General features: G+C 68.5%; 52 protein-coding genes and 2 tRNA genes. 36 read left to right on the top strand and 18 right to left on the bottom strand.

All coding sequences use genetic code 11. The annotated features are described in order from the left end of the window. The 10 genes from PMI14_RS17465 to PMI14_RS17420 all read left to right on the top strand — a co-directional run. Positions 1 to 546, top strand: a 546-nt coding sequence (locus tag PMI14_RS17465; protein WP_007856560.1) for an AMP-binding protein, incomplete at its 5' end; no start/stop codon positions are given. Positions 547 to 833: 287 nt separating this feature from the next. Next, entirely contained in the window at positions 834 to 1,787 is a 954-nt protein-coding gene (locus PMI14_RS17460; RefSeq protein WP_007856559.1) for a sugar ABC transporter substrate-binding protein, read from the top strand. Positions 1,788 to 1,807: 20 nt separating this feature from the next. Next, a complete protein-coding gene (locus PMI14_RS17455) occupies positions 1,808 to 3,403 on the top strand; it encodes a sugar ABC transporter ATP-binding protein (protein WP_007856558.1) in 1,596 nt (531 codons plus the stop codon). Beyond that, complete coding sequence (locus tag PMI14_RS17450) at positions 3,400 to 4,386, top strand: ABC transporter permease (protein WP_007856556.1); 987 nt, start codon at positions 3,400 to 3,402, stop codon at positions 4,384 to 4,386. Before PMI14_RS17455 ends, PMI14_RS17450 begins: the two co-directional genes overlap by 4 nt. Before the next feature lie 44 nt (positions 4,387 to 4,430). Continuing rightward, the gene (locus tag PMI14_RS17445) at positions 4,431 to 5,444 is read left to right on the top strand and encodes a LacI family DNA-binding transcriptional regulator (protein ID WP_007856555.1); all 1,014 of its coding nucleotides are present in this window, start codon (positions 4,431 to 4,433) and stop codon (positions 5,442 to 5,444) included. Beyond that, complete coding sequence (gene rbsK, locus PMI14_RS17440; RefSeq protein WP_007856554.1) at positions 5,441 to 6,394, top strand: ribokinase; 954 nt, start codon at positions 5,441 to 5,443, stop codon at positions 6,392 to 6,394. The genes PMI14_RS17445 and rbsK overlap by 4 nt, the downstream gene beginning before the upstream one ends. Beyond that, positions 6,391 to 6,780: a D-ribose pyranase gene (gene rbsD, locus PMI14_RS17435; protein WP_007856553.1), complete on the top strand. Its 390-nt coding sequence runs from the start codon at positions 6,391 to 6,393 to the stop codon at positions 6,778 to 6,780. The genes rbsK and rbsD overlap by 4 nt, the downstream gene beginning before the upstream one ends. Before the next feature lie 121 nt (positions 6,781 to 6,901). Continuing rightward, positions 6,902 to 7,837 carry an MBL fold metallo-hydrolase gene (locus PMI14_RS17430; RefSeq protein ID WP_007856552.1) on the top strand — a complete coding sequence of 312 codons (936 nt, stop codon included), beginning with the start codon at positions 6,902 to 6,904 and terminating at the stop codon, positions 7,835 to 7,837. 293 nt (positions 7,838 to 8,130) lie between these two features. Then, positions 8,131 to 10,494 carry a catecholate siderophore receptor Fiu gene (locus PMI14_RS17425; RefSeq protein WP_007856550.1) on the top strand — a complete coding sequence of 788 codons (2,364 nt, stop codon included), beginning with the start codon at positions 8,131 to 8,133 and terminating at the stop codon, positions 10,492 to 10,494. 88 nt (positions 10,495 to 10,582) lie between these two features. Next, entirely contained in the window at positions 10,583 to 11,260 is a 678-nt protein-coding gene (locus PMI14_RS17420) for a Fe2+-dependent dioxygenase (protein WP_007856549.1), read from the top strand. 34 nt (positions 11,261 to 11,294) lie between these two features. Here PMI14_RS17420 and PMI14_RS17415 read toward each other — a convergent pair whose 3' ends face one another. Next, entirely contained in the window at positions 11,295 to 13,277 is a 1,983-nt protein-coding gene (locus PMI14_RS17415; protein ID WP_007856548.1) for a lytic transglycosylase domain-containing protein, read from the bottom strand. 14 nt (positions 13,278 to 13,291) lie between these two features. On the opposite strand from PMI14_RS17415, the gene PMI14_RS17410 reads away from it, so the two are divergent. Continuing rightward, a complete protein-coding gene (locus PMI14_RS17410) occupies positions 13,292 to 13,864 on the top strand; it encodes a 5-formyltetrahydrofolate cyclo-ligase (RefSeq protein ID WP_007856547.1) in 573 nt (190 codons plus the stop codon). A gap of 139 nt (positions 13,865 to 14,003) precedes the next feature. Here PMI14_RS17410 and PMI14_RS17405 read toward each other — a convergent pair whose 3' ends face one another. Then, positions 14,004 to 15,782: a diguanylate cyclase gene (locus PMI14_RS17405; RefSeq protein WP_007856546.1), complete on the bottom strand. Its 1,779-nt coding sequence runs from the start codon at positions 15,780 to 15,782 to the stop codon at positions 14,004 to 14,006. 219 nt (positions 15,783 to 16,001) lie between these two features. On the opposite strand from PMI14_RS17405, the gene PMI14_RS17400 reads away from it, so the two are divergent. Then, positions 16,002 to 16,688, top strand: a complete 687-nt coding sequence (locus PMI14_RS17400) for a glutathione S-transferase family protein (protein ID WP_007856545.1) — start codon at positions 16,002 to 16,004, stop codon at positions 16,686 to 16,688. A 10-nt stretch (positions 16,689 to 16,698) separates the two neighbouring features. Beyond that, positions 16,699 to 17,007 carry an NIPSNAP family protein gene (locus PMI14_RS17395; protein WP_007856544.1) on the top strand — a complete coding sequence of 103 codons (309 nt, stop codon included), beginning with the start codon at positions 16,699 to 16,701 and terminating at the stop codon, positions 17,005 to 17,007. A gap of 7 nt (positions 17,008 to 17,014) precedes the next feature. Here PMI14_RS17395 and PMI14_RS17390 read toward each other — a convergent pair whose 3' ends face one another. Further along, on the bottom strand, positions 17,015 to 17,470 hold the full coding sequence (locus tag PMI14_RS17390) for a hypothetical protein (protein WP_007856543.1): 456 nt from the start codon (positions 17,468 to 17,470) through the stop codon (positions 17,015 to 17,017). An 87-nt stretch (positions 17,471 to 17,557) separates the two neighbouring features. Between PMI14_RS17390 and PMI14_RS17385 the strand changes: the two genes are divergently transcribed. Further along, positions 17,558 to 18,799: a multifunctional CCA addition/repair protein gene (locus tag PMI14_RS17385; protein ID WP_007856542.1), complete on the top strand. Its 1,242-nt coding sequence runs from the start codon at positions 17,558 to 17,560 to the stop codon at positions 18,797 to 18,799. A gap of 9 nt (positions 18,800 to 18,808) precedes the next feature. On the opposite strand, the gene PMI14_RS17380 is transcribed toward PMI14_RS17385, so the two are convergent. Further along, on the bottom strand, positions 18,809 to 19,450 hold the full coding sequence (locus tag PMI14_RS17380; RefSeq protein WP_007856541.1) for a DUF1109 domain-containing protein: 642 nt from the start codon (positions 19,448 to 19,450) through the stop codon (positions 18,809 to 18,811). Then, positions 19,447 to 19,989: a sigma-70 family RNA polymerase sigma factor gene (locus tag PMI14_RS17375; RefSeq protein WP_007856540.1), complete on the bottom strand. Its 543-nt coding sequence runs from the start codon at positions 19,987 to 19,989 to the stop codon at positions 19,447 to 19,449. The genes PMI14_RS17380 and PMI14_RS17375 overlap by 4 nt, the downstream gene beginning before the upstream one ends. A 214-nt stretch (positions 19,990 to 20,203) precedes the next feature. Between PMI14_RS17375 and PMI14_RS17370 the strand changes: the two genes are divergently transcribed. From PMI14_RS17370 to PMI14_RS17355, 4 genes are read left to right on the top strand one after another with little or no spacing between them, the layout of a single operon-like run. Beyond that, a complete protein-coding gene (locus PMI14_RS17370) occupies positions 20,204 to 20,497 on the top strand; it encodes a DUF2282 domain-containing protein (protein WP_007856539.1) in 294 nt (97 codons plus the stop codon). 24 nt (positions 20,498 to 20,521) lie between these two features. Further along, positions 20,522 to 21,361, top strand: a complete 840-nt coding sequence (locus PMI14_RS17365) for a DUF692 domain-containing protein (protein WP_007856538.1) — start codon at positions 20,522 to 20,524, stop codon at positions 21,359 to 21,361. Next, the gene (locus PMI14_RS17360) at positions 21,352 to 22,137 is read left to right on the top strand and encodes a DNA-binding domain-containing protein (protein ID WP_007856537.1); all 786 of its coding nucleotides are present in this window, start codon (positions 21,352 to 21,354) and stop codon (positions 22,135 to 22,137) included. Before PMI14_RS17365 ends, PMI14_RS17360 begins: the two co-directional genes overlap by 10 nt. After that, positions 22,134 to 22,616, top strand: a complete 483-nt coding sequence (locus PMI14_RS17355) for a DoxX family protein (RefSeq protein WP_007856536.1) — start codon at positions 22,134 to 22,136, stop codon at positions 22,614 to 22,616. The genes PMI14_RS17360 and PMI14_RS17355 overlap by 4 nt, the downstream gene beginning before the upstream one ends. Before the next feature lie 177 nt (positions 22,617 to 22,793). Here the strand turns inward: PMI14_RS17355 and trxC are convergent, their stop codons facing one another. Continuing rightward, the gene (gene trxC, locus PMI14_RS17350; protein ID WP_007856534.1) at positions 22,794 to 23,234 is read right to left on the bottom strand and encodes a thioredoxin TrxC; all 441 of its coding nucleotides are present in this window, start codon (positions 23,232 to 23,234) and stop codon (positions 22,794 to 22,796) included. 237 nt (positions 23,235 to 23,471) lie between these two features. Here trxC and otsB point away from each other — a divergent pair, with 237 nt between their 5' ends. The 3 genes from otsB to otsA are packed head-to-tail and all read left to right on the top strand — an operon-like array spanning position 23,472 to position 27,467. After that, complete coding sequence (gene otsB / locus PMI14_RS17345) at positions 23,472 to 24,209, top strand: trehalose-phosphatase (protein ID WP_007856533.1); 738 nt, start codon at positions 23,472 to 23,474, stop codon at positions 24,207 to 24,209. Next, positions 24,206 to 26,029: a glycoside hydrolase family 15 protein gene (locus PMI14_RS17340; protein ID WP_007856532.1), complete on the top strand. Its 1,824-nt coding sequence runs from the start codon at positions 24,206 to 24,208 to the stop codon at positions 26,027 to 26,029. Before otsB ends, PMI14_RS17340 begins: the two co-directional genes overlap by 4 nt. A gap of 58 nt (positions 26,030 to 26,087) precedes the next feature. Further along, positions 26,088 to 27,467, top strand: coding sequence for an alpha,alpha-trehalose-phosphate synthase (UDP-forming) (otsA, locus tag PMI14_RS17335; protein ID WP_007856531.1), 1,380 nt, complete (start codon positions 26,088 to 26,090; stop codon positions 27,465 to 27,467). Positions 27,468 to 27,478: 11 nt separating this feature from the next. On the opposite strand, the gene PMI14_RS17330 is transcribed toward otsA, so the two are convergent. The 5 genes from PMI14_RS17330 to PMI14_RS17310 all read right to left on the bottom strand — a co-directional run bounded on the left by PMI14_RS17330 (position 27,479) and on the right by PMI14_RS17310 (position 31,639). Next, positions 27,479 to 27,673, bottom strand: a complete 195-nt coding sequence (locus PMI14_RS17330; protein WP_007856530.1) for a DUF2905 domain-containing protein — start codon at positions 27,671 to 27,673, stop codon at positions 27,479 to 27,481. A 34-nt stretch (positions 27,674 to 27,707) separates the two neighbouring features. Then, on the bottom strand, positions 27,708 to 28,583 hold the full coding sequence (locus tag PMI14_RS17325) for an ABC transporter permease (RefSeq protein ID WP_007856529.1): 876 nt from the start codon (positions 28,581 to 28,583) through the stop codon (positions 27,708 to 27,710). Continuing rightward, complete coding sequence (locus tag PMI14_RS17320) at positions 28,580 to 29,599, bottom strand: ABC transporter ATP-binding protein (protein ID WP_007856528.1); 1,020 nt, start codon at positions 29,597 to 29,599, stop codon at positions 28,580 to 28,582. Before PMI14_RS17320 ends, PMI14_RS17325 begins: the two co-directional genes overlap by 4 nt. 14 nt (positions 29,600 to 29,613) lie before the next feature. After that, positions 29,614 to 30,648, bottom strand: coding sequence for an ABC transporter substrate-binding protein (locus PMI14_RS17315; protein WP_007856527.1), 1,035 nt, complete (start codon positions 30,646 to 30,648; stop codon positions 29,614 to 29,616). A 61-nt stretch (positions 30,649 to 30,709) separates the two neighbouring features. After that, positions 30,710 to 31,639, bottom strand: a complete 930-nt coding sequence (locus PMI14_RS17310) for a TauD/TfdA family dioxygenase (protein WP_007856525.1) — start codon at positions 31,637 to 31,639, stop codon at positions 30,710 to 30,712. A gap of 188 nt (positions 31,640 to 31,827) precedes the next feature. Here PMI14_RS17310 and PMI14_RS17305 point away from each other — a divergent pair, with 188 nt between their 5' ends. From PMI14_RS17305 to PMI14_RS17275, 7 genes are all read left to right on the top strand, one after another. Continuing rightward, positions 31,828 to 33,222 (top strand): ethanolamine ammonia-lyase subunit EutB, encoded by a 1,395-nt coding sequence (locus PMI14_RS17305; RefSeq protein WP_007856524.1) that lies wholly within the window; start codon positions 31,828 to 31,830, stop codon positions 33,220 to 33,222. Beyond that, positions 33,219 to 34,019: an ethanolamine ammonia-lyase subunit EutC gene (gene eutC, locus PMI14_RS17300; RefSeq protein ID WP_007856523.1), complete on the top strand. Its 801-nt coding sequence runs from the start codon at positions 33,219 to 33,221 to the stop codon at positions 34,017 to 34,019. Before PMI14_RS17305 ends, eutC begins: the two co-directional genes overlap by 4 nt. Before the next feature lie 109 nt (positions 34,020 to 34,128). Beyond that, on the top strand, positions 34,129 to 35,130 hold the full coding sequence (locus PMI14_RS17295; RefSeq protein ID WP_007856522.1) for a TauD/TfdA family dioxygenase: 1,002 nt from the start codon (positions 34,129 to 34,131) through the stop codon (positions 35,128 to 35,130). 18 nt (positions 35,131 to 35,148) lie between these two features. Beyond that, on the top strand, positions 35,149 to 36,480 hold the full coding sequence (locus PMI14_RS17290) for an ABC transporter substrate-binding protein (protein WP_007856521.1): 1,332 nt from the start codon (positions 35,149 to 35,151) through the stop codon (positions 36,478 to 36,480). Between the two features lie 10 nt (positions 36,481 to 36,490). Then, a complete protein-coding gene (locus PMI14_RS17285; protein ID WP_007856520.1) occupies positions 36,491 to 37,405 on the top strand; it encodes a carbohydrate ABC transporter permease in 915 nt (304 codons plus the stop codon). Then, on the top strand, positions 37,392 to 38,288 hold the full coding sequence (locus PMI14_RS17280; RefSeq protein WP_007856519.1) for a carbohydrate ABC transporter permease: 897 nt from the start codon (positions 37,392 to 37,394) through the stop codon (positions 38,286 to 38,288). Before PMI14_RS17285 ends, PMI14_RS17280 begins: the two co-directional genes overlap by 14 nt. A gap of 5 nt (positions 38,289 to 38,293) precedes the next feature. Next, the gene (locus PMI14_RS17275) at positions 38,294 to 39,367 is read left to right on the top strand and encodes an ABC transporter ATP-binding protein (protein WP_007856518.1); all 1,074 of its coding nucleotides are present in this window, start codon (positions 38,294 to 38,296) and stop codon (positions 39,365 to 39,367) included. Positions 39,368 to 39,543: 176 nt separating this feature from the next. On the opposite strand, the gene PMI14_RS17270 is transcribed toward PMI14_RS17275, so the two are convergent. Continuing rightward, a complete protein-coding gene (locus PMI14_RS17270; RefSeq protein ID WP_007856516.1) occupies positions 39,544 to 40,662 on the bottom strand; it encodes a class I SAM-dependent methyltransferase in 1,119 nt (372 codons plus the stop codon). 8 nt (positions 40,663 to 40,670) lie between these two features. Here PMI14_RS17270 and PMI14_RS17265 point away from each other — a divergent pair, with 8 nt between their 5' ends. Beyond that, on the top strand, positions 40,671 to 41,459 hold the full coding sequence (locus PMI14_RS17265) for an SDR family oxidoreductase (RefSeq protein ID WP_007856514.1): 789 nt from the start codon (positions 40,671 to 40,673) through the stop codon (positions 41,457 to 41,459). A gap of 28 nt (positions 41,460 to 41,487) precedes the next feature. After that, positions 41,488 to 41,865: a dihydroneopterin aldolase gene (locus tag PMI14_RS17260; RefSeq protein WP_007856513.1), complete on the top strand. Its 378-nt coding sequence runs from the start codon at positions 41,488 to 41,490 to the stop codon at positions 41,863 to 41,865. A gap of 67 nt (positions 41,866 to 41,932) precedes the next feature. On the opposite strand, the gene PMI14_RS17255 is transcribed toward PMI14_RS17260, so the two are convergent. The 6 genes from PMI14_RS17255 to PMI14_RS17225 form a co-directional block, all read right to left on the bottom strand. Continuing rightward, entirely contained in the window at positions 41,933 to 42,310 is a 378-nt protein-coding gene (locus PMI14_RS17255) for a DUF1090 family protein (RefSeq protein ID WP_007856512.1), read from the bottom strand. 51 nt (positions 42,311 to 42,361) lie between these two features. Then, entirely contained in the window at positions 42,362 to 42,970 is a 609-nt protein-coding gene (locus PMI14_RS17250; protein WP_007856511.1) for an HNH endonuclease, read from the bottom strand. Between the two features lie 167 nt (positions 42,971 to 43,137). Next, positions 43,138 to 43,323, bottom strand: a complete 186-nt coding sequence (locus tag PMI14_RS17245) for a hypothetical protein (protein ID WP_007856510.1) — start codon at positions 43,321 to 43,323, stop codon at positions 43,138 to 43,140. Positions 43,324 to 43,384: 61 nt separating this feature from the next. Further along, a tRNA-Gln gene (locus PMI14_RS17240) sits at positions 43,385 to 43,455 on the bottom strand. A 132-nt stretch (positions 43,456 to 43,587) separates the two neighbouring features. Next, positions 43,588 to 43,663 (bottom strand) — tRNA-Trp (locus tag PMI14_RS17230). Positions 43,664 to 44,095: 432 nt separating this feature from the next. Continuing rightward, positions 44,096 to 44,338 carry a hypothetical protein gene (locus tag PMI14_RS17225; protein ID WP_007856509.1) on the bottom strand — a complete coding sequence of 81 codons (243 nt, stop codon included), beginning with the start codon at positions 44,336 to 44,338 and terminating at the stop codon, positions 44,096 to 44,098. A gap of 141 nt (positions 44,339 to 44,479) precedes the next feature. Here PMI14_RS17225 and PMI14_RS17220 point away from each other — a divergent pair, with 141 nt between their 5' ends. From PMI14_RS17220 to PMI14_RS17195, 6 genes are all read left to right on the top strand, one after another. Further along, positions 44,480 to 44,896, top strand: a complete 417-nt coding sequence (locus PMI14_RS17220; RefSeq protein ID WP_007856507.1) for a hypothetical protein — start codon at positions 44,480 to 44,482, stop codon at positions 44,894 to 44,896. 165 nt (positions 44,897 to 45,061) lie between these two features. Then, complete coding sequence (ttcA, locus tag PMI14_RS17215; protein ID WP_007856506.1) at positions 45,062 to 46,048, top strand: tRNA 2-thiocytidine(32) synthetase TtcA; 987 nt, start codon at positions 45,062 to 45,064, stop codon at positions 46,046 to 46,048. Between the two features lie 55 nt (positions 46,049 to 46,103). Continuing rightward, entirely contained in the window at positions 46,104 to 46,730 is a 627-nt protein-coding gene (locus PMI14_RS17210) for a DUF4136 domain-containing protein (protein ID WP_007856505.1), read from the top strand. Between the two features lie 10 nt (positions 46,731 to 46,740). Then, positions 46,741 to 47,379: a histidine phosphatase family protein gene (locus tag PMI14_RS17205; RefSeq protein ID WP_007856504.1), complete on the top strand. Its 639-nt coding sequence runs from the start codon at positions 46,741 to 46,743 to the stop codon at positions 47,377 to 47,379. After that, on the top strand, positions 47,363 to 48,535 hold the full coding sequence (locus PMI14_RS17200) for a DSD1 family PLP-dependent enzyme (RefSeq protein ID WP_007856503.1): 1,173 nt from the start codon (positions 47,363 to 47,365) through the stop codon (positions 48,533 to 48,535). Before PMI14_RS17205 ends, PMI14_RS17200 begins: the two co-directional genes overlap by 17 nt. A gap of 36 nt (positions 48,536 to 48,571) precedes the next feature. After that, positions 48,572 to 49,026 (top strand): sterol desaturase family protein (locus PMI14_RS17195; RefSeq protein WP_007856502.1); only part of this gene is annotated, 455 nt, incomplete at its 3' end.

The raw sequence follows: 49,026 nt of genomic DNA, 5'->3' as shown, positions 1-49,026 counted from the left end.
GAGTTCAGCGGCAGCATCGGCCTGCCGCTGCCGGGCATCGACATCGCCATCAAGGACGATGCAGGCAACAGCCTGCCCCAGGGCGAATCGGGCGAGATCTGCATCCGCGGCCCCAATGTGATGACCGGCTACTACAACCAGCCCGAGGAAAACGCCAAGGCCTTCACGGCCGACGGCTTCATGCGCACGGGCGACATCGGCATCATGGACGAGCGCGGCTACACGCGCATCATCGACCGCAAGAAGGACATGATCCTGGTCAGCGGCTTCAACGTCTTCCCCAACGAGCTTGAACAGGTCGTCTCGCTGTGCCCAGGCGTGGTGGAGTGCGCGGCCATCGGCATCCCGGACGAAAAGCAGGGCGAGGCGATCAAGATCTTCGTGATCAAGAGCGACCCGGCCCTGAGCGAGGAGGACGTGGCCCGCTTCTGCCAGGAAAACCTCACCGGCTACAAGCGCCCCAAGTACATCGAGTTCCGCGACGAGCTGCCCAAGAGCAATGTGGGCAAGATCCTGCGGCGCGAGCTGCGCGCGCCCACGGCCTAGACGCCCCGGCCGGCGCCGGCCGCACCACTTTTTCCAGGGCGCCCAGGCGCCCTTTTTTTGGGGGGGTCGCCAGGGCCCGATCGGCTGCGCCACGGCAGGTTCCAAGCTGCCCCCAGACTCCGAGAATACAGGGTTAACACCGATTAGCAAACGTTTGCGCAAACGATTGCGGACGATATGATCGCCGGGCGACACCGCACTGGCCCGGCATGCCGCCGGCGCTTTCGCGCAATTTCGCGCGGCTTTTCGGTGGCCGTGCCTTGCCCACCATTCCAACAGGAGACACCATGCAGTTCACCCGCCGTTCCGTTCAGACCGCCGCCGCCATTGCCGTGCTCGGCGGCATGCTTGCCAGCCCCGTCTGGGCGCAGGACAAGCCCAAGATCGCCCTGGTCATGAAGTCGCTGGCCAACGAGTTCTTCCGCACCATGGAAGACGGCGCCAAGGCGCACCAGAAGGCCCACGCCAGCGAATACACGCTGGTGGCCAACGGCATCAAGAACGAGACCGACACGGCCGCCCAGATCAAGATGATCGAGCAGGCCGTGGCCCAGAAGGTCAGCGCCATCGTGCTGGCCCCGGCCGATTCCAAGGCCCTGGTGCCTGTGGTCAAGGCCGCTGTGGACAAGGGCATCATCGTGGTCAATATCGACAACCGCCTGGATGGCGATGCCCTGAAGGAAAAGAACCTCACCGTGCCCTTCGTCGGCCCGGACAACCGCGCCGGCGCCAAGTTGGTGGGCGAGCACCTGGCCAAGTCGCTCAAGTCGGGCGACAAGGTGGGCATCATCGAGGGCGTGTCCACCACCTTCAATGCGCAGCAGCGCACCCTGGGCTACAAGGACGCCATGCAGGCCGCCGGCATCACCGTGGTGGGCGTGCAGTCGGGCCAGTGGGAGATCGAGAAGGGCAACACCGTGGCCGCCGGCATGCTGCGCGAGCACCCCGACCTCACGGCCCTGCTGGCCGGCAACGACAGCATGGCGCTGGGCGTGGTGGCCGCAGTCAAGGCCGCGGGCAAGACCGGCAAGGTGCAGGTGGTGGGCTATGACAACATCGGCGCCATCAAGCCCATGCTGGCCGATGGCCGCGTGCTGGCCACCGCCGACCAGTACGCCGCCAAGCAGGCCGTGTTCGGCATCGAGCTGGCGCAAAAGGCCATCGCCGCCAAGACGCCCCAGGCCCAGTTGCCCGCCGAGGTGAAGACCGAGGTGGTGCTGGTCACCAAGGGCAGCAAGTAAAAACCCAACCGCCGGACGACATGGACCGACCGCTCCCACCGCCGCCCGCCGCACCGCTGCTGTCCATAGCCGCGGTGGGCAAGGATTACACCGCCACCGTGCTCGACGGCATCACGCTTGCGCTCAACGCGGGCGAGGTGCTGGCGCTCACGGGGGAGAACGGCGCGGGCAAGAGCACGCTGTCCAAGATCGTCTGCGGGCTGGAGCCGGCCACGCGCGGTGGCATGCGCCTGGCCGGCGAGACCTACGCGCCCGCCTCGCGCCGCGAGGCCGAGCGCCTGGGCGTGCGCATGGTGATGCAGGAGCTGGGCCTGGTGCCCACGCTCACCGTAGCCGAGAACCTGCTCATGGGCCGCCTGCCGCACCGCGCGGGCTGGCTGCAGCGCGATGCGCTGCACACCGCTGCACGCGCACAACTGGCCAAGATCGGCCTGGACAGCATCGACCCCGCCACCCCCGTCTCGCAGCTGGGCATAGGCCAGCAGCAGATGGTGGAGATCGCGCGCAATCTGCAGGACGACACGCGCATCCTGGTGCTCGACGAGCCCACGGCCATGCTCACCCCGCGCGAGACCGCCTACCTGTTCGACCAGATCGCGCGCCTGACCGCGCGCGGCGTGGCCATCGTCTATGTGTCGCACCGCCTGGAAGAGCTGCGCCGCATCGCCGACCGCGTGGCCGTGCTGCGCGACGGCCGCCTGGTGGATGCACGCCCCATGGCCGGCCTGAGCGAGGACGATCTGGTGCAGCGCATGGTGGGCCGGTCCGTGAGCGACCTCGAGCACCGCCCGCGCCGCAAGGCCGGCCCGGTGGTGATGAGCGCCCAGGGCATGGGCCGCGGCACGGCGGTGCAGGACGTGAGCCTGGAGCTGCGCGCGGGCGAGGTGTTCGGCGTGGCGGGACTGGTGGGTTCGGGCCGCACCGAACTCGTGCGCCTGCTGTTCGGCGCGGACCGCGCCGACCGGGGCAGCGTGACGCTGCACCCCGATGAATCCACTGCGGGTGGCGCCCCGCACGTGCTGCCGCGCGGCTTTGCCTCGCCGCTGCAGGCCATTGCCGCTGGCGTCGGCCTGGTCACGGAAGACCGCAAGTCCCAGGGCCTGCTGCTGGCCCAGCCCATCCGCGTCAACGCCACGCTGTCCGACCTGTCTGCGATCTCGCGCGCCGGCTGGCTGCAGCGCGCCAAGGAAAACCGCCTGGTGCAGGGCTTCGTCCAGACCTTGGGCATCCGCTGCCGCAGCCCCGAGCAGGCGGTGGGCACGCTGTCGGGCGGCAACCAGCAGAAGGTGGTGTTCGCGCGCTGGCTGCACCGCGAAGGCCGGGTGCTGCTGCTCGACGAACCCACACGTGGCGTGGACGTGGGCGCGCGTGCCGAACTCTATGGCGAACTCGATCGCATGGCCGCCAGCGGGCGCGCCCTGCTCATGGTCTCGTCGGACCTGCGCGAGCTGATGGCCATGGCCGACCGCATCGGCGTGATGAGCGCCGGGCGCCTGGTGGCCGTGTTCGAGCGCGGCCAGTGGTCCGAGCAGTCGCTGCTGGCCGCTGCATTCTCCGAGCCGGGTGGCCGCGAAGCCCCTGGCCATTCTTCCCCTTCCACTCCCGCCACCGCATGAACGCCCCCGCATCCCCCGCCGCCATGGCACCCCGCCCCACGCCCGCCTGGCGCAGCCAGCTCGGCACCTACCTCGGGCTGCTGGCCGTGCTGGCGGGCATGGTGGCGCTGTTCTCCACCCTCTCCGAATACTTCTGGAGCGTGCAAACCTTCGTCACCATCGCCAACGAGATCCCGGCGCTGGCCGTGATGGCGGTGGGCATGACCTTCGTGCTCATCATTGCCGGCATCGACCTGTCGGTGGGATCGGTGATGGCGCTGTCCGCCGCCACTTCGGCCGCGGCCATCGTGCAATGGAAATGGAGCGTGCCGGCTGCCGCGCTGCTGGCGCTGGCCACGGGGCTTATCTGCGGCACGGTGACCGGGGCTGTCTCGGTGGCCTGGCGCCTGCCCTCCTTCATCGTCTCACTGGGCATGCTCGAAGCCGTGCGCGGCGGGGCCTATGTGGTCACGGATTCGCGCACGCAGTACGTGGGCGACGCGATCTCGTGGCTGGCCGCACCCATGTTCGGCGGCATCTCGGTGGCCTTTCTGATCGCGCTGGTGCTGGTGGTGGTGGCGCAGCTGGTGCTCACGCGCACGGTGTTCGGCCGCTGCGTGGTGGGCATCGGCACCAACGAGGAGGCGATGCGCCTGGCTGGGGTCGACCCGCGGCCCCTGCGCGTCATCGTGTTTGCCGTGACCGGACTGCTCGCCGGACTGGCCGGGCTGATGCAGTCGGCACGGCTGGAGGCGGCAGATCCCAACGCCGGCACCGGCATGGAGCTGCAGGTGATCGCCGCGGTGGTGATCGGTGGCACCAGCCTCATGGGCGGGCGCGGCTCGGTGGTGAACACCGCCTTCGGCGTGCTGATCATCGCGGTGCTGGAGGCGGGCCTGGCCCAGGTGGGTGCCAGCGAGCCCAGCAAGCGCATCATCACGGGGGTGGTGATCGTTGCGGCGGTCATCGTGGACACCTTGCGCCAGCGGCGCGCGGCGGCCTGAACCCTCTATATCCCCCACGAATTCCCTGTTTCCAGATTTTCTCCATGGCTACTATCAAGGACGTTGCCCGGCATGCCGACGTATCCGTCACCACGGTGTCCCACGTGGTCAACGGCACACGCCACGTGAGCCCCGAAGGGCGCGCGCGTGTGGAAAAAGCCATCCGCGAACTGGGCTACGTGCCCAGCGCCATTGCCCGCAGCCTCAAGAGCAACAACACGCGCACGCTGGGCATGCTGATCCCCAACAGCTCCAACCCCTACTTCGCCGAGATCGTGCACGCGGTCGAAGACCGCTGCTTCGGCGCAGGCTACAACCTCATCCTGTGCAACACCAATGACGAGGCGCACCGCCAGGGCAGCTACCTGCAGGTGCTGGCCGAGCGCCGCATCGACGGGCTGATCGTCGTCTCCACCGGGCACGACGCCACACTGCCCACGCAGCTCGCGGGCCTGTCCATCCCCACCGTGCTGGTGGACCGCGAGATCGAACTGGCCGAACAGCAGCCCTGCGACCTGGTGGAGACCGCCCACATGCAGGGCGGCCTGCTGGCCACGCGCCACCTGCTGTCGCTGGGCCACCGGCGCATCGCCTGCATCGGCGGGCCCGAGGGCATTGCGCCCAGCGAGCAGCGCATCGCCGGCTGGCGTGCCGCGCTGGCCGACGCCGGATGCGGCACCGGTGACGGCCTGCTGTGGCACGGCAACTTCACCAGCCAGGGCGGCTACGAGGCCATGCACGCCGTGCTGCGCGCGCAGCAGCCGCCCACCGCCGTCTTCGTCTGCAACGACCTGATGGCCATGGGCGCACTGTGCGCAGCCCACGAGCGCGACCTGCGCGTACCCGAGGCCCTGTCCATCGTGGGTTTCGACGACATCGAACTCACCGCCTTCACCAGCCCGCCGCTGACCACCGTGGCCCAACCCAAGCAGCGCATCGGCGCACTGGCGGTGGACATGCTGCTCGAGCGCATCGACGGCAAGCGCCAGGACGCGCGCAAGGTCATGCTGCAACCCGAGCTGCGCGTGCGCGCCTCCACCGCACAGGCACAGCCATGACGGGAGCGACGGAGCACGCCACCCCCACCATCGCCGTGGTGGGCAGCCTCAACATGGACCTGGTGCTGCAGGTGGCCCAGGCCCCTGGTCCCGGCGAGACCGTGCTGGCCCAGGCGCTGCACCTGGTGCCCGGTGGCAAGGGCGGCAACCAGGCCGTGGCCTGCGCGCGCCAGGGTGCCCGGGTGCACCTGTTCGGCCGCGTAGGCGACGACGCTTACGGCCGCGCGCTGCGCTCCGGCCTGGCACAGGACGGAATCGACCACGGCGGGGTACAGACCGACCCGGCCGAGACCACGGGCGTGGCAGCCATCACCGTGGAGGCCACGGGGCAGAACCGCATCGTCGTGGTGCCGGGCGCCAATGGCCGCTTCGCACTCGACACGCAGGCGCTTGCCGCCGTGCTGGACCAGGCCCACAGCCTGGTGCTGCAGTTCGAGACGCCCCTGCCCCAGGTGCTGGCCGCCGCGCAGCAAGCCCATGCAGCGGGCTGCCAGGTGCTGCTCAACCCCTCGCCCATCCAGAGCCTGCCCGGGGGTCTGTGGCCGCTGGTGCACACGCTGGTGGTCAACGAGGTCGAGGCCGCCGCCCTGGCGGGCACGGCCGTGGAGACCGTGGCCGATGCCGCCGTGGCCGCGCAGACGCTGCGCGGCCTGGGGCCGGCCCAGGTGGTGGTGACGCTGGGCGCCGCGGGCGCCGTGGCCGCCGACACCCTGGGCAGCACACACCACCCCGGCATGGCCGTGCAAGCCGTGGACACCACCGCCGCGGGCGACACCTTCCTCGGTGCGCTGGCCGTGGCGCTGGCGCAGGGCGGGCCGCTCAACGCCGCCGTGCGCGAGGGCATCCGCGCCGCCGCCCTGTGCGTGACGCAGGCGGGGGCCCAGCCCTCCATCCCCACCCGGGCCGCCGTGGCGGCCAGCCCGCAACCACCCGACTGGATTCCGCTGTGAAACGCACCACCCTGCTGCATGCCGAGCTCTCCCACGCCATTGCCTGCCTGGGCCACGGCGACATGCTGGTGGTCGGCGACGTGGGCCTGCCCATCCCGCCGGGCCCGCGGCGCATCGACCTGGCGCTGACGCCGGGCATTCCAGCCGTGGCCGACGTGCTGGCCGCCGTGCTGGCGGAGATGCAGGTCGAGCGCGCGGTGATCGCCACCGAGGCCGTGGAGCGCGCAGGTGGTGCCCTGCCCGGCTGGTGCACCCTGCCGGTGGCACCCGAGGCGCTGCCGCACGAAGAATTCAAACGCCTGTGCCGCGAGGCCCGCGTGATGGTGCGCACCGGGGAATGCACGCCCTACGCCAACGTGATCCTGTGCGCCGGTGTGACGTTCTGAAGCAATCTGCGCGGCAACGCACGGGTTTTGGATAACGCGGCAGGCGCCTGCGCTGGGTTAGGCTGGCAGATCGCAGCAGCGGGTCATCCGCTGCGCCATGCCATCTGCCAGTCCCTTCCCGATGTCCACGCCAGCCTCTGCCACGCCCTTTCTGCCCCCTGAAATCGCCGTGCTGGAACGCGGCTGGCTGTCGGCCAACAACATTCTGTTCATCGGCCACCATGACACGGCCGTGGTGGACACCGGCTACTGCAGCCATGCCGAGCAGACGGTGGCGCTGGTGCAGGCAGCCCTGGGCGGCAGGCCGCTGGACCGGGTGCTCAACACCCACCTGCACAGCGACCACTGCGGCGGCAACGCCGCACTGCAAAAGGCCTGGCCGCGCGTGCTCACGTCCATACCGCCCGGCCAGGCCCGGCACGTGCGCCAGTGGGACGCCTATGCCCTGAGCTACACGCCCACCGGCCAGCAATGCCCGCCGTTCCGCGCCGACACCCTGCTGGACCCGGGCTCCTGCGTGCTGCTGGGCGACCGCACCTGGCAGGTGCATGCCGCGCCGGGGCACGACACGCATTCCATCGTGCTGTTCGAGCCGCGCGATGCGATCCTGATCTCGGCCGACGCACTGTGGGAGAACGGCTTCGGCGTGGTCTTCCCCGAACTCGAAGGCGAAGACGCCTTTGCCCAGGTGGGTGCCACGCTGGACCTGATCGAGCGCCTGGCGCCGCGCACCGTGATACCGGGCCACGGCCCGGTGTTCGCCGATGCGCCGCGCGCCATCGAGGGCGCACGCCGCCGGCTCGACGGCTTCGTGCGCAACCCGCCCAAGCATGCGCTCTACGCCGCCAAGGTACTGCTCAAGTACAAGCTGCTCGAATGGCAGCAGATCAGCCTGGCCGACCTCCGGTCCTGGACACAGGCCACGCCCTACTTCGGCATGCTGCGCAACCGGCATTTCGCCGACCAGGCGGAGGGCGAATGGCTCGCCGGCCTGATGGACGAACTGGTCCGCTCGGGAGCCGCCATGCGCCGGGGCGACATGCTGCACAACGCCTGAAGACCCGCAGGCCGCGCCTGCGCGCCCTGCCGCACCTCGGCATGTTGCCACGGTGCCACATCGGGCCACTTTTTGGCCAGCCCACGGGCTCCATTGCAGCCAGATGTAACCACCATCAAATGATAATTGTTATCATTTGACATTCCTGCAAGCCTTCTGCATGTTCGGCTGCGCGGGTTCTCAGCCAGCCAACACCGACCGACACCCGCGGCAGCAGCAGCTTTTGCCGCGCGCTCCTGTATGTAGTCCCTGTAGCCAGCCAAGTTCCGGTTTCTCACTCCTACGGACCTTTCATGGCGCACAACACTACATACATCAAGAGCCGCAAACACCCCGCCGCGGGCGCGCGCGTCACCCCCGTCGGCATGGCCGCAGCAGCGGCCCTCGTGGCACTGGGCATGCCGGTCCAGGCGCAGACCGCCTCCAGCGGCACCCTGCCGGAGGTCAAGGTCGAATCGGCGGGCGATGCGGGCTACAAGGCCGGCACCGTTTCCTCGCCCAAGTTCACCCAGCCGCTGCTGGACACGCCCCAGACCATCTCCGTCGTCAAGGAGCAGGTGCTGCGCGAGCAGGCCGCCTCGACCCTGACCGAAGCCCTGCGCAACACCCCCGGCGCCAGCACCTTCTTCCTGGGCGAGAACGGCAACACCAGCACCGGCGACGCGATCTACATGCGCGGCTTCGACAGCTCCAGCAGCATCTTCGTCGATGGTGTGCGCGACCTGGGCGCGGTCTCGCGCGACGTGTTCAACATCCAGCAGGTCGAAGTGGTCAAGGGCCCGGCCGGCACCGACAACGGCCGCACGGCCCCCACGGGCGCCATCAACCTGGTGAGCAAGCAGCCCACGCTGGAAAACAGCTTCGCAGCCTCGCTGGGCGCGGGCAGCGCCTCCTACAAGCGCGGCACGGTGGACTGGAACAAGGCCCTGGAAGCCTACCCCGGCGCCGCTTTCCGCCTGAACGTGATGACCGAGGACTCCGGCGTGGCCGGCCGCGACCTGGTCAAGAACAAGCGCTGGGGCGTGGCGCCCTCGCTGGCCCTGGGCCTGAACTCGCCCACCCGCGTGTTCCTGAACTACCTGCACGTCAAGCAGGACAACATGCCCGATGGCGGCGTGCCCACCATCGGCCTGCCCGGCTACACCTCGCCGGATGCACTGGCCCTTGCCAACCGCCGCCCCTTCCTGAACACCGCGGCGCGCGTGGATTCGAGCAGCTTCTATGGCACGACCTCGGACTATGCGGACGTGGACATGGACATGGTCACGGCGCGCATCGAGCACGACTTCGCCTCGGGCACGAAGCTGCGCAACACCACGCGCTTCGGCCGCACGCACAACGACTACCGGCTGACGGCCTTCATGGGCGGCGGCTTCCCGGCCACCGGTGCGCTCACGGCCGCCTCGGCCCTGCTGGCCACGCCGAACCCGAACGATCCGTCCACCTGGACCGTGACGCGCAACCTGCCGACCAACGTCAACCAGGTCAACAAGATCGCCGTCAACCAGACCAGCCTGACCACCACCGTGAACACCGGTTCGGTGCAGCATGACTTGGCGGCCGGGCTCGAGCTGTCGCGCGAGGAGCAGACCAACCTGGGCTACTACGGCCAGGGCTTTGCCAGCGTGAACACCACGTATGCGCCCGCCGGTTCGCTGCCTGCAGCCAACCTGTACAACCCCAACCCGAATGTGGCGGGCTTCAACCGCATCGCCAACGGCGCCTGGTCCAAGGGCGTGACCAACACCGTGGCGGCCTACCTGTTCGACACCGCCAAACTGTCGCCCGAGTGGCAGGTCACGGGCGGCCTGCGCGTGGACCGCTTCAAGACCGACTTCGACGCCGTGACGCAGGGCGCGCTGCCAGCCGGCGTGCTCACACCCTCGTCGGTCAGCCTGTCGGACACGCTCATCGGCGCCAAGCTCGGTGTGGTCTACAAGCCTGCCAGCAACGGCAGCGTGTACGCGCTGTACGCCACCTCGGCCCAGCCCCCGGGCGGTGCCAACAACCAGCTGAGCGCAGCCGCCAACAACGCGGCCAACCCCAAGTTCGAGCCGCAGAAGGCCAAGACCATCGAGGTCGGCACCAAGTGGGACGTACTGGGCGGCCGCCTGGCCCTGGCGGGCGCGGTGTACCGCACCGATGTCTCCAACGACATCGAGACCGACCCGACCAACGCCGCCAACTTCGTGCAGACCGGCAAGAAGCGCGTGCAAGGACTGGAGCTGACCGCCATCGGCGCCATCACCAACGACTGGTCGCTGAGCGCGGGCTACACCACCATGGACACCAAGGTGCTCAGCGGCGCGCCCAAGACGGCCGATGGCAGCACCGCACTGGCCTACACGCCCAAGAGCGCCTTCTCGCTGTGGACCACCTACCGCCTGCCCTTCGGCGTGACGATCGGCGGCGGCGCACGCTATGCCGGCAAGCTGCTGCGCGGCACCGACGGCGCCGTGGGCACGCCTGCCTACACCGAGGCCTACTGGGTCTTCGATGCCATGGCCTCCTACCGCATCAACAAGAACCTGGACATCCAGCTCAACGTGTACAACCTGGCCGACAAGGACTATGTGGCCGCCATCAACAAGAGCGGCTATCGCTATACGCCAGGCATCCCCCGTTCGGCACGCCTGACGGCCAACTTCACGTTCTGATCGAACGCAAGATGACCGCCTGAAAAGCTGCCTACCATCCAAGGGCCCCGGCAACCCCGGGGCCTTCCCGTTTCTGGAGACATTTGCCATGATGCTGCACATCCCCAACGTCCTCACGCCCGAGCAGGTGCGCGCCATGCGCGCGGCCATCGATGCGGCCGACTGGGTGGACGGCCGGGCCACCGTGGGCGCACAGGGCGCGCGGGTCAAGCACAACCGCCAACTGCCCGAGAACTCGCCCGTGGCGCTGGAGCAGGGGCGCCTCATTCAGCAGGCGCTGTCCGCGCATCCCCTGTACTTCGCCGCTGCGCTGCCGCTGCGCGCCGTGCCGCCGCTGTTCAACCGCTACGCGGGCGGCGAGACCTATGGCCTGCACGTCGACGGTGCCATGCGCCCCCTGCCCCATGGGGCGGCGCTGCGCACCGATCTGTCGTGCACGCTGTTCCTGTGCGAACCCGAGGACTACGAAGGGGGCGAGCTGGTGGTGGTGGACACCTATGGCGCGCACGAGGTCAAGCTGCCCGCTGGCGACCTGATCCTCTACCCCTCGACCAGCCTGCACCGCGTGGAGCCGGTCACGCGCGGCGAGCGCGTGTGCTCGTTCTTCTGGGTGCAGAGCATGGTGCGCGACGACGCGCGCCGCGCCATGCTGTTCGAGCTGGACCAGACCATCCAGAAGCTGCGGGGGCGTTTGGGCGAGACCGAGGAAACCGTGACCCTCACGGGCCAATACCACAACCTGCTGCGGATGTGGTCGGAAGTCTGAAACGGAACGGCCCCCGAGGGGGCCGTTCTGCTGCTTACGGGAGATCCTTGTTCACCTCGGGCGCGGCGGCGTCGCGCGGGCCGATGGTGCCCAGCCGACCCTTGAGCGACTGGGGCTGGCCGGTGAGCATGGCAGCATAGTTGGTGGTGTTGGCGAGCACCTTCTTCACGTAGTCGCGGGTTTCGCCGAAGGGCACGTTCTCGGCCCAGATGGCGGCATCGAGCACCGGGCCGTTGCGCCAACTGCGTGGCCGGCCAGGACCGGCGTTGTAGGCGGCTGCGGCCATGGGCATGGAGCCCGCGAAATCGTCGAGCGCGAGCTTGAGGTAGGCCGTGCCGATGGCGATGTTGGTGTCGCGGTCGTTGATCTGGTCGGCCGTGAAGTTGTTCATGCCGATCTTCTTGGCCGTCCAGCGCGCCGTGGCGGGCATCACCTGCATCAGGCCCGAGGCGCCCACGTGCGAGCGCGCATCCATGATGAAGCGGCTTTCCTGGCGGATCAGGCCATAGACATAGGCCGGGTCCAGCCCGATGCCGGTGGCGCGCTCGACCACGGCAGCGCGGAACGGCGTGGGAAAGCGCTGGCTGGTCTCGATCACGCTGCGCGTGCGCTCGCTGGTGTTGATGCAACGGTCCCAGACCTCGCGTGCGCAGGCGAAGTCGGCGGCGGCCAGCAATTCGCGGTCCGGCATGCCCCCTGGCACATGCAGGTTGGTGGCGTAGTTCCACTCGCGCACGCCTTCGGCGCGCAGGCCCAGGAAGATCGCGTACAGGCCGCGGTTCAGGCCCGGGTTGGCGCGCGCAGCCGCTTTTTCCTCGGGCGTGAGCGGGGTGGGTGCCGGCGGCATGGTGATGCGCTGGCCCAGTTCCTCCGTGGCCAGTTGCTCGTAGAAGCCGCGCGTGCTGGCAATGCCTTCGAGCAGCTGGCGGGCTTCGGCGCGCTCGGCCTCGCTCGGTTTGCCGGCCAGCAGGGAGCGGGCCTTCCAGTACACCCAGGTGCTGTCCTGGCGGCCTTCCTCGCTCATGGCATCGATGGCCTTGCGCACCACCTTCCACTGGCCGGCGCGCAGGGCGGCGCGCACCTTCCAGCCCAGCAGGTCGTCGTTGAGGTCGGCATCCCGGGTGATCTTGGCGAAATGGCCATTGGCTTCGGTCGACAGCTTCTGGGCCAGTTGCTTGCCGATCACGCCCCAGACCCAGTTGCGCTCCTCGGGCGAGAGGTGCACGCCCCACTTGCCGTCGAGCTGGGCTGCGGCGTTGTCCGGATCGCCGGCGGCGAGCTTGATCAGGGCCAGCGTCACCAGCTCCTGTCGCACCTGGCCCCGGGCCGTGGCACGGGCCGTGAGGTACTTGGTGGGTGCGTCCATGAGCTCCTTGACCTGGGCCACGGCATCGGGGGCGACGATCTCCACCGCATTGCGGGCCACGCGGGGCCGGTTGGCGTCCACCGCGAAGCGCGCCTTGCGCCAGACGTCCAGGGCGCTGATCTTCTTGGTCGCGTAGAACTGGCTGGCCGCATGGGTGCAGCCGTCGTCGCCATCACGCAAGGCATACCAGTTGCGCTTGATGTCCTCGGCGGCCCCGGGCTGGGGGCTGCCCTTGATGTCGTCGATCAACAGCGCATAGCAGCGCACCTCGCGGTCGTCGGACATGCGGTAGCTCGGGTGCTGCTCGGCGAACTGCGCCCAGTCGCGCCGCTGGCCCAGCAGCAGCAGCCAGTCATTGCGCATGCGGTCTTCCTGGTAGCTGCCGGCATAGCGCTGCATGAAGGACTGGATCTCCGAGGGCGGTGCCTCGCCCAGGCGCAGCTTGAGCTCCCAGTATCCGGCCCAGGGCTCGAGCACGTGGCCGCGCGCGGCGGGCAACAATTGCTCGAGTTTCTTGCGGTCGCCGCGCTTGAACGCCTGCTGCATCTCCAGCAGGGTATCGTCGGCCTTGGTTTGCGCCTGGACAAGGGGCGCGGCAGTGGCCAGCAAGGCGCTGACCAGCAGCGGTGTCAGAATCTGAGTCAATTGCATGGGGGAATTATCTGATGGACAAAGCAGCCCTGCGGCGCGCCTTGATAGAAGAACGCCTGAATTTGCCAGATCGGTTACATCGGGCCGATTTGTTACAGCAAGTGATGCGCATCTGGCTGGTGAACCGGCCCGACACGGTGATCGGCGCCTACTGGCCCATCAAGGGGGAGTTCGACCCGCTGCCCGCCCTGCACCGCTGGAAGGAAGATGGCGAACTGCTGGACGAGCCACAGCTGCGCCGCATCGGCCTGCCGGTGGTCAACAAGCAGCACAAGACCTTGACCTTCCACGCCTGGTACCCCGGCTGCCCGATGGAAGAGGATGCCTACGGCATCCCCAAACCCAAGGACACCGAGGTCATCGTGCCCACCCTGCTGTTCGTGCCCTGCGTGGGCTATGCGCCCGGCGGCTACCGGCTGGGCTATGGCGGCGGCTTCTACGACCGCACCCTGGCCACGCTGCAGCCCAAGCCCTTCACCGTGGGCCTGGGCTTCACCAATGGCTACCTGGACGAGTTCGAGCCGGAATCCTGGGATGCGCCGCTGGACGCGATCCTGAACGATAACGGCGTCGTCTGGCCTGTCTAGACGGCCCCCCTGAGGCGCTTCGCGCCTTCCCCCCAGGGGGACGCGCCACCCCTGGCCTGGCAAAGCCGGTTCCACGGTGGCCCTGGTATGGGTGTGCGCCCTTTTTCATGGCCGGTGACGAATTGGGCCCCAGAAAGGCTCAGCCTGCCTGCAGTTCCGAGGCGAATGCGTAGCAGTCTCCGCCTTCGGGGCGGCGCTTGCAGGTGTACATGGCGCTGTCGGCGGCGCGCAACAGTTCGGCCAGGGTACTGCCATCCGCGGGGTGGCAGGCGATGCCCAGGCTCATGCCCACCACCAGAGAGCGGCCTTCGAAGGCCAGGGGCTCGGCGGCGCTGGCGGCCATGCGCCGGGCCATGGCGGCGATCACCTCGCGCGGCGGGCTGCCGGCGATCAACACCGCGAATTCGTCACCGCCCAGACGCGCCACCAGGTCACCCGAGCGCAGTTGGGTGCGCAGGCGGCGCACCATGGCCACCAGCACGGCGTCGCCCGCGGCGTGGCCATAAGTGTCGTTGACGCCCTTGAAACCATCGAGGTCCAGCAACAGCAGGGCAAAGGGCTGGCCGGCGCGCACCGCGGCCTCGCCATGGCTGGTCAGGCCCGCGCGGTTGGCGGCGCCGGTGAGCGCATCGGTGCCCAGGGCCTCGACCAGTTCCTGGGTGCGCACGGTCAGCGCTTCCTCGGACCGGCGCAGCAGGCGCACCCGGGAGGCCATGGCCGCCGCGAAAACGATGGATTCGGCCACCAGCACGGTCTGCGTCATGTCCATCTGCTGGGGTGTCCAGGCCACCCAGCCCCAGCTGGCGACGATGATGGCGCAGATGCCCAGGAGCAGGATGGTGACCCCCAGGCTGTACAACACGGCCGGCCAGTAGCGCCGCCGCATGGCCATCACGGCGCCCACCGTGAGCACCACCGTGGAGGCCACCACCGAAGCCTGCACCAGGCGGAACAGCCACAGCGGATGGGCGCCCCAAAGGCCATAGGCCGCCGCCAGCGCCAGTGCGGCCACCATGGCCAGCACCACCTTGTCCACGCGCGGTGCATAGTCCGCCAGGCGCAACAGGCTGCGGCCGAACATCAGCTTGGAAATGGCCCACAGGGGCGGCGCCATGCTGTAGAAGAAGCCCGCGGCCGCGGGCCAGTGGGCGAATGGGTAGCGCAGCGTGTGCCCGTTGAAGCCCGCGAGCGCGAGCAGCGCGCCGATGCACGACACCAGGTACCAGGCATAGATGCTCTCGCGGAACACCAGCAGCATCACCGTGCTGAAGACCGCCAGGCCCATCAGCAGGCCATAGCAGACGCCATCGAACATGCGCTTGTCCTGGGTGTCCTGCAGGTAGTCCGCGAGGTCCCAGACACGGGCTGCGTAGAAGCGGGCAAAGGTCGATTCGACCCGGAAGTACACGGTGTACACCTGGTCGTCGGGCAGCCTGAAGCGCCAGGCCATCTGTTCCGAATCCGCCGGGCGCGTGGCCCAGGGGTGGCGCATGCCGGTCACCACGGGCTCGGCCAGCGCACGTCCCTGGGCGTTGTAAGGGCCGTAAAAGCGCAGTTCGTGCGTGGACACGGTGGGCACCAGCAGCAGAAACTCGCGCAGGGCATCGGCCGGGTCGGCCAGTTGCAGGCGCACACGGAACCAGAGCACGCGGTCCGATTCGGCGCCCTTCAGGGGATTGTCCGGGTAGGCGAAGCGGGCCTCGTGCTCCGGGGTGCGCACCTGTTCGATGTCCAGCGTGCGGCCCTTGTCCTCGAACATGCCCATGAACGGCACGATGGGCATGCCGCCAGCCTTCACGGAGAGGGAGGCCGGCACATCGCGCTCCGCCGCCGCCTGGGCACCAGCGGGCAGCACGGCCACCAGCGTCAGCAGGCACAGGGCCCTGAAGAAAAAATACAAAAAAGACGACGACCGCATCAACGACACCGACCCAGAGGGGTCGAAAGAGAGCACTGCCCGAAAAACCATCGATTGTGCCGCACCACCCCGTTTTCAAGCGTTGCAAAAAAGGGGACAAGTTCGGCTTTGATGCATGAATTGCATCAAAAGCCCTCTCATCGGTCATTGATGCAGGCTCCTGGGGAGCGTTAGCATGGAAGTCTTGCCTCCCTTTGCAATCACCATCCGAGTGCCACCATGCCCAAGCTCTACATCGGTAACAAGAATTACTCCTCGTGGTCCATGCGCCCCTGGGTGCTGCTGCGCCAGGCCGGCATCGACTTTGAAGAAATCCGCGTGCGCTTCGACAGTTTCGAAGCCGATTCGGAGTTCAAGCGGGCCATCGGCCCCGTGAGCCCCACAGGCAAGGTGCCAGTGCTGGTGGACGCGGACCTGGTCGTCTGGGACACCCTGGCCATCGCCGAGTACGTGGCCGAAACCCATCCCGACAAGAAGCTCTGGCCTGCGGACGCCAAGGCGCGCGCCCGCGCCCGCAGCGTGTGTGCCGAAATGCACAGCGGCTTCACCGCCCTGCGCGGCAACTGCCCCATGAACGTCGAGGCCGATCTGGCCGAGACCGGCGCGCTGATCTGGCGTGACAAGGCCGGCGTGCGCGCCGACGTGGAGCGCCTGGTAGCCATGTGGAGTGCCCTGCTCGAAGAGCATGGCGGGCCGCTGCTGTTCGGCGAGTTCACCATTGCCGACGCCTACTTTGCCCCCGTGTGCATGCGCCTGCACAGCTACGCCCTGCCCCTGCCACCGCAGATCGCCGCCTACGTGCAGCGCGTGCGCGCCCTGCCCGGCGTGAAGGCCTGGATCGACGGTGCCCTGGCCGAGAAGGATTTCCTCGACTTCGAGGAGCCCTACCGCCTGCGCCACGTTTGAGGAGCAGCGCATGGCCGTCACCATCTACCTGCGCTACGTGCTGAACACGTCCAAGCTCAAGGAATTCGAGCACTACGGCAAGCTGTGGATCCCGCTGGTCGAGAAATTCGGCGGCCAGCACCACGGCTACTTCATGCCCAGCGAGGGCGCCAACAACATCGCGCTGGCGCTGTTCACCTTCGAGAGTCTGGCGAGCTACGAGGTCTACCGCCAGCGGTCCATGGAAGATGCTGACTGCCAGGCCGCTTTCCGCTATGCGCAAGAGACCGATTGCATCATCAGCTACGAGCGCAGCTTCTTCCGGCCGGTGTTTTCCTAGAAGCGGCCTACCGGAACTGCTTGCGCAGCAGCGCCCGGTGGCGCGCGATGTGCGCCAGTTGGACCTGGGCGACGATGCCGCCGAGGTCCTCGCCATCGCCATTGAGCACTGCATTGGCGTGGCGCATGGCGCGGGCCACCACCTCGTCCTCGTCCACGCCCTGCTGGGCCGCCAGGTCCAGCGCGACGCGCTTCATGGCGCGCTGCGACAGCATCCACATGGCACCAAAGGAATCCCAGGCCGCGGCGGTCTCCTTGAATTTGTCACGGTCGGCCAGGATCTCGTTGAGCGGCTTGGCCAGGATCTCCTGCAGGGTCTCCAGCTGGGCCTGCATCGCCTCGAACTGCGCTTCGCGCTGCAGGGCCTCGGCCGCGGCATTGGCGGCAGCATCGGGCGGCGTGGGCACGGGAATGCTGCCGTCGGGATTGGGTTGCGCGATGGTGAGGGACGAGGAGATGGACATGGCGCCGACCGTGGGCTGGTGAGGGACGCACTATACGGCCTGACAACGTATTGGCGCTCTTGCCGGCAGCTCCCCTACACTGCCGCCATGCAAATCTACATGGTAGGGGGCGCCGTGCGCGACGCGCTGCTCGGGCGCCCCGTGAATGACCACGACTGGGTGGTGGTGGGCGCCACGCCCGAGCAGATGCTGGCCGAGGGCTACCTGCCCGTGGGCCGCGATTTCCCGGTCTTCCTGCACCCGGAGACGCGCGAGGAGTATGCGCTGGCGCGCACCGAACGCAAGAGCGGGCGCGGCTACCGCGGCTTCGTGGTGGAAAGCTCGCCCGAGGTGACGCTGGAGGAAGACCTCTCGCGGCGCGACCTGACCATCAATGCCATCGCCCAAAGCCCCGAAGATCCGGAAACCTTGATCGACCCGTACCACGGCCAGAAAGACCTGGAGGCGCGCCTGCTGCGCCATGTGACCGATGCCTTCCGCGAAGACCCGGTGCGCATCCTGCGGCTGGCGCGCTTCGCCGCGCGCTTCACCGACTTCAGCGTGGCGCCGGAAACCCTGGAGCTGATGCGACAGATGGTGGCCGAGGGCGAAGTGGACCACCTGGTGCCCGAGCGCGTCTGGCAGGAACTGGCACGCGGGCTGATGGAAGCGAAACCCTCGCGCATGTTCGAGGTGCTGCGCGAGTGTGGCGCCTTGCAGGTGCTGCTGCCCGAAGTGGCACGCCTGTGGGGCGTGCCCCAGCGCGCCGAGCACCACCCCGAGGTGGACACCGGCATCCACCTGATGATGGTGCTGGACATGGCGGCGCGGCTCGATGCGCCCCTCACCGTGCGCTTTGCCTGCCTGGCGCACGACCTGGGCAAGGGCACGACGCCCGTTGACGTGCTGCCACGCCACATCGACCACGAGCGGCGCAGCGCCGAGCTGCTGCAGGACCTGGCCGAGCGCCTGCGCGTGCCCGTGGACTGCCGCGAGATCGCCGACGTGGTGGCGCGCGAGCACGGCAACATCCACCGCAGCGGCGATCTGGCTGCCGCCCCACTGGTGCGCCTGCTGGAGCGCTGCGACGCGCTGCGCAAGCCAGGCCGGCTGCCCGACATCCTGTTGGCCTGCGAATGCGATGCGCGTGGCCGCCTGGGCATGGAAGACAAGCCCTACCCGCAGCGCCCGCGCCTGCTGGCCGTGCTGGCCGCCGCGCAGTCGGTGGTCACGCGCGAGATTGCAGCCAAGGCCGCCGCCAAGGGCCTGAGCGGTCCGCAGGTCGGCGACCTGATCCACCAGGCACGCGTACAGGCCGTGGCGCAGTGGCTGGCCGCCAACCCTGCCTGAGGGCCTGGGCTACCAGCGCAGCAGGCGGGGCCCGAGCACGGCGCCCAGCGCCGTGGGCAAGGCCATGCCAGCCAGGTACCACACGGCGATGAAGGGAGAGGCCATTTCGGGGCAATGCAGCGCATAGACCAGCGCCCCCAGTGCACCCGACAGCAGGCCGGCACCCGCTCCAGCCCAGCCCAGGCGCGTGGGGGCCGCACCCTTCAAGGCCCAGAAGCTGGCGATGAAGGCCGGAACCGACAGCAGCGCGATGTTGAACGGGCAACTGCGCCAGGTGCTGCCCAGGATGAGCGCCATGCGCTCGGCCGGATCGGCCTGCGACAGGGCGCCCGCCGCCATGCCCCACAGCAGCAGCGGGGGCACGGCCAGCAAGGCCGCTGCACGGCCCACCGCCATGCCCGGGCGCGCCATGCGGCGCAGCAGGGCGATACCGGCGGCAGCCAGCGCGGCGGCAAACACCAGCTTGCCCCAGAACATGGGCAGGCCCATGGTCTGCACCAGATCGTGCCGCACGCCGAACACCGCGGCCATGAGCACGGCCGCCCCGGCGATGCCGGCGACCGAGGCCATGGCAAAGCGGCGCTCGATGGCCCGGGCCGGCACCGGGCCGGCATCGGTGGCCAGCAACTGGATCAATTCTTCGGTTCTCATGCCATTCCCCTGATCTTGGCGGCCAGGGCCTTGAGCCCCCGGTGCACGCCGATTTTGACTGCCGATTCCGACAGCCCCGTGAGTTGCGCCGTCTCCACCACCGACAGGCCTTCGAGCTTCACATGCACGATGGGCAAGCGCTGGCGGTCCGGCAGCGTCTGCAGCAACTGGCCCAGGTCACGCCGGGCCTGGGCCGCATCGCTGTCGCTGGTCGAGAACATCTCGTTGGCATCGTCCAGCGGGTCGTTGAGCCCTTCCTTGACCCGGTGCGAGCGCAGCCAGTCGATGAGCTTGTAGCGCGCGATCGCATGCGCCCAGGCCGTCACCGGCATCTCGGGCCGGTAGGTGTGGCGCTGGTTGTGCACTGCCAGCAGCGTCTCCTGCACCAGGTCCTCGACCTCGTCGGGCCGCTGGGCCAGCCGGCGCCGCAGGAACGCGCGCAGGTGCGCACTCAGTTCCTTCAGAAACCGCTGGTAGGCCGCCGCATCGGCAGCCAGCCCCAACAGCAACAAACCGCGCAGCCTTTCTTCGATGTCCATGTTCTCTCCCTGACATGTATTCGCAGCCACGGGCCGCCGGGTTACAGCGGAGGCAAAAAAAGTCTTTGCCCATTTTTTCTGCGGCGGTGTAACCCGCCAGCCTGCCTGCGCGAATTACAACGCAGATCGGCGGCCATGGCGCATCCCGCACGTCCTCCGGTCTGTTTGCCTGTCCCTTTCCACAACCCCTTTCAGCATCCACGGAGAACCCGCCATGACCTCACCCACCCTCACCCTCGGCGCCCTGGCACTCGCAGCCCTGGCCTCCGGCGCTGCCCTGGCCCAGACCAAGCCCGCCCCCGATGCCGCAGCCAAGCCCGCCATGGAGAAGTGTTATGGCGTGTCCATGGCCGGCAAGAACGATTGCGCCGCTGGCGCCGGCACCACCTGCGCCGGCACCTCCAAGGTGGACTACCAGGCCAACGCCTGGAAGTTCGTGCCCGCCGGCACCTGTGCGTCGATCAAGACGCCCAAGGGCATGGGCACGCTGACGCCCATGAAGAGCTGATTTCACCCCGCAGGACCGCCCGCCATGGCTGCGCCGCTCACCGCCGGCCTGGGGCTCAAGCCCCAGCACTACACCGACGCCGTGCATTGCAAGGAGCCGGGCCTGTGGTGGGAGGTGCACCCCGAGAACTACCTGGCCGAGGGCGGTCCGCGCCTGGCCTGGCTCGAGGCCATCCGCGCGCAGCACCCGGTGGCTCTGCACGGGGTATCGCTGTCGCTGGCGGCCGACGCGCCGCCCGACGAGGTGCACCTGGCGCGCCTGGCAGCCCTGGCGCGGCGCATCGAGCCGACCATCGTTTCCGAGCATCTGGCCTGGTCCACCTGGCGCGGCCACTACCTGCCGGACCTGCTGCCCTTTCCGCGCACCCACGCGGCGCTGGCCCGCATTGCCGCCAACATCGCGCGCACGCAGGACGTGCTGCAGCGCCCCATCGCCATCGAGAACCCCACGCACTACCTGCACATCGATGGCCATGACTGGGCCGAGACCGACTTCCTGGCCGAGCTGGTGCAGCGCACCGGCTGCGCCTTGCTGCTGGACGTGAACAACGCGTTCATCAGCGCCCACAACCTGGGCACCCGCGCCGAGGACTACCTCGGCGCCTTCCCCTTGCATGCCGTGGCCGAGATCCACCTGGCGGGCCACCATGCCGACCCGGCGCTGGGCGACGCGCTGCTGATCGACAGCCACGATGCCCCGGTGGCCGACGCCGTGTGGGCGTTGTACCAGCATGTGATCGCCACCACGGGCCCGTTGCCCACGCTGATCGAGCGCGACGACCAGTTGCCGGCATTCGAGGTGCTGCTTGCCGAGCGCGGCCGTGCCCATGCAACGCTCACCAAGGAGGTCTTGTCATGCGCTTGAGCACCTTCCAGGACGGCCTGTCCACAGCGCTGCTGCCACCGACGACCAGCCACCCCGCGCAGGCCGCACCCTGGCTGGCCGCCCTGCAGGCGCAACCCGGCTTTGCCGTGTACCGCAACACGGTGCGCAAGGCCTGCATCGACGCGCTGCAGGCCAACTACCCCACCGTCTGCGCGCTCGTGGGCGAGCCCTGGTTCCGCGCGGCGGCAGACCGCTTCGTGCGCGACCTGCCTCCGCACGATGGCCGGCTCATGGCCTATGGCGAAGGCTTCGCCGCCTTCCTGCACCGCTTCGGTCCTGCGGCCGGCCTGCCCTACCTGCCCGGCGTGGCGCGGCTGGACCGCTGCTGGACCGAGAGCCACCTGGCCACCGATGCGCCGGTGCCCGACGCAGGCTGGCTGGCCCGGCAGGCACCCGAGGACCTGGCGGGGCTGTGCCTGGCGCCCCACCCCGCCGCGCGCTGGGCCTGGAGCGAGGAGCACCCGGCCAGCACCCTGTGGCAGCGCCAGCGCGAGGGCGTGCCGATGGATGCCGACCTGGCCTGGCAGGGCGATGGCGCGCTGCTCACCCGCCCCGAGGGCGCCGTGCAGTGGATGCCGCTGCCACGGGCAGGCATGGCCTTAATGGATGCCTGCGCTGCAGCACAACCCCTTGCACTGGCCGCGGCCAGCGCATTGCAGACAGACCCTGGAGCCGATCTGAGCGCACTGATGGCGCAGTTGCTGCAGGCCGGCGCACTGTGCGCACCATCCCCCGTTGACAAGGTGACCCCATGAGCACCACCCCATTTCCCCAGGTCACGCCCACCGTACCCGCCGCCGGACCGCGCCACTGGCTGGGCCGGCTGGCCGATGCGCTCACCTGGCTCACCCCGCACAGCCTTCTGGGCCTGGTCAGCAGGTTCGGCATCGCGGCGATCTTCTGGCTGTCGGCGCGCACCAAGGTCGAGGGCTGGTTCACCATCTCGGACAGCGCCTACCTGCTGTTCCGCGAGGAGTACAAGCTGCCCTTGCTGCCGCCTGAGCTGGCCGCGCAGATGGCCACCGTGGCCGAGCACGCGTTCCCGGTGCTGCTGGTGCTGGGCCTGTGCACGCGCCTGTCGGCACTGGCGCTGCTGGGCATGACGCTGGTGATCCAGGTTTTCGTCTACCCGGATGCCTGGCCCACGCACCTGTCATGGGCCGGGCTGCTGCTGTACCTGGCGGGGCGCGGTGCCGGCAGCATCTCGCTGGACCACGCCCTGGGCGTCCGCTGAGGAGCCGGTTGTTGATTCAATGCGCTCGCGCCACCCGGGACGCATGGAAACTGGCGCGGCCCAAGCCAGCGCCCCCGCGCAAGGGCCGCCCCGCCGCGCTGGGGGCGTCCCCCTCCCGCATTGCGCAGCAATGCGAGAGAGGGGTGAAGGCGCGAAGCGACTCAGGGGGTGCTCACTTCAGGCCACGCTTCGCACCCAGCGCGCGATGTCGCTGGCGTTCATAGAACCGGAGACGCGAGCGGCCTCGCGCCCTTCCTTGAAGACGATCATGGTCGGGATGCTGCGGATGCCGAAGCGGCCCGCGATCGCCTGGTGGGCCTCGGTGTCGAGCTTGGCCAGTTGCACCTGGGGTTCCAGGTCACGCGCGGCCTGGGCGAAGGCCGGTGCCATCTGCAGGCAGGGGCCGCACCAGGGTGCCCAGAAATCCACCACCACCGGCAGGTGGCTGCGGCCGATGTGCTTGTCGAACGAGGTGCCGTCGAGCGCCACGGGCGCTCCGGCAAACAGGGGCTGGTGGCAACTGCCGCAATCGGGGGCTTGCTCCAGGTCGGCGCGCTTGACGCGGTTGGTGGTGTGGCAGTGGGGGCAGACGATGTGGGGTGATGCTTCTTGGGTCACGCGAAAATCTCCGTGGGGCACGCCGCAGCGTGCGCTGGGCGGGTGGTGCTGCTTGTAAGACAAATGGCCATTTTCATCTTGTGACAATGGGGATGCAGCGCCCGGTTTGCAAGCCCCATTGCGCACAGGCCCAAGCCTGGCGCGGCTTCGCGGCGCGAACCGGGCGCTGTCGAGGCGCCCGCACAGGGCATGCGGCACGCTGGCAAGGCACCGACCCGTCTGCTAAGGTGCCGCCACATGCAGCTGCTCCCATCCCTGACACCAGCCCATGCGCTTTTCCTTGATTTCGACGGCACCCTCACCGAGATGGCGCCCCGGCCCGAGGCCGTGCGCATCTCATCGGGCCTCGTACCCACCCTCGCGGCGCTGAGCACGCACCTCGATGGCGCACTGGCCATCGTCACAGGCCGGCGCGAAAGCGACATTGACCATTTCCTGGACCCCTTGTGCCTGCCCGTGGCCAGCGAGCACGGATCGCAGTACCGGCTGGCCGACGGCTCGCGCCCGGCCATCGCCCCGCCCAATCTGGAGCCCGTGCTGCAGGCCGCCACGCAACTGGCCGTGCAGTACGCCGGCCTGCTGGTCGAGCCCAAGCGCGCCAGCGTGGCCCTGCACTACCGGCTGGCACCACACCTGGAGGGCCTGTGCCGCGAGACCATGCTTGTTGCGTTGCGCAAGGTGCACGGCCTGGAGCTCATGGAGGGCAAGTTCGTGTTCGAAGCCAAGCCCCGCGGCGTGGACAAGGGCCAGGCCATCACCGACTTCATGACCCAGCCGCCGTTCGCCGGCCGCGTGCCCGTCTTCGCGGGTGACGACGTGACCGACGAAGCCGGCTTTGCCGCCGTGCATGCCCTGGGCGGCTGGGGCATCAAGGTGGGCGAAGGCCCGACACAGGCACACCACCGCTGCATGACGCCGGCCGCATTGCGCGGCTGGCTGTCGGCGGCACGAACCTCCTGGGAGCGCGCACGATGACGACCACGAACGACCACAACACCGCAGCCGTGGACCCGCAGCAGGGCTCGCTCAACCTGGGCATGATCGGCAATTGCGCCATCAGCGCCCTGATCGACAACCATGCGCGCATGGTCTGGTGCTGTCTGCCACGCTTCGATGGCGACCCGGTCTTCAACGCCCTGCTGCAGCCGGGCGACGAGGGCAGCCACTTCGCCATCGAGATCGAGGACATGGCGTCGGCGCACCAGTGGTACGAACCGAATACCGCCATCCTGCGCACGCAGCTGTTCGACAAGGCCGGGCATGGCGTGGAGATCACCGACTTCGCGCCGCGCTTCTTCAGCCGCTCGCGCTTCTTCCGGCCCATGACGCTGGTTCGCCGCGTGCGGCCCATCCAGGGCTCGCCGCGCATCCGCGTGGCCATCAAGGTGCGCTACGACTGGGGTCAGAGCGAGCCCCAGATCACGCGCGGCAGCAACCACATCCGCTACGTGGGCGGCAGCATGGCGCTGCGCCTGTCCACCGACGCACCGGTCTCGCACGTGCTCTCGGGCCAGCCCTTCGTGCTCACGCGCGAGCACAACTTCATCCTGGGCGCCGACGAGAGCCTGCTCGACGGCATCGCCGACACGGCGCGCCTGTTCGAGCAGGAGACCACCTCCTACTGGCGCGGCTGGAGCCGGGCGCTGGCCGTGCCGCTGGAGTGGCAGGACGCAGTGATCCGTGCGGCCATCACGCTCAAGCTCTCGCTGTACGAGGACACGGGCGCCATCGTCGCGGCCATGACCACCAGCATCCCCGAGTCGGCCCACAGCGGGCGCAACTGGGACTACCGCTACTGCTGGCTGCGCGACGCCTTCTTCGTGGTGCGCGCGCTCAACAGCATCTCCGAAGTCGGCACCATGGAGGACTACCTGCGCTGGCTGAGCAACGTGGTGGTGGATGCCGGCAGCGGCCACATCCAGCCGCTGTACGGCATCGGCCTGGAGCGCGAGCTGCCCGAATCCATGATGCCGCAGCTGGCCGGCTACCGCGGCATGGGCCCGGTGCGCGTGGGCAACCAGGCGGCCGAGCATTTCCAGCACGACGTGTACGGCAACATCGTGCTCGGTGCGGCCCAGGCCTTCCACGACCACCGGCTGCTGCACCGCGCAGGCCTGGGCGAGTTCACGCGGCTCGAACAGGTGGGCGAGAACGCAGTGCGCGTGTACGGCCAGCCCGATGCAGGCATGTGGGAGCTGCGCACGCGGGCACGGGTGCACACCTCCTCGGCCCTCATGAGCTGGGCGGCCTGCGACCGCCTGGCCAAGATCGCCACCGTCCTGAACCTGCCCGACCGTGCCGCATACTGGCACGGCCATGCCCAGCGCATGCAGGAGGAGATCATCACCAAGTCGTGGAGCGAATCGCGCCAGGCCTTTGCCGAAAGCTTTGGCGGCAACGAGCTCGACGCCAGCGTGCTGCTGATGGCCGAGGTCGGCCTGATCGACCCCAAGGACCCGCGCTTCGTGAGCACCGTGGAGGCCATGGAAAAGAGCCTGTGCGACGGCCCCTACATGCGCCGCTACGAGGCCGCCGACGACTTCGGCAAGCCCGAGACGGCCTTCAACATCTGCACCTTCTGGCGCATCGACGCGCTGGCGCGCATCGGCCGCAAGGACGAGGCGCGGGCCATCTTCGAGACCATGCTCGCAGCACGCAACCCGTTGGGCCTGCTGTCGGAAGACACACACCCCGAGACCCAGGAGATGTGGGGCAACTTCCCGCAGACCTACTCGATGGTGGGAGTGATCAACGCCGCAGTGCGCCTGTCGGCCAAGTGGGACAGCGTGATTTGAACACCGGTCGCGGCCCTGTCCCACAGGCCGCGCCGCCATCCGCAGGGATGATGGCGGGATGAGTCGACTTGTTGTGATATCGAACCGCCTTGCCGATCCGCGCAAGGCGGCTGCAGGCGGCCTGGCCGTTGCGCTGGGCGAAGCCCTCAACCAGACCGGAGGGCTCTGGTTCGGCTGGAGTGGCACCGTCGTCGAAGGCGGCACGCCTGGAGAAGGCGAACTGCACACCCGCCAGGCGGGGCCCGTGACCCTGGCCACCGTGGACCTGTGCCGCGAAGACCACGACGCCTACTACCAGGGCTACAGCAACAGCGTGCTCTGGCCGGTGTTCCACTACCGGCTGGACCTGGCCGATTTCAACGCCAGCTACATCGCGGGCTACCGGCGCGTCAACCAGATGTTCGCGCGCAAGCTGCTGCCGCTCTTGCGCGACGACGATGTTATCTGGGTGCACGACTACCACCTGATCCCGCTGGCTGCCGAGCTGCGCGCCATGGGCTGCCGCCAGCGCATCGGCTTCTTCCTGCACATCCCCATGCCGCCGCCGCTCATCATGGCGGCCATTCCGCAGCACGAGTGGCTGATGCGCTCCTTGTTCGCCTACGACCTGGTGGGCCTGCAGAGCGAGGCCGATGTCTCGCACTTCACGCGCTATGTGCGCAACGAGGGCAGTGCCGAGGAGGTGGGCGCCCAGCGGCTGCGCGCCTTCGGCGGCACGGTGCAGGTCCAGGCATTTCCCATCGGCATCGACGTGGACGAATTCACGCGCCTGGCGCAGGCCCCCGACGCGGTGGAAACCTACGAGAACATGCGCGACGAGTACTCGCGCCGGCGCCTGCTGCTGGGCATCGACCGACTCGACTACTCCAAGGGCATACCGCACCGCGTGCGCGCCTACCGCGAGCTGCTCGACCGCTACCCCGAGAATCGCAACAGCGCCACGATGATCATGATCGCCTCGCCCTCGCGCGACGACGTGCATGCCTACTCGGACCTGCGCCAGGAGCTCGAAGGCCTGTGCGGATCGGTCAACGGCGACTATGGCGAACTCGACTGGATGCCGGTGCGCTACATCCACCGCACCGTGGCGCGCAAGCGTGTGCCCGGCCTGTGCCGCGCCGCGGCGGTGGGCCTGGTGACGCCGCTGCGCGACGGCATGAACCTGGTGGCCAAGGAATATGTGGTCGCCCAGGACCCCGAGGACCCCGGCGTGCTGGTGCTCTCGCGCTTTGCCGGCGCGGCCGAGCAGCTCAAGGAAGCCCTGCTCGTGAACCCCTACGACACCCAGGGCACGGCAGACAGCATCCAGCACGCGCTGCAGATGCCGCTGGCCGAGCGCCAGGCGCGGCACGGCAAGCTCATGGCGCGCATCCGCGAGCACGACGTGCACTGGTGGCGCAAGGCCTTCCTGGCCGCGCTGCAGACCGCGGGCGACTGATCAACCGTCCTTCAGATGAATTTGGCGATCAGGCTGGCCACGAAACTCAGCAGCAACGTGGAGGCAAGGGGGATATCCCACTCGCGCCCCCGCCACCGGAAGCGCAGGTCGCCCGGCAGCTTGCCAAAGCCGATGCGCCGCAGCATGGGCGAGAGCCAGCTGATGAACATCAGCGCAAGAAAGACAACGAGGAACCAGCGGAACATGCCCGGAGTGTAGGGCGTGCGGCTTGTCCTGACCTCAGCGCTGGACGCCCCAGCGGCGCACGGTCAGGCGCTCCAAGGTGTGGAAACCCAGGCTCTCCACCGCCAGGCCGATCAGGATCACCAGCACCAGGCCCGCGAACACCTTGTCGGTGTAGAGCTCGTTGCGGTTCTGGAAGATGTACCAGCCCAGCCCCCCCTTGCCCGATGATGCGCCGAACACCAGCTCGGCTGCGATCAGTGTGCGCCAGGCAAAGGCCCAGCCGATCTTCAGGCCCGACAGGATGGAGGGCAGCGCGGCCGGCACCAGGATCTGCAGCACGTAGCGGATGCCGGTGAGGCCGTAGTTGCGCCCGGCCATGCGCAGCGTCTCGGGCACGGACTGGAAGCCTGCGTAGGTGTTGAGCGCCAGCGGCCACAGCACCGAGTGGATCAGCACGAACACCAGGCTGCCCTGCCCCAGGCCGAACCACAAGAGCGCCAGTGGCAGCAGCGCGATGGCCGGCAGGGGGTTGAACATGGAGGTCAGCGTGGACAGCAGGTCGCGCCCGAACTGGGTGGACACGGCCAGCGTGGTGAGCACAAAGGCCCCGAAGATGCCCGCGAGATAGCCCTTGAGCAGCACCGACAGCGAGATCGCCGTCTTGGCGATCAGCTCGCCTGAGGCCAGGCCCTCCACCAGCGCCTTGGCGGTCTGCAGGAAGGTGGGCAGCAGCAGGTCGTTGTCCTGCCAGCGCGCCACCACCTCCCACAGCACGGCCAGCACCGCCAGGATCACGAGCTTGCGCACCCAGGCCTGCTGCCAGATGCGCGCGGCCAGGGGCAGCGGCTGCACGGGCGCAATACCGCCCAGCGGCTCCAGGCTGCGCTCGAACTCGGGGCGCACGGGAGGAGTCAACAACGAAGCGCTCATACGGAAATCTGGAAAGGCAGCGCGCCCGCGGGCCGCTGGGGGAGGATGAGCGGCACGCCACCTTGGCGGCCGGGCGCCAGGGCCTCGGCATCGGCCTGCACCGATCCCGGCACCGCACCGGCGGCGGGTTCGTCGAACAGCAGCCGGTGGATGCGCTGGGCCGTGGCCTGGAACTCGGTGCCGCCCAGGCTGTGCAGCCCGAATTGGTGGCTGTTGACCTCGGCGCGCAGCCGCCCCGGATGAGGCGAAAGGATGGCGATGCGGTTGCCCACCACCAGCGCCTCTTCGATGGAGTGCGTGACGAAGATCAGCGTGAAGCGGAACTCGTCCCACAGCGAGAGCAGTTCTTCCTGCATGCGCCGGCGCGTGAGGGCGTCGAGCGCGGCAAAGGGCTCGTCCATCAGCAGCACCTGGGGCTGCATGGCCAGCGCGCGCGCAATGGCCACGCGCTGCTTCATGCCGCCCGACAGCTGGTGCGGGTGCACGTCGGCGAATTTCGAGAGGCCCACCTTGTCGATGTAGAGCGCGGCGCGCTCGGCCGCCTCCTTGCGGCCCACGCTGCGCGAGGCCAGCAGCGGGAACATCACGTTGTCGCGCACCGTCTTCCACGGTGGCAACTGGTCGAACTCCTGGAACACCACCACCCGGTCGGGCCCGGGCCGCGTGACGGCGCGGCCGTCCAGCAGGATCTGGCCCTCGCTGGGCGCGATGAAGCCGGCAATCGACTTGAGCAAGGTGGACTTGCCGCAGCCCGAGGCACCGAGCAGCACGAAGCGGTCGCCCGCATGCACGTCGAAACCCACGCGGTGCGTGGCACGCACCACGCGCTCGCGCGTGCGGTAGTCGATGCTCACCCCCTGCACCTGCAGCAACGCGGCGCCTGGCTGGGTGGACACGGGGGCGGCACGGCCCTCGCCCGCAGCCTGGCCCAGCGCCTGGGCCTCGGCCTCCAGCGCCGTGCGTTCGCTCTGCAGCGGCGGCGAGAAGGGGCCCAGGCGGATGGTGTGCTCGCTCATGCCAGGAGGCTCACTCAGTTGCCCGACGCCGTGTGCGCGTCTTCGAAGAAATAGTCCTTGAGCGCGGTCGGCTGGTTCTTGATGGCACCCACGCGGTGCAGGAACTGGCCCATGCCCAGCGTGTTTTCGGGGCGCACCTTGAACTGCACCTCGGGGTTCTGGATGATCTTGAGCAGCAGGCCCCGGTCGGTGTTGCCGCCCGATACCTTGAGGTAGATGTCGGCCGCCTTCTCGGGGTTGGCGGCGACGAACTTGGCGGCCTCGTCGAGCGCATCGACGAAGGCCTTGTAGGTCTTGGGGCTCTCGGCGCGGAACTTCTCGGTGGCGTAGAGCACGGTGGCCGATGCCGGGCCGCCCAGCACGTCGTACGAATTGAGGACGATCTTCGCCTTCGGGTTGCCGGCCAGCTCCTGCTCCTGGAAGGGCGGGTTGCCGAAGTGGCCGGTGATCTCGGTGCCGCCCTTGATGATGGCCGCCGCCGCATCGGGGTGCGGCAGTGCCACCTGGTTCTTGTCCAGGCGGTTGAACTCCTTGTCGCCCCAGAGCTTGGCCGAGGCCATCTGCAGCACGCGCGACTGCACCGAGACACCGACGGCCGGCAGCGCGATGCGGTCCTTGTCGGTGAAGTCGGCAATGGTCTTCACGGCCGGGTTGTTGCTCACCAGGTAGTAGGGAAAGTTGCCCAGCGAGGCCACGCCCTTGACGTTCTGGCGGCCCTTGGTGCGGTCCCACAGCGTGAACAGCGGGCCCACGCCGGCACCGGCGATGTCGATGTTGCCCGACAGCAGCGCGTCATTGACGGCCGAACCGCCCGACAGCTGCAGGAACTCGACCTTGATGTCCACGCCCGCGGCCTTGCCGTGCTTCTCGATGAGCTTGTTCTCCTGCGCCACGTTGAGCAGCAGGTAGACGATGCCGAACTGCTGGGCGATGCGCAATTGCCCTTCGGCCGCATGGGCCGTGGCGCTCAGCCCGCCGGCCAGCAGCCCGGCGGTGGCCAGGGCGGCGATGGTCTTGCGCACGAGGCGGCGGCGGGTGGTCTGGAACATGGTCATGGAATCCTGTGTGGTCAGAAAGAGAGATGCTGCAAGCGCTTAGGGAAGCCCCGCCTCAGAACGGCAGGTCGCCTTCGATCGTGGTGCGGTACAGCTTGCGGCGCTCGCTGTCGGGCGTGCCCGCCGCCAGGTGGGTCACCGAGCGGTTGTCCCAGAACACCAGGTCGTGCGGCTGCCACTGGTGGCGGTAGGTGAATTCGGGGCGCACGCTGGCGGCGAACAGCTCGGCCAGCAGGGCCTGACTTTCGTCCTCGGGCAGGCCGACGATGCGCGTGGTGAAGTGCTCGCTCACGAACAGGGCCTTGCGGCCCGTTTCGGGGTGGGTGCGCACCACGGGGTGGATGGAAGGCGCCACCTCGGCGATCTGCGCCTGGGTGAGCTTGGGGCGCCAGGGGCTGCGCGCGCGCAATTCCTCGTACTTGGCCAGGTAGCTGTGCTCGGCCCTGAGCGGTGCAATGCGCTCCTTGAGTGCCTCGGGCAAGGCGTCGTAGGCGGCATGCTGGTCAGCGAACAGGGTGTCCCCGCCCTCGCCCGGCAGCTCCTGCGCGTGCAGCAGCGAGCCCAGGCTGGGCTTGTCCTTGTACGACAGGTCCGAGTGCCAGTAGTGGCCCGCATCGCCCAGGCCGATGGGCTGGCCGGCGGCATCCTTGATGTTGGAGACGATCAGGATCTCGGGGTGGCCCGCGAGCTGGAAGTTCTTGAGCACATGGATCTGCAGCGGCCCGAAGCGGCGGCTGAAGTCGACATGCTGCTGCGGCGTGATGCGCTGGTCGCGGAACACGAGCACATGGTGGTCCAGGTGCGCGCGGTGGATGCGTGCGAAATCCTCGCGGCCCAGCGGGCGCGACAGGTCCAGGCCCAGCACCTCGGCCCCCAGCGGACCGGCGGAGCCGGCCACGGGGCGGATCACCAGGCCTTGCGGCGCCGCATCGGCATCGACCGTGGCGGATGGGGAAACGGAAGCGGGGGACAGAACAGCCGACATGGAAAACCTCGTGGGAATGGGGCGTGCATGCCCTGAGGTCTGGACTCTAGGTGGCGCGACTTATTCTGGGAACGAATGTTTTCTCAGTTGTTAACAACAAAAACAGCTAAGACTGCATTTGCAGACATGTGGCACATCGCTTGCAAGCGCATGCCATCATTGCCAACGGCCCATCCATCCACTGACCGATGTCGGCGACCTACCACCACACCATCAACAGCCACCGCTGGCTGTTCGACGACCTGCGCGAGCTCATGGCCAAGGCCACGCCCGCGCGCTCGGGCGACACGCTGGCAGGCATTGCGGCCGGCTCGGCGGTGGAGCGCATGGCCGCGCGCATGTGCCTGGCAGACCTGCCGCTATCCCGCTTTCTGAGCGAAACGCTGGTGCCCTACGAGACCGACGAGGTCACGCGCCTGATCATCGACACGCACGACGCTGCAGCCTTTGCGCCCATTGCCCACCTCACCGTGGGCGGGCTGCGCGACTGGCTGCTGGCGGCCGACACGGCTGCACTTGCCGCCGTGGCACCCGGCCTCACGCCCGAGATGGCCGCCGCCGTGAGCAAGCTCATGCGCAACCAGGACCTGGTGGCCGTGGCGCGCAACTGCCGGGTGGTCACGCGCTTTCGCAACACCATCGGCCTGCCGGGCCACCTGGCCGTGCGCCTGCAGCCCAACCACCCCACCGACGACCTGCGCGGCATCGCGGCCTCCATGGTCGATGGCCTGCTCTATGGCGCAGGCGACGCGGTGATCGGCATCAACCCGGCCACGGACAGCATCGCCGCCCTGACCGGCCTGGTGCACATGCTCGACGGGGTGATCTCCACGCTGCAGATCCCCACGCAATCGTGCGTGCTCACGCACGTGACCAACACCGTGCAGATGATCGAGCAGGGTGCGCCTGTGGACCTGGTGTTCCAGTCCATCGCCGGCACCGAGAAGGCGAATGCCGGGTTCGGCATCCACCTGGCCCTGCTGCGCGAGGCGCGCGAGGCCGCACTGTCCCTGAAGCGCGGCACGCTGGGCGACAACGTGATGTATTTCGAGACCGGCCAGGGCAGCGCGCTGTCGGCCGACGCCCACCACGGCGTGGACCAGCAGACCTGCGAGGCGCGGGCCTACGGCGTGGCGCGCGCCTTCTCGCCGCTGCTCACCAACACGGTGGTCGGCTTCATCGGGCCAGAGTACCTGTACGACGGCAAGCAGATCATCCGCGCTGGCCTGGAAGACCATTTCTGCGGCAAGCTGCTGGGCGTGCCGCTGGGCTGCGACGTCTGCTACACCAACCATGCCGAGGCCGACTCGGACGACATGGACACGCTGATGACGCTGCTGGGCGTGGCGGGACTGACCTTCATCATGGGCGTGCCGGGGGCCGACGACATCATGCTCAACTACCAGAGCACCTCGTTCCACGACGCGCTGTACCTGCGCGAAGTGCTGGGCCTGAAACGCGCCCCCGAGTTCGATGCCTGGCTGCAGCGCATGCAGCTGGCCGACGATGCGGGCCGGCTGCTGCCCGTGGCACAGCAGCAGGCCGCCATTGCGCAGTTGCGGCAGATCGGCATGCGGGCATGAGCCGCCCCGCACCCACCACCGGCCCGCTGCCCGACCCCTGGGACGACCTGCGCGCCCACACGGCCGCGCGGCTGGCACTGGGACGCGCAGGCACGGCCATACCCACGCGCGAACTGCTCGACTTCGGCCTGGCCCATGCGCAGGCACGCGATGCCGTGCACCTGCCGCTCGACGCCGATGCGCTGGCAGCACAGCTCGCCGGGCTGGGTTGCACCACGCTGCGGGTGGCCAGCGCCGCACCCGACCGCCCCACCTACCTGCTGCGCCCCGACCTGGGCCGGCGCCTGGACGCAGCCGATGCACGGCGGCTCGGCGATGCACCACAGGCAGACTGCGACCTGCTGCTGGTGGTAGCCGACGGCCTCTCGGCCCTGGCCGTCGAGCGCAATGCCCTGCCGCTGGTACAGGCCATCGTGCAGGATGCCCCGCAGGGCTGGCGCATCGGGCCGGTGGCCATTGCCACCCAGGCGCGCGTGGCGCTGGGCGACGAGGTGGGGGCGCTGCTGGGTGCGCGCCTGGTGGCCGTGCTGATCGGCGAACGCCCGGGCCTGAGCTCGCCCGACAGCCTGGGCATCTACCTCACCTGGCACCCCCAGGTGGGCCGCAGCGATGCAGAGCGCAACTGCATCTCCAACGTGCGCCCCGAAGGCCTGGCGCCCGCGGCTGCGGCCGCGCGCCTGTGGTGGCTGTGCGTGGAGGCGCGGCGCCTGGGGCTCACGGGCATTGGCCTCAAGGACCGCAGCGATGCAGTCACCCTGCAGGCCGAGCCCTCCGGCAGCCACCTGACCGGCGGCTGAAACGCGGCGAAGGACTCGCACCCTCCTCCCAACTTTTGCTGCTTTCGATATTGCCGAATGTTTCGGCAGCTTGGATATCGGTTTTCCTTGCTTCGCAGGCCTGGCGTGCATGCGCAGAATCCAGCGCTCCCCCCACCGCTGGAGCCTGCCCGTGAGCGAAACCTCGTCCCCATCCAACATCGACACCTCTTTTGGCCAACTCCGCATCCGCCGCGTGGCGGGCAGCCTGGGCGGTGAAGTCCTGGGCCTGAAGCTGTCGGGCGAACTGGACGACGCTACCGTCGCCGATCTCACGGCCGCGCTGGTCCAGCACAAGGTGCTGTTCTTCCGCGGCCAGACGCACCTGGACGACGCCAGCCACCAGGCCTTCGGCGCCCGCCTGGGCAAGACGGTGGCCCACCCCACGGTGCCCTCGCCCACCGGCACGCGCATCTTCGAGCTCGACGCCTCCAAGGGCGGTGGCCGCGCCGACTCGTGGCACACCGACGTGACCTTTCTCGACGCCTTCCCCAAGTACGGCATCCTGCGCGGCGTGAAGATCCCGGCCTATGGCGGCGACACGGTGTGGGCCAACACGGCGGCCGCCTATGCGCGCCTGCCCGAGGACCTCAAGCGCCTGGCCGACGGCCTGTGGGCCGTGCACAGCAACGACTACGACTACGGCGCCGAGCGCGTGGTGGTCGAGGAAGAGCGCCTGAACCACCACCGCAAGGTCTTCGTCTCCGCCGTGTACGAGGCCGAGCACCCCGTGGTGCATGTGCACCCGGTGTCGGGCGAGCGCGCGCTGCTGCTCGGCCACTTCGTCAAGAAGATCGCTGGGTTTTCGAGCACCGAATCGGCGCGCATCTTCGAAATTTTGCAGAACCGCGTGGTCCGCCTGGAGAACACGGTGCGCTGGCAATGGCAGCAGGACGATGTGGCGATCTGGGACAACCGCGCCACGCAGCATTTCGCCATCAACGACTACGGCAACCAGGCCCGCCTGGTGCGCCGCGTCACCGTGCACGGCGACCCGGCCGTGGCCGTGGACGGCCGCAAGAGCCGCACGCGCACGCGCCCCGAAGCCACCAACGACGCGCAGATCGACACGTTGATCACGGCCACGGCCTGACCCCACGGAACCATCCCCATGACGCAACGACGCCAACTGCTCCAGGCCGCATCGGCCCTGGGCGCCACCGCCCTGCTGCCCGGCTTTGCCCACGCCCAGAGCGGCGCCAAGAAGTTCCAGGGCGTGACCCTGAACGTTTCGACCTTCAGCGCGGCCTATCCCAAGCTGCTGCAGCAGTTCCTGCCCGAGTTCGAGGCGCTCACGGGCGCCAAGGTCAACTTCGACGCGCCCTCGTTCCCGGTCTACAACCAGCGCGCCGATCTGGAGCTGTCCACCAAGGGCTCGGCCTACGACGTGGTCAACGTGACCTTCATCTACTCGAGCCGCTGGATCAATTCGGGCTGGCTCACGCCGCTCGACGATTTCATCAAGAACCCCAACCTCACGCCCGCCGACTGGGACGTGAACGACTTCCTGCCCGGCGCCCGCGCGCCCGAGACCGGCAAGGACGGCAAGCTCTATGGCATTCCATGGACGGCCGAGGCGCTGTTGTCCGCATCGTCGCGCTTCGACCTGGTGCAGCAGGCCGGCCTGGCCTATCCCGACACCACGGACGACCTGGTGAAGGTGCTGCGCGCTGTGAACAAGAAGGAGCGCGTGGCGGGCTTCGTCTCCGACAGCCACTACGGCTGGACCTTCGTGCCCTACCTGCACGCCTTTGGTGGCGACGTGTTCCGCAAGGCGCCCGACGACCTGTACCCCACGCTCGACACGCCCGAGGCGATTGCCGCGGCCGAGTACTACGCCAGCCTGCTGCGCGAGTTCGGACCCGATGGCGCCATCACCTACACGCCCGACCAGGTGACCCAGGCCCTCAAGCTCGGCCGCGTGAACTTCACCGATGCCGGCCAGTTGCACCTGGCGCAACTCGGTGACGCAGCCACCAGCAAGACCATCAAGACGCTGAAGTTCGGCCAGGTGCCCAAGGGGCCTGCCGGGCGCTTCCCGGGGACGGCCGTGCACGGCCTGGGCATTCCGACCGGTTCGAAGAACAAGGAAGCCGCCTGGGCCTTCATCCAGTGGGCACTGTCCAAGCAGACCACGCGCAAGGCGGTGGCCGCAGGCTACGGCTCGCCGGCACGCCGCTCGGACATCGACTCCAAGGAGTTTCGCTCCAAGCAGATCATCAACGGCAACGACCTGGCACAGTTGGCGCTCGACTCGATCGAGCTGGCCTCCAAGACCGGCCACATGAAGTACCGCACGGTGTCGGTCTACCCGCAGGTGGACCAGCAGCTCAACAAGGCGATCGCGCTGATCGCCTCGGGCCAGGCCAGCGCCAAGCAAGCGCTGCAGCAGGCCCAGGCGCAGTCGATCACCGAGCTCAAGCGCGCCGGGCAGAACCTGTGACGGGCCGGCCGTGAGCACCCTGACCGCCCCACCCGGCGTGGGCTGGGAGGCCGCGCGCCGGCGCGCCTTCCTCTGGGGCCTGCTGCCTTCGCTGGCGGTGCTGCTGATCATCACGCTGGCGCCGGCCACGGCACTGCTGGTGGCCAGCTTCACGCCGCTGAGCCTGACCGACGCGGCTGCCACCTTCCACTTCAAGGACCCGCTGGTCAACTACCGCCACCTGCTGGAGGACGAGCGCTTCCTGCGCTCCATCGCCACGCAGCTCAAGCTGTCGGTGTCCAGCGTGGCGCTGCAGCTGGCGGTGGGCCTGGGCCTGGCGCTGCTGCTCAACGGGCGCTCGAAGCTGCTGGGCGCCACGCGCACGGTGTTCCTGATCCCCATGGTGCTGCCGCCCATCGTGGTGGCGCTGATCTGGAAGATCATGTACACGCCCGACGTGAGCCCGCTGCACCGCGCACTCGAAGCCGTGGGCCTGCCCGTGCGCTCGCTCATCGCCAACCCCGACACGGCCCTGTGGGCCATCTCCATCGCCGATACCTGGCAGTGGTTCCCGTTCACCATGCTGATGGTGCTGGCCACCTTGCAGATGGTGCCCGACGAGCCGCTGGAGGCGGCGAGCCTGGACGGTGCCAACCGCTGGCAGCTGTTCATCTACATCGTGTTTCCCTACATCCGGCCGGTGCTGGTGGTGTGCGGGCTGTTCCGGCTGATCGACAGCTTCAAGGCCTTTCCGCTGATCTATGTGCTGACCGACGGCGGCCCGGGCACGGTGACCGAAGTGACCAACTACTACGGCTTCATCCAGGCCTTCAACTTCTCCTACTGGGGCTATGCCAGCGCCATCGCGATGGTGATCCTCGCGGGGGTGTTCGCGCTCAGCTGGCTGGTGGGCCGACTCGGATGGAATGACCATGACAAGCGCTGACGCCACCCTGCCCCTGCCGACACCACCCGCTGCGGCAAACTCTGCCGCCTTGCCGCTGCCCGCCACGCGGCGCGCGGGCTGGCTGCGCCGCCATGCGCGCGGCCTGGTGGCCATCGCCCTGTTGCTGGTGGTGATGTCCCCCTTCCTGTGGCTGGTGCAGTTGGCTTTCAAGCCGAGTGCGGAGATCTTCGAGGACAGCCTGCTTTTCATGCCCACGCTGGAGGGCTTTCGCAGCCTGCTGCAGGGCAACTTCCTCAAGTCCTTCTGGAACAGCCTGGCGGTGAGCACCCTGTCCACCGCGCTGTCGCTGCTGATCGGCGTGCCGGCCGCCTATGCGCTCACGCGCTGGCAGTTCAAGTGGCGGCGCCATGTGGCGCTGTGGATTTTGGTGACGCGCATGGCGCCGCCCATCGCCTTCACCATCCCGTTCTTCCTGGCCTACCGCTGGCTGGGCCTGCAGGACACCATCGCCGGCCTGGCCATCGTCTACCTCACGTTCAACCTGGCCATCGTGATCTGGCTCATGCAGACCTTCTTCGAGGCCGTGCCCACGGCCCTCGAAGAGGCGGCCTACATCGATGGCTGCGGCGTCTGGCAGGCCTTCTGGCGCATCACGCTGCCGCTGGCCTCGCCCGGGCTGGCGGCCACGGCCGTGCTGTGCTTCATCTTCTCGTGGAACGACTTCTTCTACGCCCTCATTCTCACGCGCACCAACGCCATCACTGCGCCCGTGGCCATCGTCAACTTCCTGCAGTACGAGGGCTGGGAGTGGACCAAGATCGCCGCCAGCGGCACGCTGGTGATGTTCCCCGTGGTGATCTTCACGGTGCTGGTGCGCACCTACCTCGTCCGCGGCCTGACGGCTGGCGGCGTCAAGGACTGACTGACATGGCAGCGCTTTCCCTTCACCAGATCGTCAAGCACTACGGCAGCACGCCGGTGATCCACGGCGTGGACATCGCCATCCAGGACGGCGAATTCGTCGCCCTGGTCGGTCCCTCGGGGTGCGGCAAATCAACCCTGCTGCGCGCCATCGCGGGGCTCGAAGCCATCACCAGCGGCGAGATCCGCCTGGGGGGCCGGCTGATCAACGACGTGGCGCCCAAGGACCGCAACATCGCCATGGTGTTCCAGAACTACGCGCTGTACCCGCACATGACGGTGGCGCAGAACCTGGGCTTCTCGCTCAAGCTGCAGGGCGAGGACAAGGCGCAGATCCAGCGCCGGGTGGGTGAGGTGGCCGCCATCCTGGGCCTCGAAAATCTGCTCGCCCGTACGCCGCGCCAGCTTTCGGGCGGGCAGCGCCAGCGCGTGGCCATGGGCCGCGCCATCGTGCGCCAGCCCGATGCTTTTCTGTTCGACGAACCGCTGTCCAACCTCGACGCCAAGCTGCGCGTGCAGGTGCGCACCGAGATCAAGGCCCTGCACCAGCGCCTGCGCACCACCACCGTCTACGTCACGCACGACCAGGTGGAGGCGATGACGCTGGCCGACCGCATCGTGGTGCTCAAAGACGGCGTGGTGGAGCAGGTGGGAGCGCCTTTGGCCCTCTACGACCGGCCGGCCAATGCCTTCGTGGCGGGCTTCATCGGCTCGCCGGCCATGAACTTCATTCCCGGGCGGCTGCACCTGGACGGCACGGCGCGCGTGGTGACCGACGATGGCCTGCACCTGCCGCTGGCCCAAGCCCCCCAGGGGCGCCACGGCGACAGCGTGCTCTACGGTGCACGCCCCGAGCATTTCGCGCTGGAGGCCAGCGGCGACGGCCTGCCTGCCCAGGTCAGGGTGGTGGAACCCACCGGCTCTGAGACCCAGGTCGCCGTGCGGCTCGCAGGGGGGTACGACATCCTCACCGCCTTCCGCGACCGCATCGATGTGCGGCCCGGCGATGCGCTATGGCTGCGACCGGTGGCGGCGCAGGCGCATCTGTTCGATGCGGCCAGCGGGGCACGCCTGAATTGAAATTCACCCCCTGAGTCGCTTCGCGCCTTCACCCCTCTCTCGACCCGCTGCGCGGGTCGGGAGGGGGACGCTCCCAGCGCGGCGGGGCGGCCCTTGCGCGGGAGCACTGGCCTTGGCCGTGCCAGTTTCGTAGCCTGCGGGTTGCGCTCAGCGCTTGGGGATAACCGACATGGGCGTCAGAGGCGGTGCGAGCGGTCGCCCTGGGCAAAGCCCACGGGCTCCCAGGCCTCGCCCGCGCCCAGGGCGATGACCTTGAACAGCTCGCCCATCTCGTGCTCCATGATGAGCTTGGCAGCGGTGGCGCGTTCCAGCGGGGGCAGCTCCACCATGCGCTGCGCCAGCCCGCAGTTGATGAGGAAATGCGCCTGCGTGGTGTAGCCCAGCACCTGCAGGCCGGCGTCCTGCGCGGCCAGTGCGATGGCGGTGAAGTTGACGTGGGCGGTGATGTCCTTGCGCCCCACCTCCACCAGCGGGTCGCTGTCAGCCAGGTGGCCCTGGTGGCACATCACGGTGCCCATGTGGCGCTGGGGGTGGTAGTACTCACTCTCACCAAAGCCATAGTCCAGGAGGAAGGCCGCGCCGCGCTGCAGGCGGTCGGCCAGCATGCGCACGAACCCCTCGCCCTGGGGATGGACCTCGGTCAGGTAGTCCTGCGGGCCTTCCACCTCCACCGGCGGGCGCAGGTCGGTGGCCTGGTCGGCCCAGGTGAACGCGCCTTCGTGCAGCGCCACGCCGCGCTCGTGCCACACGCCGCCGTGCTGGCCTCCGTGGCGGGCCAGCAGCTTGACGGGCATGGCGTCCAGCACCTCGTTGCCCACCACCACGCCTTGAAAGCGCTCGGGCAGTGCATCGACCCAGCGCACTTTGTGCGCGTGCGCTGCCAGCAGCGTCTGCTGGCGCGCGCGCAGGCTGCCCGAGAGGTCGACGATGGTGTAGCGCTGCACCCGGTCGCCCAGGGCGTCGAGCAGCTGCAGCGCCAGCGCGCCCGAGCCGGCGCCGAACTCCCAGACCTCGCTGGTGCCGGTCTTCTCGAAGGCCTCGGCCACCTGCACGGCCAGGGTCTGGCCGAACAGCGGCGTGAGCTCGGGCGCGGTCACGAAGTCGCTGCCGGATTCGGGCAGCAGGCCGAACTTGGTGGAATCGTTGGCGTAGTAGCCCAAGCCGGCCGTGTACAGGGCCAGGGCCATGAACTGGTCGAAGCCGATCCAGCCACCGGCGGCAGCAATGGCATCGGCAATGTGCGCCGTGAGGGCGGTCGTTAAACTGTCGGGTGTTTTCGTCGTCACGGCCCGCATTGTCCCTCATGCCCTCTTCTCCCCGCCCCCGTACGGTGCTCGTCACCGGTGCCGCCAAGCGCCTGGGCCGCAGCATTGCGCTGGCGCTGGCAGCCGGCGGCTGGCAGGTGGCCGTGCACTACCGCAGCTCCGAGCAGGATGCCATCGACACGGCGGCAGAGTGCGCACGCCTGTCCTCGGCGCAGAGCGCGCATTTCGACGGCGACTTCGACGACGAGGCCGGCGTGCGCGCCCTGGTACCGCGCGTGGTGGCGCGCTTCGGCACGCTCGACGCCGTGGTCAACAACGCCTCGCTGTTCGAGCACGACAACGCTGCCACGCTGGGCTTTGCCAGCCTGGAGAAGCACCTGCGCAGCAATGCCGGGGCCCCGGTGCTATTGGCGCAGGCCCTCCACGAGCACCTGCAGGCGCGCGCGGCGGCCGGCGAGGCCGATGCCCAGGGCGCCGTGGTCAACCTGCTCGACCAGAAGCTGTGGAACCAGAACCCCGACTTCATGAGCTACACGCTGTCCAAGGCGGCGCTGGAAGCGGCCGGCACCATGCTGGCCCTGGCGCTGGCGCCGCGCGTGCGGGTGGTCGGCGTGGCCCCGGGCCTCACGCTCACGAGCCACATGCTCAGCGACGAAAAATTCGCCCAGCTGCACGCCCTGAGCCCGCTGGGCCGCTCCTCCACCCCCGAAGACGTGGCCGCCACCGTGCGCTTTGCGCTGGAGAACCGATCTCTCACCGGCACCACGCTGATGGTGGACGGCGGGCAGCACCTGATGAAATTCGAGCGCGATTTTTCGTTGATGTGAGCACCCACCCGCTCACGCAGGAAACCCCATGACGACCACCCACGCCACAGGCACCCAGATCCTCACGCTCACCGGTTTGCGCTTCGACGCCAACCTGGGCATCCTCTCGCACGAGAAGACCGCCCCCCAGCCCATCCAGGTGGACGCCGAGCTGAGCCTGGGCGCCCAGCCGCTGACGCCGCGCGACGACGACATCCTGCACGTGCTGGACTACCGCAAGGTGCGCCAGATCATCATCGACGAGTGCCGCGCCGAGCATGTGAACCTGCTCGAAAGCCTGATCGGCAAGCTCGCCAACCGCCTGATGCAGCTGCCCGGCGTGCTGGGCGTGCGCGTGAAGATCGCCAAGCTGGAGATCTTCGACGACTGCGAAGTGGCGATCCGGATCGAGACCGGGCAGTGGTGAGCTGAAGCCCGCCGGCCCCGGCGCAAAAAGAAAGGGCCGTGGTCGATGACCACGGCCCTGTCAGGGTTCAGAGAAGCGGCCTTTGCGCCTCGGCCAGCGCCTTCTGGGCTTCATCGAGCTTGGCCTTGCGCGCAGCGATCTTCTTGGCATCGCCCTTCTTCTCCGCTGCGGCCAGGCTTTTCTCGCGCTCGGCCACCTTCTTCGTGGCCTGGCGGATCTGTGCATCGCGCTCCTTGGCCAGCCAGGCATCGGTGCAATGCGCCTTGTTGCCGCGCAAGGCCTGCTTGAGCCCCGCGACCTCGCGGTTGCGCCCTTGCGCGGTGGCCTCCGCCAGCTGCGATTCGATGCGCGCCTGCTTGGCGGCACAGGCGGGCGAGGCATCTGCCGCCAGCGCGGGCACGGCATGCAGGGCCAGGACACAGGCACAGAGCACGAGTGGTTTCATGGCAGCTCCCTCATCGGTAGTTGGAAGTTGCCATCCTAACCCCAGGTTTCCTCAATGGAGCCTGGAGTTGCGGGGCAGCCTCTTCGCCAGCCATTCGTGCACGTCCGCGCGCACGTTGCGCCCGTCGAGCAGGAAGGACTCGTAGCGGCTGGGCACGTAGGGCAGGTACAAGAGGCGCATGCCGGCCTCCTCGGGCAGGCGGTCGGCCTTGTAGCCATTGCAGCCAGCACAGGCCGCCACGAGGTTGGTCCACGAGGTGGCGCCGCCGCGCGACTGCGGCACGATGTGCTCGCACTGCAGCACCTCTTCGCCGAAAACACCGCCACAGTAGGCGCAGGTATGGCGGTCGCGACGCAGCAGGCGGCGCTTGGTGAGCCCGGGCACCACGTCAAAGAGGTTGACCCGGGACACGCCGCGCAGGGCGATGATGGGCGCGATCTGAAGCACCGACTGCCGGCCCGTCGCCGCGTTGTGCCCGCCACGCAATGTGGCCAGGGCTTCGAGGCCGGCATCCCAGGCGATGGCACCGCTGGCGTAGTGCACGGCGGCCTGCTCGAGCGGCATCCACGACTGGGGCGTGCCCTGCAGGTCCAGCTGCAGCACGCGGGGCGCGGGCGCCTGGGGCTTTCGGTAAAGGGTTTCGGGTTCGGTGCGGGGCATGGGTGCTTCCTTTCTTGCTTGGCAATAGAGGGCGCAGCCGCCCAGCCAAGCGCACGCCCCGTTTCAACAACAGTCAGTCAATGGCAGATGGGGCCGTCCATCGGCAATCGATGGAGGCCCTGGTGGATGCGGTGGTGCAGGCAGCGGGCGCACGAGCGCGCACGCCGCTACCACTCGCCGACCTCGCGCACGCGCTGGTCAAGGTCCATGTGCTCCAGCCTGCGGGCGGCAGGAGCAGCGCGGACGGCCGCAACGGGCAGCCGGGCACGCATGGATGCCAGGCGGGCCAGCCAGCCGGCAAGGCCGGCACGGCGCCGCTGGACGCCAGGGGAAAAGGAATGCTGGATGGCCATGGTGGTCTCCTGAAGGGTGATTGGATGGATGGAATGGGGTAGGTGGGTTGAGGAAAGGGGGCAGACCGGGGAGGGATCGAACCTCCGAATGGCGGAATCAAAATCCGCTGCCTTACCACTTGGCGACCGGTCAACAGAAGGAAAAAAGGGGGAAAGGGAGGGCGCCGCAGACAGGAGTCGAACCTGCAATCCCCGGCACGAAGACCAGGCGCCCCAATCCGACAGGGCTGCTACGGCATGCCTGGCCATGGCCAGGAAAAAGATTGGCACGCGCGGAAGGAGTCGAACCCTCAACCGTCGGATTTGGAGGCCGGTGCTCTGCCAGTTGAGCTACACGCGTAGAAAGCGAAATATCGGGCACTCCTGCCGGAGCGCATCTCCATTTCGGTTGTGTCTTCACGCGACCGCGGCTCCGATGAAACCGCGCATGCACGTCGCTGCACTGGGTGATCAATCCCAGCACATCCCGCCGGGCCGCGCATGCGGCCGGGTCCGGCGGTGAAAGCAAAGGCACACCCGAAATGGAGAGAGGCTTGGGGGTGCGTCGCACGCCGGCCTCTCTGCTTTCGATGGGCAGGCCGGCCACGGCTCCGGTGGAGCGTGGCCGCCTGCAGCAAACTGTTAAGGAACGGAGGTCCCCGGTGGGTCGATGCCCTGGGGGCAGCGCAAGCGCTGCGAAAAAGGTGGAAAGGAAAGCGGCAATGAAAAAGGCCCGGAACCACCTGGTTGCCGGGCCTCTGCTGGAGAGATCGGGAGGGAGAACGCTCTGGGGCTACTGCCTTGCGTTGCAACCTCCGCCCGGTGGTGGAGCGGTATCCTCGAAACCATTGCCCAGCCACTGCGGCTGGTTGCCATTGCCCTGCAAATACGCACTGGACGCCATGCGCTGCTGCGATGCCAGTCGTTTGGCCAGGGATGGCATGGAGGCCGAATGCGCATGGAACAGCGACGACCCGCGCACGGCCACGGCGCCCTGGCAGGGGCGGCGGAGGATGGCGGTGCGGGCGGCGTTCACGGTGGGCTTTCGGCGAAAAGGTGGTTGGGTGCTTGGTAGTGAAAAGGACAAGCTGTCCTGATGGATGGAGAATGTAAATAGTCTTTACGCTGCGGTCAACACCCGGCACAATCTTTTTTCGCGTTTGTTGTTTTTTTCCTTGTGACCCTCCCTCCTCTCACCGTCCTGCGCCGCACCAACGTGCTGGCGCTGCACCGCCTTTTCCTCGAACAGCAGATCGCTGCCGGCAAGCCGGCCAAGGGGCTGGACCAGGCCTTTGCCGCATCGCTCGAGATTTCCCCGAGCATGTGGAGCCAGATCAAGAGCTCCCGCCCCATCGGCAACACGCTGGCGCGCCAGATCGAGCGCCACGCGCAGATGGAGCTCGGCTGGCTCGACGCCGAACATGCCACCGAGCACCCCGACCCTGCCGAGGAGCGCTTCCTGGCACTGGCACGCGAGGCATGGCGCCAGGCCAATGCCCAGGGCAAGCGCGACCTGCGGCTGTGGCTGGCCGAGCGGGCCGGGCCCGAAGCGGGTGCGGCCCCTGGCGGCGGGGCCCCGGAAGCGGGAAAATAGCGCTCCAGGCGAGGCCCCGTTCGCACTGGAGAGCCCGCCCCAGCCCATGGGCGGGCGGTTTCACCGACAATTGGGGGCTATTTCCGTCTTTTTTGGCCCCAAAGCGTGCGCCCCCGATCCGGGCGCCGGTGGCCACCGCTTTCACCAGACCCCAGAGTCCCTTCCATGAGCGCAGTGATGAACGAACCCCAACGGGCCGGCTGGACCGCCGAGCCCCCCGAACTGGCAGACACCGGCGCCGATGCGGCCGCGGCTGCATCGGGCCCTGCGCGCCTGAAGATCGAACGCGAGGCCCACAAGCTCGAAAAGCGCCTGTGCCGCGAGGTGGGCAAGGCCATCGTCGACTTCAACATGATCGAAGAAGGCGACAAGGTCATGGTCTGCATGTCCGGCGGCAAGGACAGCTATGCCCTCCTGGACATCCTGCAGAAGCTCAAGGCGCGTGCCCCCATCCATTTCGACCTGGTGGCCGTGAACCTGGACCAGAAGCAGCCCGGCTTTCCCGAGCATGTGCTGCCCGAGTACCTGGCGAGCACGGGCGTGCCCTTCCATATCGAGAACGAGGACACCTACAGCATCGTCAAGCGCCTGATCCCCGAGGGCAAGACCACCTGCAGCCTGTGCAGCCGCCTGCGCCGGGGCATCCTGTACCGCGTGGCCGACGAGCTGGGCTGCACCAAGATCGCGCTGGGCCACCACCGCGACGACATTTTGCAGACCCTGCTGCTCAACATGTTCTTCGGCGGCAAGATGAAGAGCATGCCGCCGAAGCTGGTCAGCGACGATGGCCGCCACGTGGTGATCCGCCCCCTGGCCTACGTGACCGAGAAGGACACCACGCGCTGGGCCGCGCAGCGCAATTTCCCCATCATCCCCTGCAACCTGTGCGGCAGCCAGGAGAACCTGCAGCGCAAGCAGGTGGGCGAAATGCTGCGCGAGTGGGAGAAGAAGTTCCCCGGCCGCGTGGAGAACATGTTCAACGCGCTGCAGAACGTGGTGCCCTCGCACCTGCTGGACGGCAGCCAGTACGACTTCAAGAACGCGCGCGCCACCGGCGTCGCCAGCGAGCACGGCGACAAGGCCTTCGACAAGGAAGAGTTTTCGGCGCCAGCCACCTCGTTACCAGGTGTGCAGGTGGTGCAGCTGTCGTGAACTGCGGCGGCAGGAACACACTCCAAGGTGGATTGACCCATCCTGGGAGACACCTATGACCCGTCGCTGGATTCCCGCATTGCTGCTCTGCGCCGCTGCAGCCACCCTGGCCGGCTGCAGCACCACCCGCGTGGTGGAAGGCCAGGTTCAGAGCTTCTCCACCCTGGCGGCCGTGCCCAGCCCGGCCACCTACCGCATCGAGCGCCTGCCCTCGCAGCAGACCCCGGCGTTCGACGCCATCGCCGCCCTGGCCGAACAATCGCTGTCCCGCGCCGGCCTGCGGCGGGACGATGCCGCGCCGCGGCTGCTGGTGCAGATCGGCGTGCAGGCCGGCACCGTGCCGCGCTACGACCCGTACTGGCCCTACGGGCCTTATGGGTTCTACGGCCCCTACCGAGCCTATGGCGGCTGGGGCTATGCCGGATGGCATGGCCGCGGCTGGGGCGTTGGCGGACTGTGGCGCATGGGTGAGCCCACGCCGTTGCACCGCCGTGCGGTGAGCCTGGTGATGCGCGATGCGACCACGCAGGCCAGCGTCTACGAAACCTCGGCCGTGCACGAGGACATCTGGGTGGCCGACCCCGCCGTGTTCGGCATCCTCTTCGACGCGGCGCTCACCGGCTTTCCCAAACCCTCCGGCGGACCCCGCCAGGTGCGCATTCCCTTGCCGCCCCCACCCTGATCCCACCTGAATGCAAGCCACCCGCATCATTGCCGTACGCCATGGCGAAACTGCCTGGAACGTCGACACCCGCATCCAGGGCCACCTGGACATTCCCCTGAACGAGACCGGCCAGTGGCAGGCCCGGCAACTGGCGCAGGCGCTGGCCGGCGAGGCCATCAACGCCATCTACGCCAGCGACCTGCAGCGCGCCTTTGCCACGGCCCAGGCCGTGGCCGACGCCACAGGCGCGCCCATCACGCCCGAGACCGGGCTGCGCGAGCGCAGCTTCGGCCACTTCCAGGGCCGCACCTTCGCCGAGATCGAGGCCGAGCTGCCCGAGGACGCACGGCGCTGGCGCAAGCGCGACCCGCACTACACGCCCGAGGGCGGGGAGTCGCTGGTGATGCTGCGTGAGCGCATCGAGCGCACGGTGTTCGCGCTGGCGGAAAGGCACCCCGGCGAGCAGGTGCTGATGGTGGCGCACGGTGGCGTGCTCGACGTGCTCTACCGCCTGGCCACGCGCCAGGAGATCCAGGCGCCGCGCACCTGGCAGCTGTCCAACGCGGCCATCAACCGCCTGCTGTGGACCCCCGACGGCTTGACGCTGGTCGGTTGGGCCGATACCCAACACCTGGACAACGCGGCCCGCGATGAAACCTTTACCTGAAGCCCTGCGGGCCAGCATCGGCATGCGGGTGGACCTGATCGACACCCCGGCGCTGGTGGTGGACCTCGACGCGATGGAGCGCAACATCCAGCGCATGGCCGAGTTCGCGCGCAAGCACCGGGTGCGCTGGCGCCCGCACGCCAAGATGCACAAGAGCGCCGAGCTCGCCCTGCTCATGCAACAGGCCGGCGCCCAGGGCGTGTGCGTGCAGAAGGTGGCCGAGGCCGAAGCCCTGGCCGCTGGCGGCGTGAACGACATCTACATCAGCAACCAGGTCGTGGCCGGCCCCAAGCTGCTGCGCGTGGCACGGCTGGCCGCTCAGCTGGCGGCACGCGGCGGGCGCCTGGCGCTGGCGGTGGACCACCCCGAGGGCATCGAACGCCTGGCCGAAGCCATGGCGCTGGCGGGCAGCGAAGCCGGCATCGACGTGTTCGTGGAAATCGACGTGGGCCAGGGCCGCTGCGGAGTACCGCCGGGTGACGAGGCCGTGCCGCTGGCCCAGGCCATCGTGCGCCACGCCCCCCGCCTGCGCTTTGCCGGGCTGCAGGCCTACCACGGCCGCGCCCAGCACCTGCCGGGCATGGCCGAGCGGCGCGAGACCATTGCCGGCGTGGTGCGAGCGGCCGCCTACACCCGCCACCGCATCGAGGCAGCGGGCATTCCCGTGCCCTTCGTTACCGGGTCGGGCACGGGCACCCTGGTGCACGAGGCGGCCAGCGGGGTCTATGGCGAACTGCAGGCCGGCTCCTTCCTGTTCATGGATGCCGACTACGCGCGCAACGAGCGCGAGCCGGCGCAGCCGAGCTTCGAGCACGCGCTGTTCATCAAGACCCAGGTGATCTCCGTGCGCGACACGCATGCGGTGTGCGATGCTGGGCACAAGAGCCACGCCATCGACTCGGGCCTGCCCGTGGTGGCCATGCTGCCGCCCGAACGCGCGCTGCGCTACGGCAACGGCGGCGACGAGCATGGACTGCTCTTCACCGAATCGCCCAAGGCGCGGCTGCCGGCCCTGGGCCGCATGCTGTGGCTCATCCCTGGCCACTGCGACCCCACGGTGAACCTGCACGACTACCTGATCGGTGTGCGCGGCGGGCTGGCCCTGGGCACGGTGGAACGCATCATCAGGGTTGATGCCAGAGGCGCGCTGACCTGATTGGGGCAAGAATCGGCGAAACACTGCATTCGCCCCATGAGCCCCAGCCAGATCATCGTCCTTGCCACACCCGTCTTCTTCGTTCTGATCGCCATCGAGCTGGCGGTGGGCTACAAGCGCCAGCGCGTGACCTACCGCATGGCCGATGCCATCAGCAGCATCAGCCTCGGGATGCTGAGCCAGACCAGCGCGGTGTTCACGCGGCTGTTGCGCATCGGCATCTACACCGCCGTGTTCGAGCATGTGGCGCTGTGGCGCAATGATGCCTTCTGGCTGAGTGTGCCGGGCTGGCTGCTGGCCCTGGTGTTCTACGACTTCTGCTACTACTGGCTGCACCGCATGGGCCACGAATCGGCCGTGCTCTGGGCCGCGCACGCGGTGCACCACCAGAGCCAGGACTACAACCTCTCGACCGCGCTGCGCCAGACCAGCTCCGGTGCGCTGCTGGGCTGGGTGTTCTATGTGCCCATGGCATTGGCGGGCGTGCCGCC

This window comes from Acidovorax sp. CF316, from assembly GCF_000276605.1.
Classification (GTDB): Bacteria; Pseudomonadota; Gammaproteobacteria; order Burkholderiales; family Burkholderiaceae_C; genus Acidovorax.
Note: the sequence above shows the minus strand (reverse complement) of the source record. Positions and strands in the feature narration are given on the sequence as shown.

Bases quoted from the DNA above. Each gene is read 5' to 3' on its own strand.
- PMI14_RS17460 (WP_007856559.1), top strand. From the start codon at position 834: ATGCAGTTCACCCGCCGTTCCGTTCAGACCGCCGCCGCCATTGCCGTG.
- PMI14_RS17455 (WP_007856558.1), top strand. From the start codon at position 1,808: ATGGACCGACCGCTCCCACCGCCGCCCGCCGCACCGCTGCTGTCCATA.
- PMI14_RS17450 (WP_007856556.1), top strand. From the start codon at position 3,400: ATGAACGCCCCCGCATCCCCCGCCGCCATGGCACCCCGCCCCACGCCC.
- PMI14_RS17445 (WP_007856555.1), top strand. From the start codon at position 4,431: ATGGCTACTATCAAGGACGTTGCCCGGCATGCCGACGTATCCGTCACC.
- rbsK (WP_007856554.1), top strand. From the start codon at position 5,441: ATGACGGGAGCGACGGAGCACGCCACCCCCACCATCGCCGTGGTGGGC.
- PMI14_RS17430 (WP_007856552.1), top strand. From the start codon at position 6,902: ATGTCCACGCCAGCCTCTGCCACGCCCTTTCTGCCCCCTGAAATCGCC.
- PMI14_RS17425 (WP_007856550.1), top strand. From the start codon at position 8,131: ATGGCGCACAACACTACATACATCAAGAGCCGCAAACACCCCGCCGCG.
- PMI14_RS17420 (WP_007856549.1), top strand. From the start codon at position 10,583: ATGATGCTGCACATCCCCAACGTCCTCACGCCCGAGCAGGTGCGCGCC.
- PMI14_RS17415 (WP_007856548.1), bottom strand. From the start codon at position 13,277: ATGCAATTGACTCAGATTCTGACACCGCTGCTGGTCAGCGCCTTGCTG.
- PMI14_RS17410 (WP_007856547.1), top strand. From the start codon at position 13,292: ATGGACAAAGCAGCCCTGCGGCGCGCCTTGATAGAAGAACGCCTGAAT.
- PMI14_RS17405 (WP_007856546.1), bottom strand. From the start codon at position 15,782: ATGCGGTCGTCGTCTTTTTTGTATTTTTTCTTCAGGGCCCTGTGCCTG.
- PMI14_RS17400 (WP_007856545.1), top strand. From the start codon at position 16,002: ATGCCCAAGCTCTACATCGGTAACAAGAATTACTCCTCGTGGTCCATG.
- PMI14_RS17395 (WP_007856544.1), top strand. From the start codon at position 16,699: ATGGCCGTCACCATCTACCTGCGCTACGTGCTGAACACGTCCAAGCTC.
- PMI14_RS17390 (WP_007856543.1), bottom strand. From the start codon at position 17,470: ATGTCCATCTCCTCGTCCCTCACCATCGCGCAACCCAATCCCGACGGC.
- PMI14_RS17385 (WP_007856542.1), top strand. From the start codon at position 17,558: ATGCAAATCTACATGGTAGGGGGCGCCGTGCGCGACGCGCTGCTCGGG.
- PMI14_RS17380 (WP_007856541.1), bottom strand. From the start codon at position 19,450: ATGAGAACCGAAGAATTGATCCAGTTGCTGGCCACCGATGCCGGCCCG.
- PMI14_RS17375 (WP_007856540.1), bottom strand. From the start codon at position 19,989: ATGGACATCGAAGAAAGGCTGCGCGGTTTGTTGCTGTTGGGGCTGGCT.
- PMI14_RS17370 (WP_007856539.1), top strand. From the start codon at position 20,204: ATGACCTCACCCACCCTCACCCTCGGCGCCCTGGCACTCGCAGCCCTG.
- PMI14_RS17365 (WP_007856538.1), top strand. From the start codon at position 20,522: ATGGCTGCGCCGCTCACCGCCGGCCTGGGGCTCAAGCCCCAGCACTAC.
- PMI14_RS17360 (WP_007856537.1), top strand. From the start codon at position 21,352: ATGCGCTTGAGCACCTTCCAGGACGGCCTGTCCACAGCGCTGCTGCCA.
- PMI14_RS17355 (WP_007856536.1), top strand. From the start codon at position 22,134: ATGAGCACCACCCCATTTCCCCAGGTCACGCCCACCGTACCCGCCGCC.
- otsB (WP_007856533.1), top strand. From the start codon at position 23,472: ATGCAGCTGCTCCCATCCCTGACACCAGCCCATGCGCTTTTCCTTGAT.
- PMI14_RS17340 (WP_007856532.1), top strand. From the start codon at position 24,206: ATGACGACCACGAACGACCACAACACCGCAGCCGTGGACCCGCAGCAG.
- otsA (WP_007856531.1), top strand. From the start codon at position 26,088: ATGAGTCGACTTGTTGTGATATCGAACCGCCTTGCCGATCCGCGCAAG.
- PMI14_RS17330 (WP_007856530.1), bottom strand. From the start codon at position 27,673: ATGTTCCGCTGGTTCCTCGTTGTCTTTCTTGCGCTGATGTTCATCAGC.
- PMI14_RS17325 (WP_007856529.1), bottom strand. From the start codon at position 28,583: ATGAGCGCTTCGTTGTTGACTCCTCCCGTGCGCCCCGAGTTCGAGCGC.
- PMI14_RS17320 (WP_007856528.1), bottom strand. From the start codon at position 29,599: ATGAGCGAGCACACCATCCGCCTGGGCCCCTTCTCGCCGCCGCTGCAG.
- PMI14_RS17315 (WP_007856527.1), bottom strand. From the start codon at position 30,648: ATGTTCCAGACCACCCGCCGCCGCCTCGTGCGCAAGACCATCGCCGCC.
- PMI14_RS17310 (WP_007856525.1), bottom strand. From the start codon at position 31,639: ATGTCGGCTGTTCTGTCCCCCGCTTCCGTTTCCCCATCCGCCACGGTC.
- PMI14_RS17305 (WP_007856524.1), top strand. From the start codon at position 31,828: ATGTCGGCGACCTACCACCACACCATCAACAGCCACCGCTGGCTGTTC.
- eutC (WP_007856523.1), top strand. From the start codon at position 33,219: ATGAGCCGCCCCGCACCCACCACCGGCCCGCTGCCCGACCCCTGGGAC.
- PMI14_RS17295 (WP_007856522.1), top strand. From the start codon at position 34,129: ATGCGCAGAATCCAGCGCTCCCCCCACCGCTGGAGCCTGCCCGTGAGC.
- PMI14_RS17290 (WP_007856521.1), top strand. From the start codon at position 35,149: ATGACGCAACGACGCCAACTGCTCCAGGCCGCATCGGCCCTGGGCGCC.
- PMI14_RS17280 (WP_007856519.1), top strand. From the start codon at position 37,392: ATGACAAGCGCTGACGCCACCCTGCCCCTGCCGACACCACCCGCTGCG.
- PMI14_RS17275 (WP_007856518.1), top strand. From the start codon at position 38,294: ATGGCAGCGCTTTCCCTTCACCAGATCGTCAAGCACTACGGCAGCACG.
- PMI14_RS17270 (WP_007856516.1), bottom strand. From the start codon at position 40,662: ATGCGGGCCGTGACGACGAAAACACCCGACAGTTTAACGACCGCCCTC.
- PMI14_RS17265 (WP_007856514.1), top strand. From the start codon at position 40,671: ATGCCCTCTTCTCCCCGCCCCCGTACGGTGCTCGTCACCGGTGCCGCC.
- PMI14_RS17260 (WP_007856513.1), top strand. From the start codon at position 41,488: ATGACGACCACCCACGCCACAGGCACCCAGATCCTCACGCTCACCGGT.
- PMI14_RS17255 (WP_007856512.1), bottom strand. From the start codon at position 42,310: ATGAAACCACTCGTGCTCTGTGCCTGTGTCCTGGCCCTGCATGCCGTG.
- PMI14_RS17250 (WP_007856511.1), bottom strand. From the start codon at position 42,970: ATGCCCCGCACCGAACCCGAAACCCTTTACCGAAAGCCCCAGGCGCCC.
- PMI14_RS17245 (WP_007856510.1), bottom strand. From the start codon at position 43,323: ATGGCCATCCAGCATTCCTTTTCCCCTGGCGTCCAGCGGCGCCGTGCC.
- ttcA (WP_007856506.1), top strand. From the start codon at position 45,062: ATGAGCGCAGTGATGAACGAACCCCAACGGGCCGGCTGGACCGCCGAG.
- PMI14_RS17210 (WP_007856505.1), top strand. From the start codon at position 46,104: ATGACCCGTCGCTGGATTCCCGCATTGCTGCTCTGCGCCGCTGCAGCC.
- PMI14_RS17205 (WP_007856504.1), top strand. From the start codon at position 46,741: ATGCAAGCCACCCGCATCATTGCCGTACGCCATGGCGAAACTGCCTGG.
- PMI14_RS17200 (WP_007856503.1), top strand. From the start codon at position 47,363: ATGAAACCTTTACCTGAAGCCCTGCGGGCCAGCATCGGCATGCGGGTG.